This window comes from Erythrobacter westpacificensis (assembly GCF_039542285.1).
Classification (GTDB): Bacteria; Pseudomonadota; Alphaproteobacteria; order Sphingomonadales; family Sphingomonadaceae; genus Alteraurantiacibacter; species Alteraurantiacibacter westpacificensis.
In genome coordinates this window covers 1-57,671 of record NZ_BAABHV010000004.1, presented here as the reverse complement: position 1 = coordinate 57,671, position 57,671 = coordinate 1, and the positions used below count along the sequence as shown (strand labels likewise).

At 61.1% G+C, this 57,671-nt stretch carries 50 protein-coding genes and 1 pseudogene (1 of these 51 running past the window's edge); 25 read left to right on the top strand and 26 right to left on the bottom strand.

What is annotated here, in order from left to right; all coding sequences use genetic code 11:
- On the bottom strand, positions 1–1,085 hold the 5' portion of the coding sequence (locus ABFX23_RS02385; RefSeq protein ID WP_346031539.1) for a glutamine synthetase family protein. Its footprint begins 271 nt before the window's first position; only the first 1,085 of its 1,356 coding nucleotides appear in the window; it begins with the start codon at positions 1,083–1,085; its stop codon lies beyond the left edge, outside the window.
- Positions 1,086–1,166: 81 nt separating this feature from the next.
- Between ABFX23_RS02385 and ABFX23_RS02380 the strand changes: the two genes are divergently transcribed.
- Positions 1,167–1,946 (top strand): GntR family transcriptional regulator, encoded by a 780-nt coding sequence (locus ABFX23_RS02380; protein WP_346031538.1) that lies wholly within the window; start codon positions 1,167–1,169, stop codon positions 1,944–1,946.
- 17 nt (positions 1,947–1,963) lie between these two features.
- Here the strand turns inward: ABFX23_RS02380 and ABFX23_RS02375 are convergent, their stop codons facing one another.
- Positions 1,964–2,395 carry a DUF3237 domain-containing protein gene (locus tag ABFX23_RS02375; protein ID WP_346031537.1) on the bottom strand — a complete coding sequence of 144 codons (432 nt, stop codon included), beginning with the start codon at positions 2,393–2,395 and terminating at the stop codon, positions 1,964–1,966.
- Between the two features lie 262 nt (positions 2,396–2,657).
- Here ABFX23_RS02375 and ABFX23_RS02370 point away from each other — a divergent pair, with 262 nt between their 5' ends.
- Together ABFX23_RS02370 and ABFX23_RS02365 are read left to right on the top strand one after the other, a co-directional pair.
- On the top strand, positions 2,658–3,494 hold the full coding sequence (locus tag ABFX23_RS02370) for a type 1 glutamine amidotransferase (protein WP_346031536.1): 837 nt from the start codon (positions 2,658–2,660) through the stop codon (positions 3,492–3,494).
- Between the two features lie 53 nt (positions 3,495–3,547).
- A complete protein-coding gene (locus tag ABFX23_RS02365; protein WP_346031535.1) occupies positions 3,548–4,795 on the top strand; it encodes a serine hydrolase domain-containing protein in 1,248 nt (415 codons plus the stop codon).
- A 64-nt stretch (positions 4,796–4,859) separates the two neighbouring features.
- On the opposite strand, the gene ABFX23_RS02360 is transcribed toward ABFX23_RS02365, so the two are convergent.
- From ABFX23_RS02360 to ald, 5 genes are all read right to left on the bottom strand, one after another.
- Positions 4,860–6,365: an aldehyde dehydrogenase family protein gene (locus tag ABFX23_RS02360; RefSeq protein WP_346031534.1), complete on the bottom strand. Its 1,506-nt coding sequence runs from the start codon at positions 6,363–6,365 to the stop codon at positions 4,860–4,862.
- Positions 6,366–6,406: 41 nt separating this feature from the next.
- A complete protein-coding gene (locus ABFX23_RS02355; protein WP_346031533.1) occupies positions 6,407–8,194 on the bottom strand; it encodes a protein-arginine deiminase family protein in 1,788 nt (595 codons plus the stop codon).
- 129 nt (positions 8,195–8,323) lie between these two features.
- Positions 8,324–9,790, bottom strand: a complete 1,467-nt coding sequence (locus ABFX23_RS02350; RefSeq protein WP_346031532.1) for an NAD-dependent succinate-semialdehyde dehydrogenase — start codon at positions 9,788–9,790, stop codon at positions 8,324–8,326.
- Positions 9,787–11,073: a 4-aminobutyrate--2-oxoglutarate transaminase gene (gene gabT, locus ABFX23_RS02345; protein WP_346031531.1), complete on the bottom strand. Its 1,287-nt coding sequence runs from the start codon at positions 11,071–11,073 to the stop codon at positions 9,787–9,789. Before gabT ends, ABFX23_RS02350 begins: the two co-directional genes overlap by 4 nt.
- Complete coding sequence (gene ald, locus ABFX23_RS02340; protein ID WP_346031530.1) at positions 11,070–12,200, bottom strand: alanine dehydrogenase; 1,131 nt, start codon at positions 12,198–12,200, stop codon at positions 11,070–11,072. The genes gabT and ald overlap by 4 nt, the downstream gene beginning before the upstream one ends.
- A gap of 186 nt (positions 12,201–12,386) precedes the next feature.
- Between ald and ABFX23_RS02335 the strand changes: the two genes are divergently transcribed.
- Positions 12,387–14,135: an amidohydrolase gene (locus ABFX23_RS02335; protein ID WP_346031529.1), complete on the top strand. Its 1,749-nt coding sequence runs from the start codon at positions 12,387–12,389 to the stop codon at positions 14,133–14,135.
- Between the two features lie 50 nt (positions 14,136–14,185).
- Here ABFX23_RS02335 and ABFX23_RS02330 read toward each other — a convergent pair whose 3' ends face one another.
- Entirely contained in the window at positions 14,186–15,430 is a 1,245-nt protein-coding gene (locus ABFX23_RS02330) for a Zn-dependent hydrolase (protein ID WP_346031528.1), read from the bottom strand.
- Positions 15,431–15,628: 198 nt separating this feature from the next.
- Between ABFX23_RS02330 and ABFX23_RS02325 the strand changes: the two genes are divergently transcribed.
- A complete protein-coding gene (locus ABFX23_RS02325; protein ID WP_346031527.1) occupies positions 15,629–17,017 on the top strand; it encodes an aminotransferase in 1,389 nt (462 codons plus the stop codon).
- Positions 17,018–17,042: 25 nt separating this feature from the next.
- Here the strand turns inward: ABFX23_RS02325 and ABFX23_RS02320 are convergent, their stop codons facing one another.
- From ABFX23_RS02320 to ABFX23_RS02290, 7 genes are all read right to left on the bottom strand, one after another.
- Positions 17,043–17,861: a LuxR C-terminal-related transcriptional regulator gene (locus ABFX23_RS02320; RefSeq protein WP_346031526.1), complete on the bottom strand. Its 819-nt coding sequence runs from the start codon at positions 17,859–17,861 to the stop codon at positions 17,043–17,045.
- A 66-nt stretch (positions 17,862–17,927) separates the two neighbouring features.
- Entirely contained in the window at positions 17,928–19,250 is a 1,323-nt protein-coding gene (locus ABFX23_RS02315; protein WP_346031525.1) for an APC family permease, read from the bottom strand.
- A gap of 82 nt (positions 19,251–19,332) precedes the next feature.
- Positions 19,333–21,897: a TonB-dependent receptor gene (locus ABFX23_RS02310; protein WP_346031524.1), complete on the bottom strand. Its 2,565-nt coding sequence runs from the start codon at positions 21,895–21,897 to the stop codon at positions 19,333–19,335.
- A gap of 506 nt (positions 21,898–22,403) precedes the next feature.
- Positions 22,404–22,826: an Arm DNA-binding domain-containing protein gene (locus tag ABFX23_RS02305; protein ID WP_346031523.1), complete on the bottom strand. Its 423-nt coding sequence runs from the start codon at positions 22,824–22,826 to the stop codon at positions 22,404–22,406.
- 257 nt (positions 22,827–23,083) lie between these two features.
- Entirely contained in the window at positions 23,084–23,596 is a 513-nt protein-coding gene (locus tag ABFX23_RS02300) for a hypothetical protein (RefSeq protein WP_346031522.1), read from the bottom strand.
- Positions 23,593–24,330 (bottom strand): hypothetical protein, encoded by a 738-nt coding sequence (locus ABFX23_RS02295; RefSeq protein WP_346031521.1) that lies wholly within the window; start codon positions 24,328–24,330, stop codon positions 23,593–23,595. Before ABFX23_RS02295 ends, ABFX23_RS02300 begins: the two co-directional genes overlap by 4 nt.
- Positions 24,327–26,051 (bottom strand): hypothetical protein, encoded by a 1,725-nt coding sequence (locus tag ABFX23_RS02290; protein ID WP_346031520.1) that lies wholly within the window; start codon positions 26,049–26,051, stop codon positions 24,327–24,329. Before ABFX23_RS02290 ends, ABFX23_RS02295 begins: the two co-directional genes overlap by 4 nt.
- Positions 26,052–26,598: 547 nt before the next feature.
- Between ABFX23_RS02290 and ABFX23_RS02285 the strand changes: the two genes are divergently transcribed.
- The 4 genes from ABFX23_RS02285 to ABFX23_RS02270 all read left to right on the top strand — a co-directional run bounded on the left by ABFX23_RS02285 (position 26,599) and on the right by ABFX23_RS02270 (position 30,128).
- A complete protein-coding gene (locus ABFX23_RS02285) occupies positions 26,599–27,489 on the top strand; it encodes a 3'-5' exonuclease (protein WP_346031519.1) in 891 nt (296 codons plus the stop codon).
- Positions 27,490–27,576: 87 nt separating this feature from the next.
- Positions 27,577–28,479 carry a 3'-5' exonuclease family protein gene (locus ABFX23_RS02280; protein ID WP_346031518.1) on the top strand — a complete coding sequence of 301 codons (903 nt, stop codon included), beginning with the start codon at positions 27,577–27,579 and terminating at the stop codon, positions 28,477–28,479.
- A gap of 148 nt (positions 28,480–28,627) precedes the next feature.
- Entirely contained in the window at positions 28,628–29,335 is a 708-nt protein-coding gene (locus ABFX23_RS02275; protein ID WP_346031517.1) for a hypothetical protein, read from the top strand.
- Complete coding sequence (locus ABFX23_RS02270) at positions 29,328–30,128, top strand: hypothetical protein (protein WP_346031516.1); 801 nt, start codon at positions 29,328–29,330, stop codon at positions 30,126–30,128. Before ABFX23_RS02275 ends, ABFX23_RS02270 begins: the two co-directional genes overlap by 8 nt.
- Before the next feature lie 103 nt (positions 30,129–30,231).
- Here ABFX23_RS02270 and ABFX23_RS02265 read toward each other — a convergent pair whose 3' ends face one another.
- Entirely contained in the window at positions 30,232–30,684 is a 453-nt protein-coding gene (locus tag ABFX23_RS02265; protein ID WP_346031515.1) for a helix-turn-helix domain-containing protein, read from the bottom strand.
- A 168-nt stretch (positions 30,685–30,852) separates the two neighbouring features.
- On the opposite strand from ABFX23_RS02265, the gene ABFX23_RS02260 reads away from it, so the two are divergent.
- The 12 genes from ABFX23_RS02260 to ABFX23_RS02205 all read left to right on the top strand — a co-directional run bounded on the left by ABFX23_RS02260 (position 30,853) and on the right by ABFX23_RS02205 (position 40,924).
- Positions 30,853–31,878, top strand: coding sequence for an SAM-dependent methyltransferase (locus ABFX23_RS02260; RefSeq protein WP_346031514.1), 1,026 nt, complete (start codon positions 30,853–30,855; stop codon positions 31,876–31,878).
- Positions 31,869–32,930, top strand: a complete 1,062-nt coding sequence (locus ABFX23_RS02255; protein ID WP_346031513.1) for a hypothetical protein — start codon at positions 31,869–31,871, stop codon at positions 32,928–32,930. Before ABFX23_RS02260 ends, ABFX23_RS02255 begins: the two co-directional genes overlap by 10 nt.
- Positions 32,931–33,232: 302 nt before the next feature.
- Entirely contained in the window at positions 33,233–33,865 is a 633-nt protein-coding gene (locus ABFX23_RS02250; protein WP_346031512.1) for a hypothetical protein, read from the top strand.
- Positions 33,862–34,308, top strand: a complete 447-nt coding sequence (locus ABFX23_RS02245; RefSeq protein WP_346031511.1) for a phage holin family protein — start codon at positions 33,862–33,864, stop codon at positions 34,306–34,308. The genes ABFX23_RS02250 and ABFX23_RS02245 overlap by 4 nt, the downstream gene beginning before the upstream one ends.
- Positions 34,305–35,129 (top strand): DUF3618 domain-containing protein, encoded by an 825-nt coding sequence (locus tag ABFX23_RS02240; protein WP_346031510.1) that lies wholly within the window; start codon positions 34,305–34,307, stop codon positions 35,127–35,129. The genes ABFX23_RS02245 and ABFX23_RS02240 overlap by 4 nt, the downstream gene beginning before the upstream one ends.
- A 178-nt stretch (positions 35,130–35,307) precedes the next feature.
- Positions 35,308–35,775: a YihY/virulence factor BrkB family protein gene (locus ABFX23_RS02235; protein ID WP_346031509.1), complete on the top strand. Its 468-nt coding sequence runs from the start codon at positions 35,308–35,310 to the stop codon at positions 35,773–35,775.
- Positions 35,776–35,943: 168 nt separating this feature from the next.
- Positions 35,944–36,492: a DUF421 domain-containing protein gene (locus tag ABFX23_RS02230; RefSeq protein ID WP_346031508.1), complete on the top strand. Its 549-nt coding sequence runs from the start codon at positions 35,944–35,946 to the stop codon at positions 36,490–36,492.
- Positions 36,493–36,575: 83 nt separating this feature from the next.
- Positions 36,576–37,259, top strand: coding sequence for a YciE/YciF ferroxidase family protein (locus tag ABFX23_RS02225; RefSeq protein WP_346031507.1), 684 nt, complete (start codon positions 36,576–36,578; stop codon positions 37,257–37,259).
- 22 nt (positions 37,260–37,281) lie between these two features.
- Entirely contained in the window at positions 37,282–38,391 is a 1,110-nt protein-coding gene (locus ABFX23_RS02220) for a glycosyltransferase family 2 protein (protein ID WP_346031506.1), read from the top strand.
- Positions 38,392–38,560: 169 nt separating this feature from the next.
- A complete protein-coding gene (locus ABFX23_RS02215; protein WP_346031505.1) occupies positions 38,561–39,628 on the top strand; it encodes an acyl-CoA dehydrogenase family protein in 1,068 nt (355 codons plus the stop codon).
- A complete protein-coding gene (locus ABFX23_RS02210) occupies positions 39,625–40,347 on the top strand; it encodes a PIG-L deacetylase family protein (RefSeq protein WP_346031504.1) in 723 nt (240 codons plus the stop codon). The genes ABFX23_RS02215 and ABFX23_RS02210 overlap by 4 nt, the downstream gene beginning before the upstream one ends.
- The gene (locus ABFX23_RS02205) at positions 40,340–40,924 is read left to right on the top strand and encodes an SAM-dependent methyltransferase (protein ID WP_346031503.1); all 585 of its coding nucleotides are present in this window, start codon (positions 40,340–40,342) and stop codon (positions 40,922–40,924) included. The genes ABFX23_RS02210 and ABFX23_RS02205 overlap by 8 nt, the downstream gene beginning before the upstream one ends.
- Here ABFX23_RS02205 and ABFX23_RS02200 read toward each other — a convergent pair.
- From ABFX23_RS02200 to ABFX23_RS02190, 3 genes are read right to left on the bottom strand one after another with little or no spacing between them, the layout of a single operon-like run.
- Positions 40,921–42,114 (bottom strand): zinc-dependent alcohol dehydrogenase, encoded by a 1,194-nt coding sequence (locus tag ABFX23_RS02200; RefSeq protein WP_346031502.1) that lies wholly within the window; start codon positions 42,112–42,114, stop codon positions 40,921–40,923. The two genes, ABFX23_RS02205 and ABFX23_RS02200, sit on opposite strands and share 4 nt — an antisense overlap.
- Complete coding sequence (locus ABFX23_RS02195; RefSeq protein ID WP_346031501.1) at positions 42,111–42,761, bottom strand: SRPBCC family protein; 651 nt, start codon at positions 42,759–42,761, stop codon at positions 42,111–42,113. The genes ABFX23_RS02200 and ABFX23_RS02195 overlap by 4 nt, the downstream gene beginning before the upstream one ends.
- Before the next feature lie 9 nt (positions 42,762–42,770).
- On the bottom strand, positions 42,771–44,864 hold the full coding sequence (locus ABFX23_RS02190) for a catalase (protein ID WP_346031500.1): 2,094 nt from the start codon (positions 44,862–44,864) through the stop codon (positions 42,771–42,773).
- Between the two features lie 169 nt (positions 44,865–45,033).
- Here ABFX23_RS02190 and ABFX23_RS02185 point away from each other — a divergent pair.
- The 4 genes and pseudogenes from ABFX23_RS02185 to ABFX23_RS02170 all read left to right on the top strand — a co-directional run.
- Positions 45,034–45,183, top strand: a pseudogene (locus tag ABFX23_RS02185) (transposase); the annotation flags it as partial.
- Between the two features lie 801 nt (positions 45,184–45,984).
- Entirely contained in the window at positions 45,985–47,022 is a 1,038-nt protein-coding gene (locus tag ABFX23_RS02180; protein ID WP_346031499.1) for a hypothetical protein, read from the top strand.
- The gene (locus tag ABFX23_RS02175) at positions 47,022–47,591 is read left to right on the top strand and encodes a hypothetical protein (RefSeq protein WP_346031498.1); all 570 of its coding nucleotides are present in this window, start codon (positions 47,022–47,024) and stop codon (positions 47,589–47,591) included. The genes ABFX23_RS02180 and ABFX23_RS02175 overlap by 1 nt, the downstream gene beginning before the upstream one ends.
- 124 nt (positions 47,592–47,715) lie before the next feature.
- Positions 47,716–48,573, top strand: coding sequence for a helix-turn-helix transcriptional regulator (locus ABFX23_RS02170; RefSeq protein ID WP_346031497.1), 858 nt, complete (start codon positions 47,716–47,718; stop codon positions 48,571–48,573).
- Here the strand turns inward: ABFX23_RS02170 and ABFX23_RS02165 are convergent.
- The 7 genes from ABFX23_RS02165 to ABFX23_RS02135 form a co-directional block, all read right to left on the bottom strand.
- Positions 48,570–49,883 carry a tyrosine-type recombinase/integrase gene (locus ABFX23_RS02165; RefSeq protein ID WP_346031496.1) on the bottom strand — a complete coding sequence of 438 codons (1,314 nt, stop codon included), beginning with the start codon at positions 49,881–49,883 and terminating at the stop codon, positions 48,570–48,572. The two genes, ABFX23_RS02170 and ABFX23_RS02165, sit on opposite strands and share 4 nt — an antisense overlap.
- A 269-nt stretch (positions 49,884–50,152) precedes the next feature.
- Positions 50,153–51,160, bottom strand: a complete 1,008-nt coding sequence (locus ABFX23_RS02160) for a patatin-like phospholipase family protein (RefSeq protein WP_346031495.1) — start codon at positions 51,158–51,160, stop codon at positions 50,153–50,155.
- Positions 51,161–51,290: 130 nt separating this feature from the next.
- Positions 51,291–52,403: an S-(hydroxymethyl)glutathione dehydrogenase/class III alcohol dehydrogenase gene (locus ABFX23_RS02155; RefSeq protein WP_346031494.1), complete on the bottom strand. Its 1,113-nt coding sequence runs from the start codon at positions 52,401–52,403 to the stop codon at positions 51,291–51,293.
- Positions 52,404–52,436: 33 nt separating this feature from the next.
- Complete coding sequence (locus tag ABFX23_RS02150) at positions 52,437–53,354, bottom strand: electron transfer flavoprotein subunit alpha/FixB family protein (protein ID WP_346031493.1); 918 nt, start codon at positions 53,352–53,354, stop codon at positions 52,437–52,439.
- The gene (locus ABFX23_RS02145; protein WP_346031492.1) at positions 53,354–54,100 is read right to left on the bottom strand and encodes an electron transfer flavoprotein subunit beta/FixA family protein; all 747 of its coding nucleotides are present in this window, start codon (positions 54,098–54,100) and stop codon (positions 53,354–53,356) included. The genes ABFX23_RS02150 and ABFX23_RS02145 overlap by 1 nt, the downstream gene beginning before the upstream one ends.
- 17 nt (positions 54,101–54,117) lie before the next feature.
- Positions 54,118–56,127 carry an acetyl-CoA carboxylase biotin carboxylase subunit gene (locus ABFX23_RS02140; RefSeq protein WP_346031491.1) on the bottom strand — a complete coding sequence of 670 codons (2,010 nt, stop codon included), beginning with the start codon at positions 56,125–56,127 and terminating at the stop codon, positions 54,118–54,120.
- A 2-nt stretch (positions 56,128–56,129) separates the two neighbouring features.
- Positions 56,130–57,671 (bottom strand): methylmalonyl-CoA mutase family protein (locus tag ABFX23_RS02135; RefSeq protein ID WP_346031490.1); only part of this gene is annotated, 1,542 nt, incomplete at its 5' end.

The window sequence follows — 57,671 nt, the reverse complement described above, 5'->3', positions numbered from 1 at the left end:
GCGATAACCAGGTAGGGGTTCGCGTCCGCTCCGGCGAGGCGATGCTCGATACGCATCTCGGACGGACCGCCCTGAATGGCGCGTACCGCTGCCGTGCGATCGCCCCACGCCCACGATGCGTTGAGCGGAACATGGCTGCTGCGGCGAAAGCGGCGATAGCTGTTGGCGTGGGGCGCGAACAGCAGCATGGAATCCGCCATTCCCGACACCAGACCGCCCACCGCGTGACGCAGCGCATCGCTGGGGGCGCGGCTGTCGTCGCAGAACATGTTACGGCCCTGTTTATCCAGCACACTGGTGTGCACGTGCATCCCGTTGCCGGCGAGATCGCCGAACGGTTTGGCCATGAAACAGGCGCGCATCGCGTGCTGGCGCGCAACGGCCTTTACCAGCCGCTTCAGTAAGATCGCGTGATCGGCGGCAACCAGAGCATCTGCCTGGTGCTTCAGATTGATTTCGAACTGTCCGGGAGAATTTTCGTGCAGGATCGTATCGACCGGGAGCTGCTGCGCCTCGGCGGCCTTTGTCACGTCGTCAAAGAAGGCTTCCAGCTCGCCCAGCGCCTCTATCGCCAGCACGTCTCCGGCAGCTTGCGGATCGGCGCTGTCACCCGGCCTTGCGCGTCGCAGCGGGCGAGGCTGGCCAACGTCATCCGCCAGCAAGTAGAACTCCAGTTCCACGGCCACCACCGCCTGCAGACCCGCCGTGGCGAGACTTTGGACAGCCTTTGCCAGGATCGCGCGCGGATCAGCGAAATAGCCTTCACCCTCGCCATCACGCATGGTCAGCAGCAGTTGCGCGGTGGGGGTGCGATGCCAGGTGGCAGGAGCGAAGCTGTGCATCACCGGAAAGCATCGGCCATCCGGGTCGCCGGTCCCGAAGGCCAGGCCCGCTGCCTCCACATCGCTGCCCCAGATATCCTGCGCGAACAGCGATCGTGGCAGCGCCATGCCCTGCTCCGCGATTCCTTCCAGCTTCGCGGGCGCGAGCCATTTTCCCCGCGGAACACCGTTCAAATCGACGATGAACGCCTCGATGCGATCAAATTCGCGCACCTCTTTCATATCGAACCGGGAACTGCTCATGATCCTTCACCCTTATATTGTGATCACATATTTAGGCGTTGGAGCCTTGTCAACGCGATGGCCCCTAGGTACCACCAAGGGGTGACACAGGAAGCACCACGAACAAGCGCTGGCGCGAAGCCGGAAAACGGTGACGAACCGGCGGCGCGCCCCGTCGAGGGGGCGCATCAGACGCTGGCGCAGAAGATCTACCTGGATCTTCGTGCGGATATCATGATGGGCCGGATCGGGCCGGGCGAGTCGCTCACTATCAGGGGGCTCGCCACGCACTACGCGGTCAGCGCCATGCCTGTGCGCGAAGCCCTGCGCCGCCTGATTTCGGAACAGGCGCTGGAAATGCAGGACAATCGCCGCGTGCGCATCGCCACCATGACGATGGACCGGTTCGAGGATCTGCTGGCCGCCCGCGTGACGCTGGAAACGGAAGCCGCCATGCGCGCTTTCGATTTCATCGACAAGGATCGCCTGACCCTGCTCGAGCAGATCGACGAAGAATTGACGCAAGCCAGCAAGGCCAAGGAATATGACCGCTGGATGGAACGCAACCTTGCTTTCCATTCATGCATTTATGAAGCACGTCCGGCATCGGCCTTCGTTTCGCTGATCGAATCAGTGTGGCTACAAATGGGGCCGTTCATGCGCCGCGCGTTGGTGGAAATCCGCAATCACTATCCGGTCGACCGGCACATCGAGGCGCTTCAGGCGATCCGCAATCGGGACAGGTTGGCGCTGAAAATAGCGATAGAGGCCGATATCCGCGACGGTATCAGCCATATCGGCAGCCAGCTGATCAACGACGATGCGCGAAACGCCGCCTCGGGCAAGGGCAAAGGCAATGCCAACGGCAGGGGCGGCAGGTAGGCCGCCCTGCCGCCAGGTCAGACCATCTTGTAAACCGCGATACGCACCGCCTCGCGCCCCTCGACACCGCCCTCAGCCACGGTGCCGGTGAACACGTGTTGGTTCATCCATTCGTATGGTCCTGAAGGCGCTTCGAAGCGGGGCGTGGTGACGGCATAATCCGCCGGCCAGTCGCCGCTGGCCGAATACCACAGTCCGTGATTTTCCACGCGGAGATAGGTGCCGTCGTCGGTTTCCATGAAGTAATCCGCTTCCAGCTCCCAATAGCCGTCGCGCCGCAGGAGCTGCCAGTCGTAGCCACCAGGCACGATCCGCGCCGCGAAATCCGGACCTTTCGCAGCGCCGCCGGTGATGCCGACATGGAACCGCTGGCCAAGCGGCGACTCCCCGTGGGGAATCGTTTCGGACAGCCAGACGATGGCATCGTAGCAAAATTCCGGACGGGGCACTTGCGGACGTTGGAGGGGCGGCAACAGCCCGGTATCCGCTATTGGATCCGATCCTGTGGCCGCGTGGAGAGCCAGCGCAGGCGAACTTGCCGCCATCCCGGCCGCCCCGCCAGCAATGCCCAGGGCCCCCATCGCCGACCGGCGAGACAATTTACGATGCATCCACACACTCCAAATTTATGATCACATTTATGGAACATTTGGATTGCAATCTGTCAAGAATTCTGTTTCCCTTTTGTGATCACAAAAAGATGGGCTGAAGATGCGTCTGCTATTGCTGGAAGGGAACACCCGCGCTGCCAGAGCGGCTTCGGCGCTTGCCGGCGTTGCCGCGCCTGGCGAAATCTACGCGCGTGCCCTGCGGGCAGAAGTGCCGGGCGCTTACATCCGCATGGTCTACGGCGCGGATACCGATTGTCCCGTGCCGGACGATAACGAAATCACCGAGTGTGACGGGCTGGTGATCAGCGGCTCTGCGCTGCATGCCTACGATCTCGCCGAACCCGTGACGCGGCAGATTGAATTCGTGCAGCAGGTGGCGCGCCTTGGTCTGCCCATTTTCGGATCGTGCTGGGGATTGCAGATCGCCGTGATGGCGGCAGGCGGCATGGTGGCCCGGAACGAGCACCGCGCGGAAATGGGCATCGCGCGCAAGATCTGGCAGGTCGAGGCAGGTCAGGATCACCCGCTGCTGGCCGGGCGCGCGCCGTGCTTCGATGCGCCGTGTATCCATTACGACGATGTCACGCAGATGCCAGCCAATTCAACGGTGCTCGCCGCAAACAGCCACTGCCCGGTACAAGCAGCGGAGATCCGGCTGGAAAAATCCGTTATCTGGGCGGTGCAGTACCATCCCGAGTTCGACCTGCCGCATACCGCCGACTTGTTCGAATTCTATGCAGAAGGCATGGTCAGGAATGGCTATTTTCACGATGCGTCGTCCCTTGCCAGCTATGCCGCCGATCTACGGCAGGCAGCTTCGTTCGGCAGTCAGAGCCCGGCAGCCTTCCGGCTCGGCGTCGATGAAGACGTGATCGATGGCCACATCCGGCGTACCGAAATACGCAACTGGCTGGAGATGATTCCCGCCAGCGCCTGAGACACTCGGCCATCCAGTACAAAAACATGAATGTTGAGAGAGTTGATTTCCCGATGCCCAAAAACCCGTTTTCCGCATCCCTGCATCTTGCCATCGCCATCGGCCTGGCAAGCGCCCCTGCCGCGTCGCTGGCGCAGGACAGCCTGCCCGAACCGCTGCTGCAGGGCGAGCAGTCTAACGTGCCGATCGCCATTCAGCGCCTGCGCTGGGCGATGAACGATGCCGATGTAAATGCCCTTACTTTCCGCAGCATGGATACGCTGTTCACCACGCGCACCGTGCCCCGGTCTGGTGACGTGTGGCAGCTGCAACGGCGCGATCACCCGCTGGATTTCACCTATCGGTACGACGGCGGCACCTACACGCCGGAGCAGTTCCTGGATCGCACCTACACCAACGCCCTGATCGTGATGAAGGGCGATACCATCGTCTATGAAAACTACCGCAACAACAGCGGGCCAGACACCCGTTTCATGGGTTGGTCGATGACAAAATCGCTAACCTCCCTGCTCGTTGGCATGGCGCTGGAAGAAGGACGGATCGCTTCGCTGGACGATACCATCGAGACCTATTTGCCCGAACTTGCAGGCGGCGGTTACGAAGGGGTGACGATCCGCCAGATCCTGCAGATGCGTTCGGGCGTAGATTACGAGGAGCGTTACGATTTCGCCAACCCCGGCATCGCGGCATCCAATCACATCAATGCGCTTGTGAAAAACGTGAGTCGCTTCGTGGAACCGGCAATGAATATTCGGCGGGCGCACGAACCAGGCGAGGTCTTCGCCTACAAGACCATCGATACGGCCGTGCTCGGCCTGTTGCTGGAACGCGTGAGCGGAGGCAGCACGGTCGCCTCCTACATGTCCGAACGCCTGTGGCAGCCGCTGGGCGCGGAGCGGGACGGCTTCTTCATCATGGATGGTCCGGTCGGCACGGGGCGCGAGTTTACCGGGGCCGGATACAGCGCGACGGCACGCGATTTCGCGCGCGTTGGCCAGATGATGTTGAATGGCGGGCTAGCCAACGGCCGGCAGATCGTGCCTTCAGACTGGATCGAACTGTCCACCCAGCCTGTGGCCGCCGCCACGCCAGACCAGCACGACTATGCCATGCAGTGGTGGACGCTAGGCAACGGTGCCTATTCGGCCATCGGCTTGCAGGGACAGTACATCTATGTCGATCCGCGCCGCGATACCGTGGTGGTGAAGCTGAGCTATTATCCGCCGGGCAACATGACGGCGCAGGAAGAGACCTTAGCCTTCTTCGATGCGGTGTCTGCTTGGAACCCGGAACAGGACTGATAACGAGTCCGCGTGAACCGGCGGGGCCGCGCTTTACCGCGTAGCCCCGCTGAAACCGCCAGCCCTAGGCCCGCAGCGCGACGCCAACCGATTTCAGCTCGGTGTAGAGTTCGATCGCGCTCCAGCCCATTTCGCGGCCCCAGCCCGATTGCCCGAACCCGCCGAAAGGCAGCGCGGGATCGATCACGTGGTGCGTGTTGATGCCCACCGTGCCGGCCTTCATTTTTGCAGCGATCATGTGCGCCTTGTCGATATCCCGTGTGAAGACGCTGCCCGCTAGGCCATAGATGCTATCGTTGGCCTCCTTCACCGCGCTTGCCACATCGCCCGCCTTGAAAGTTGCCGTCACCAGTACGGGTCCGAAAATTTCTTCGCGCACCACGGCCATATCGGACGTGGTATCGGCAAGAATGGTGGGCTGCACGAAGTACCCCTCCCCGCCCGAACGCTGGCCGCCGCACAGCAGGCGCGCACCTTCGGCGATACCCGATGCGACGTAGCCGAGCACCTTGTCCCGCTGCTCTGCGGAGACAAGCGGGCCGATCTGCGTGTCAGGATCCAGCCCTGGCCCGATGCGCAGATCTTTCGCATGCTGCGCAAGCGCGCTGTGCACCTGATCGGCAATGCTGTCTTCCACGTAGAGGCGGCTTCCAGCGGTGCAGGTCTGCCCCATGTTGTAGAAGATGCCCGAAGCGATGGCGGGTATCGCCACGTCCAGATCGGCATCGGCCAGCACGATCATTGGGCTCTTGCCGCCCAGTTCGAGCGACACCTTCTTCAGATTGCCTTTTGCCGCTTCGAGAATTTTCTTGCCCACCTCGGTCGATCCGGTGAAGGCGACCTTGTCGACATCTTCGTGCCCGGCCAGTGCCGCGCCCGCCTCCTCGCCGTATCCGGTGATGACGTTGAACACGCCCTTGGGGAAACCGGCTTCCTCCACGAGTTCGGCAAGACGAAGGGCCGTGAGCGGAGTTTGCTCTGCGGGTTTCAGGACGATGGTGCAGCCCGTCGCCAGAGCCGGGGCGACTTTCCAGATAGCCATCATGAAAGAGAAGTTCCACGGCACGATCTGCGCGCATACGCCCACGGACTGGCGCAGGGTGTAGGCGTGGAACGGCGACGGCTGCGACAGGGGGATCGTCTCGCCTGTCAGCTTGGTGCTCCACCCCGCCATGTAGCGCAGCAATTCGTGCGAGAAGGCGACATCGCCCCAGCGCGCATCCGTCACCGGCTTGCCGTTGTCGATCGCCTCCAGCTCGGCGATTTCGTCGGCGTGGCGCTCCACCAGATCGCCCAGCCGCCAAACCAGCTTGCCGCGTTCGGACGGCGTCATCATGGCCCACAGGCCTTCGTCGAAGGCGCGGCGCGCGGCGGCAACTGCAAGGTCGACATCGGCTGCCCTGCCGCGCGCCACGCTGGTGATGTTCGCACCGTTGGCCGGATCTGTCACCTCGATCCGCTCGTCGCGCTGGTGCCAGGCACCGTCGATATAAAGGCCGCGGCTGCGCGCGATGAACTGGCGTGCCGCGTCGCCGAGGCGCGCGATGTTGGGGCTGGTTGCGGTCGTCATAGTGGTTTCCCGTAAAAAGCTGCGCCGTCCGAGCTAGGCGCTTAGCGCCACCACGCCTGCGTCACTTCGCGCATGGCGTTGGTGCCGCAGTGCACCTCTCCGCCGAAAAGGTGATGGCTGTGCCAGTCGTCGATGGACCAGGTGGTGATGCCGATGCTGGCATAGGCGCTGGATACCGCCTCGCTCATCAGATCGGTGCCGTCGATCGCCGGTCCCCATTGCGAGGGCATAATGTAATTTTGCCGGTCCACCACCACACCGTTCACGGCCGCGGGGTAATAGGCGATCAGCCTGCCGGGGCCGTAGACGATCTCCTCGCGCGGCCAGTCCAGATCGGGCGGCAGCATCGAGGCCTCCTCGTCGGCGTCCGGTTCTAGGCTGGCGGCGAATTCGGCGGTGTGGAACAGGCCGGGCACCCGCAACACCTCGTCAGGCGTCACGCCGGTTTCGGCCATCAGGATCGACAGGTTCAGCTCCACCCGGCGCCGCGCTATCTCGTTCTTCAGCATCAGGTCTTCGTCTGCCAGCACCTCGTCGATGGAAAGCTCGCGCTGGTCGCCGCCGATAGAGAAGGCCGGGTGGCTGCCGTGGCCGCGCCGCTGGGCATCGCGCAGCACTTCCAGCCCGGCGGGTACGTCCTTGATTGCAATCACCCAGCCGCGCTCGTTGTCGGCGGGCAGGAATTGCACGAATTCGTCGACATGCGCGATCACCAGCCAGGACGTGTCGAGGACGATCGGGTCCTGCGCTTCCTGCGCTTCGAAGAATGTCACCATGTCGCGGTGCGGCGAAAGGCCGTCGCCGGCATCGCCGTAGATCACGCGCCCGCTGGGGTAGCGCCTGCCGTTCGCCGCGTAGGGGGGCACCGTTTCCAGATTGCCGAAGGAATCGGCCTGGTGATAATTGTCTCCGCCGATCTGCACCACGCCCATACCGGGGCCGCGCAGGTCGAACAGCGCACGGCCCGCCGACCGGGTTGGCTGCGGCGACCGGATGGCGACCCGCATCACTTTCATCGCGCCGCCGGGTGCAGGCATGGCCATGTAGCCGAATTCGACGAAATCCTGCGCCCAGTTGTCGAAGGTATCGATAATGGTGACAGGTTCTTCCAGCCCGATATCGCCCAGCGTCTGGGAGAGGTCTGCCACGAATTGCTGGTGCGCCTGCGCCCGCCCGCTCTTGGGCGCGAATATGCGCGTGGCGTCCTGCGTGTGATCGTGCAGCAGCACCGGCGCAACGCGCATGGCGACGCTATCGGTGAAGGTCTCCCCTGCCGCGTTGACAGTCAGTTCCAACACGCTGCGCCCGTCCCATAGGGCGGCATCGCGCACCACGTCACGGCTGTCCACGCCCAGCTCAACGCCCGCGGCAAGTTCTGCTGCCGAAAGGCGATCTTCCGGCGCAAGGTAGTGCCAGCCGTCTTCGCGCCGTACGAAGATGCGGATGTTCTGCGCCCCGGCCCCGGTCGCCGCAATGCGCGCCGTGGCACCTTGCGGCAAACCTGCCATCGGCATTACGCGCACGGGGGCAAAGTATTCCGGCGCGCGGGCCTCGTTCCCTTGCGCGTCGTTGCACGCTTCAAGTTCGTCATCGCTGAGATCGGACTGCGCAGGGGCGGGACAGCGATTTGCGATATCGCCGATGTTCGCTAGCAGGATGGCCCCGCGCTCGTCGGCCCAGACGGACCTGCTCTCCCGGTCCGCCATATCAACGATGCCATCGCGATTGGTGTCGGCCAGGATCATCGGCTCTGCGGCAAAGGCTGGAGACGCGGCAAGGGCTGGAGACGCGGCAAGGATACCCGCACCGGCAGCGCTGCGAAGCAGCATCCTCATCCGCATATTATGGTTATGGAGCACGATTATATCCTTCTGCCACGTACGGATAGACTAGAGCGACATGATCCTATGCACGGCAAGTACCCTTATCGGGGTATGCGCGGGCACGGCACCGCCTATCTACACCGCGAGGCAACCCAGTTTCACGTTGAGATAATCGTCCATGCCAAGGTGCGATCCCTCCCTCCCCAGGCCCGATTCCTTGATGCCGCCGAAGGGGGCAACCTCTGTCGAGATGAGGCCGGTGTTCACGCCGACCATGCCGTATTCCAGCTGTTCCATCATGCGCCACTGGCGCGAGGCATCGCGGGTGTAGACATAGGCCGCCAGCCCGGCGCGGCTGCGGTTGGCAAGCTCTATCGCTTCCGCTTCGTCAGAAAAGCGCGTGATGGCGGCGAGCGGACCGAAAGTTTCCTCCCGCCATAACAGCGCATCGGGAGAAACGCCCGACAGCACAGTGGGCGTATAGAAGCGCTCACCCGCATCGTGCGCCGTGCCGCCCGTGTGCCGCACCGCGCCGCCATTCATGGCCTCGGCGACGTGACGATGCACGCGCTGGGCCGCCGCGGCGTTGATGAGCGGGCCCTGATTTGTGCCATCGGCAAAACCATCGCCGACATTGAGCGCCGCAACCGCCTCTCCCAAGGCAGCGGCGAAAGGCTCGACCATCGGGCCCTCCACCAGGAACCTGTTGGCGCAAACGCAGGTCTGGCCGGAATTGCGGAATTTGGATGCCAGCGCTCCTTTCACCGCCTCTTCCAGATCGGCATCGGCGAAGACGATGAAGGGCGCATTCCCTCCCAGCTCCAGCGAGACGCGCTTTACCGTGCCTGCGCATTTCGCAGCCAGCATCTTGCCCACCGCGGTCGACCCCGTGAAGGTGAACTTGTTCACCATCTCGCTGGTCGTCAGCACGTCGCCAATGGCAGCGGCATCGCCGGTCACCACGTTGAACACGCCCGGCGGCACGCCCGCCTCCTCGGCCAAGGCAGCCAGCGCGAGGGCGGAAAACGGGGTGAGCTCCGAGGGTTTCACCACGAAAGTGCAGCCGGCCGCCAGCGCCGGACCGGCCTTTCGCGTGATCATGGCGAGCGGGAAATTCCACGGCGTGATCGCCGCCACAACGCCCACCGCCTGCCGGAACACGAGCAGGCGGCGATCCGGCTGGTGCGGCGTGATCATCTCGCCCATCACGCGCCGTGCTTCTTCGGCAAACCATTCCAAGAACGCGGCGGCATAGGCGACTTCGCCTGTCGCCTCGGCCAGCGGCTTGCCCTGTTCCGCCGTCATGATCGTGGCCAGGGCATCGGCATGCTCATGCATCAGCTGAGCCCAGCGCCGCAAGATCGCGCCGCGTTCTTTTGCTGTCCTGCCTTTCCACGCATCGAGAGCGGACTGGGCATAGCGGACGGCGCGCTCCGCCTCGGCCGCGCCAAGGTGCGGCACGGAGCCTATGATGGCACCGGTGGCGGGATTGTCGACATCCAGCTGCGCATCGCCATCGATCCATTCGCCACCGATGTAGGCTGACTGGCGCCAGAGGCCTGTCCCGCTAAGGCTTTCACACAGGTCGACCTGCCGGTTCATGCTGCCTCGCTGACGGACAGGTGAGCCAGCGCATCGGCAAGGATCGCAAAGCCTTCGTCGATAAGTCCGTCGTCCGCCGTCAGAGGAACAAGGATGCGGATCGCCTCTCCGCCGGTGCCGCAGGATAGCACGATCAGCCCTTTTTCAAGCGCCGCGCGGGTCACGGCCTTGCAGCGCGCGCCATCGGGTTTTCCATTGGCATCAACCACGTCAAAACCGATCATCGCGCCAAGGCCGCGCACGTTGGCCACAGGCATGCCTGCCTTGGTCCAGCCGATCAGCCGGTCCTTCATCACCTGGCCGATTGCCAGCGCGCGGGCGCACAGCCCATCTTTTTCGATCACGTCCAGCACTGCCAGCGCGGCCGCGCAGCCGAGCGGGGAACCCGCATACGTGCCGCCAAGGCCGCCGGGCTCCACTGCATCCATCACCTCTGCCCGGCCGATCACGCCAGACAGGGGAAATCCGCCCGCCAGCGATTTTGCCATGCACACCATGTCGGGCTGAACGCCGCTGTTCTCCACGGCGAACAGCGTGCCTGTACGCGCGAAGCCGCTCTGCACCTCGTCCGCGATCAGCAGGATGCCGTGGTCATCGCACAGCTTGCGCAGCGCGATCAGGAATTCGGGCGGGGCGACGTGGAAGCCGCCTTCGCCCTGCACCGGCTCCACGATGATGGCGGCCACGCGTTCGGGCTCCAGATCGGCAGCGAACATCTGCTGCATGGCGGCCATCGAAGCCTCGATGCTCGCGCCGTTCAGGCCAGTGGGGAACGGGGCATGATAAACCTCGCCCGGCATGGGGCCAAAGCCGCGCTTGTAGGGATTGACCTTGCCGGTCATCGCCGATGCCAGCAGGGTACGCCCGTGGAAACCGCCGCCAAAGGCAATGACGGCAGAGCGGCCCGTCGCCACGCGGGCGATCTTCACCGCGTTCTCGGTCGCTTCGGATCCGGTGGTGAACAGGATGGTCTTCGCCTCGCCATCGAAGGGGGCGAGTGCATTCAGCCGTTCGCACAGCTGCACATACCTTTCGTAGGGGCAGACCTGGAATGCAGTGTGGGTGAAGCGATCCAACTGGTGCTGTACCGCATCCATCACGGCAGGGTTTCGATGGCCTGTGTTGAGGACAGCGATGCCGCCTGCGAAATCGATGTAGCGGTTGCCTTCCACATCCCACATCTCGGCATTCTCCGCCCGGTCGATGAAGACCTGGGTGGCAGAGGCTACGCCGCGCGGGACGGCCCGCTCGCGGCGCTGCTGCAGGCTGAGATTCTCGTTCATGCGCCTTCTCCCAAGCTGAGCACTTTTTCTGGCGAAGTCCAGCTTTCGCCCAGCTCCTTCGCCACGGGTTCGCAGGTGATTTCGCCCCGCCACACGTTCAGTCCCCGGCGCAGGTGCCGGTCGGCCCGCAAGGCTTCTTCCCAGCCACGCTCGGCAATGTTGATGACGTGCGGCAGGGTAACTGCATTGAGGGCAAAGGTGCTAGTGCGCGCCACGCCTCCCGGCATGTTGGCAACGCAATAGTGCACGATGTCGTCCACGATGTAGGTCGGGTCTGCATGCGATGTTGCGCGCGACGTTTCGAAGCATCCGCCCTGGTCGATCGCTACGTCCACCAGCACTGCGCCCTTCTGCATCGTGCCCAGCATTTCGCGCGTCACCATCTTGGGGGCGGAGGCACCGGGTATCAGCACCGCGCCGATCACCAGATCCGATTGCGCCACCAGCCGCTCCACCGTCGCCTGGCTGGCGAAGGACGTGTGGGCCCGGTTCTCGAAGTGGGTAGCGAGCCGTTCCAGCACGGCGGGACTGCGATCGACGATGGTCACTTCCGCGCCGAGGCCCACGGCCATCTGCGCCGCGTGAAAGCCTACAACGCCGCCGCCCAGGATCGTCACCTTGGCAGGCATCACGCCCGGCACGCCGCCCAGCAGTACGCCGCGCCCGCCGTGCACCTTCTGCAAGGCCGTCGCGCCAGCCTGGGCCGACAGGCGCCCTGCCACCTGGCTCATCGGCTTCAATAGCGGCAAACCGCCTGTATCGTCGGTGACGGTTTCGTAAGCTATGCAGGTTGCACCCGATTGCATCAGGTCGCGCGTCTGCTCGGGATCGGGGGCGAGGTGCAGATAGGTGAAAAGCACTTGGCCATCGCGCAGCATTGCGCGCTCTTGCGGCTGGGGCTCCTTCACCTTCACGATCAGCTCGACCTCGTCGAACACGGCACTGGCGCTGTCCCGAATTTCCGCCCCGGCAGCCAGATAGGCCTCGTCGGCGGCATCGATTCCGGTGCCAGCACCGGCCTCTACCAGCACGGTGTGCCCGCGCGCGGTAAGCTCGCCCACGCTTTCGGGAGCCAGACCGACCCTGTCTTCCTGACTCTTAATCTCCCGGACCGTACCGATAATCATGGCCGCATATCGCCTCGTTGCCTGTTGGAATAGGCAATGCACATGGCACGGGGTGCCCGCACATTCTTGTCCCCCCGTGGTGTTAACCAGCGGCCCTCGTGTAACCCTTCGGGGTGAATGTCACTCTGCGGCCATAGCGGCTTAACCTCTGCCAGATCAGCTATCCGGAACCGAGGAGAAGACACCATGCTCGCCAATCGCACACCCCGTAACCGTTTCGGCAGGGCCTGTTGGACAGTCTCCGGCTCGCTCGCGGCCCTTCTATGCACCACGCCAGCCGTTGCCGGGCCCGATCTGATCGTGGTGAACGGCGATGTCTACACGGTCGATGAAGAGTATCCGCGGGCCGAAGCTTTCGCGGTAGAGGACGGCAAATTCACCGCCATCGGCACCAACGAGGAAATCCGCGCGCTGGCCGATAGCGATACCCAGGTGATCACTGCAGATGGCAAGACAGTGACGCCGGGCTTTATCGATTCCCACGCGCACTTCAGCGGCAACAGCAAGCGGCTCAACCTCTATGTTCAGTCGCGTGACGAGTGGGCGGACCTGCTGCGTACAGAACATCAACGGCTGGGCGCGGACGACTGGTTGCTGGGCGGTAACTGGGATCACACGATCATCGACGATGTTCTGCCGACGAAGGAATTTCTCGACGAAGTCGTGGGCGACAGGCCCACCGTGCTGACCCATATCGACGGGCATTTCGTATGGGTGAATTCCGCCGTGATCGACATGGCAGGCATCACCGCCGACACTCCCGTCCCCCCCGGCGGGCAGATCGTCGTGGACCCCGAAACCGGCGAGCCAACCGGTATTCTAAAGGAAGGCGCGGTCGATCTGGTACGCGCCCTGATTCCGCGCCAGACGGACGAGGAACGCTATGCCTCCCTCCCCGCCGCCATCCAGTATGCCAACAGCCTGGGCATCACCGGCATGCACAACATGACCGCTTACGACGACTGGCTGCACGTGTTGCAGCAGGGCGGGCTGACCATGCGCATGTGGCACGGTTTCTTCGGCGGGTTCGACCCGGCCAATGATCCGATGCGCCAGTCCGGCAGCATGGAGGACAAGGTTGCGGGCCTGCGCGCGGAGCAACAGCGCGTGCGCGAACTGGTGGACGCGACCGGCTTCGAGAGCGAGGTCGGCCCACTATTCGAAATGGGCTTCGTAAAGCTGATCAACGACGGCGTCCTGTCGGTCCACACCGCGGTGCTGCTGGATGCCTATCGCGATCAGCCCGGCTGGACCGGCGGCTGGTTCGTGGAGCCCGATGAGTTGGCAGCCACTGTCGCCGCGCTGGAAGCGGGCGGCTTCCAGGTGGCCATCCACTCCATCGGTGATGGCGCGGTGCGCGCATCGCTGGATGCGTTCGAGGCCTCCCGCCCCGGCAGCACGACGGACCTGCCGATGCGCATCGAGCATGTCGAACTGCTGAGCAAGGAAGACCTGCCGCGTTTTGCCGAGCTGGACGTGGTCGCATCGATGACGCCAAATCACATGACCAAGGCCGTCGCCTATATCGAGGAGCGGATCGAACCGGCCCGCGAAGACCGCGCCTATACCTGGCAGTCGCTGCTGGATACCGGCGCCACGGTGATGTTCGGTGCGGACGGTTCCACCTCCATCCACCTCGATCCGCTGAAGCAGATCGGCGATGCCATGTACCGCACGAACCACGTGGGCTTCAACGAAGGCGAGCCGTGGCATTCCGAACAGGCACTTACCTTTGCGCAGGCGCTGAAGGCCTACACGCTGTCCCCTGCCGAAACCACCAGCTGGGGCGAAGAGATCGGCTCCATCACGGTTGGCAAGTGGGCGGATTTCGTGATCCTTGGCGGCACGGTGGCAGAGCCGGTGGACCCGGCAATCTTCGACATGGGAATTACTGCCACATACTTTGCCGGTCGCCCGGTGTTCGAAGCGCAATAGTCTATCCGATCCCCGGCCAGGCGCTTGCTTTGTCCCTGGCCGGGATTTGCTTATGCAGCGTCGGCTTGCGCCAGCCTGGCAACGGCCTTCAGCATCACGTTCGCGCCGGCTTCAAGGTCGTCTGCCTCCGCAGATTCCAGTTCGTTGTGGCTCAGCCCATCGGCGCAGGGGACGAAGATCATCGCTGTGGGCGCGAACTGCGCGGTGTGCAGGCTGTCGTGCCCCGCCCCGCTCACCAGCCGCATGTGCGAATAGCCAAGCGCCTTGGCCGCCTCTTCCACCGCATCGACAAGCTGCGGGGCAAAGGCGGTCGGCTCCATCTTCCACACCTGCTCCAGCGTGAAGGAAACGCCTGCATTGCTGCACGCCTGCTCGATCAGCTGCCGCATCCGCGTCTCCATGTCGGCCAGCGTGCCCGCATCGGGATGGCGGATATCGATGCTGAGAGAGAGCGTGTGGGGCACGGTGTTGCGCGCGCCCGGTTGCGCAGTGATGTCGCCGATAGTCGCCCGGCCCCACGGCGCATTCTCGTCGGCCAGCGCCAGCACCTGCGAGACGATTGGTGCGACCGCGCGCCACGGATCCCTACGCATGGTCATGGGCGTGGGGCCAGCGTGGGCGGATTCCCCTTTCACCGTCAGGTCGAACCAGTTCGCGCCCTGAATGCCGGTGACAATCCCAATGGTCTTTTCCTCCGCCTCCAGGATCGGGCCCTGCTCGATATGCGCCTCGAACATGCCGGCATAGGGCCGGGGCGCGGCTTCCAGATCGCCGCGATAGCCGATCCGCTCCAGCTCTTCGCCAAGGCGTTTTCCGTCCTTGTCCGTCGCGCCGTAGGCATCCTCCAGCGAATAGGTGCCGCTCACCACGCCCGATCCCAGCATGGCGGGCGAGAAGCGACAGCCTTCCTCATTGGTCCACACGGCGATTTCCAGCGGCCGGGCAAGCTGCACCTTTGCATCAACCAGCGTGCGCACCACTTCCAGCCCGGCCAACACGCCGTAAACGCCATCGAACTTGCCGCCGGTCGCCTGGGTATCGAGGTGGCTTCCCATCAATATCGGGTCTGCCGTAGCGTCGCTACCGTCCAGCCGGGCAAAGATATTGCCAATACGGTCCACCGTAGTTGAGCACCCCGCCGCCTTCGCCCACGATACGAACAGATCGCGTCCCTGCTTGTCGAGGTCGGTCAGCGCCTGTCTGTTGCAGCCGCCTTTCTGCGTCGCGCCGATCTCGGCCATCTCCATCAGACTGGCCCAGAGCCTTTGCCCATCGATCCTGAGACCATCGATCATTCGTCGTATCCTTCTTTTGCCGCGCTGGAAAAGCGCCCATAGAAGACAGTATTCGCTCGCGCTTCAAGCTACCCCGAGAGGGTACTGGCCGCCGGAACACCGCCGAAACGCCATAACCCGTGAGGGGGACTATCGGCATTCGATGCGCCGATTAGTTTTGTCTCCAACATCTCTGACTGCGAATTTCTGGAGCGATGAATGAACACCCTATCAAGATCCGAGGCCTGGCAGGCCGATCGAGACCACTTCGTTCATCCCTACACCGATTTCACGACTTTCCACGACACCGGCAGCCAGGTAATAAGCCACGGCGATGCGATGTTCGTCACCGACGAACAGGGCCAATCCTACCTTGATGGGATCGCGGGCCTGTGGTGCGTCAACCTGGGCCATGGCCGAACGGAAATTGCGCAGGCGATGGCCGATCAGGCCATGCGGCTGGGATATTACAACACCTTTGGCCACTCTACCAACGTGCCCGCCGCCAACCTGGCGCGGCAACTGGCCGAGCGCGCGCCGGGCGGGCTGAACCACGTGTTCTTTACCACTGGCGGTTCCACCGCGAACGATACGGCCGTCAGGCTGGCGCATTTCTATTTCAACCGCATGGGCAAGCCGAGCAAGAAGAAGATCCTCTCGCGCAATAACGGCTACCATGGGTCCACCTATTTCGCTTCTGCGCTGACGGGCATTCATGGTATTCACTACGGCTTCGACAGGATTTCGCAGGACATCGTCCATCACCTGTCGGCGGCCAATTGCTATCGCCGGCCCGATGGCATGGACGAGGCGCAGTTCTGCGATTTCCTGATCGACGAGGCGCGCCACCGGATCGAGCAGCTGGGGGCGGACAACATTGCCGCTTTCATCGCCGAGCCGGTGATGGGGGCAGGCGGCGTGCTGGTTGCCCCCGCCGGCTATCACCGCCGCATGGCCGAGGTCTGCAAGGACAACGACATGCTCTATATCGCGGACGAAGTGGTGACTGGCTTCGGTCGGCTGGGCCACTGGTTCGCATCGGAAAACCATTTCGGCCACGTTCCCGATATCCTTATAACCGCCAAGGGGCTGAGTTCCGGCTATTGCCCCATCGGCGCGGCGATCTTCTCGGAAAAGATCTACGAAGGGATCAGCAAGCCGCAGGGCCCCGGCGGCACCTTGAGCCACGGCTTCACCTACTCCGGGCATCCGGTGGCCTGTGCCGCGGCGCTGAAATCCATCGAGCTCTACGAGGCGGAAGACGTGTTCACCAACGTGCGCGATACGGGGCCTTACATGCAGGATCGGCTGCAAGGCCTGCTGCGCCACGAAGTGGTGGGCGACGTGCGCGGCGATCACCTGATGGCCGGTATTGAGCTGGTGGCGGACCGCGAAGCGAAGCGCAATTTCCCGCCCGATCTGGCGGCTGCCGAAGTGGTTTTCCGCCGGGCGCGGGAACACGGCGTGATCGTGCGCCCGGTGGGCGACACCATCATCCTCTCGCCTCCACTGATCATCTCGCGAGAGCAGGTGGATACGCTGATCGACGGGCTGGATCAGGCTATCGAGGACGTGTCAGGGCAGTTGCTGTCGCGGGCGGGCACCTGAAGCGCCTTGCCCTCGCCTTGGCGCGCTAAAAGTTCTTGCGGAAAAACATCGAGTAGATTTCCCGCGTACTGCGCGTGCCCAGCTTGCGATTAATGCGTTTGCGGTAGACTTTCACCGTCTCGTGGCTGATCCCCAGCTCGCGTCCGATCATCTTGTTCGAAAACCCGCGCAGAAGGTGCCCCGTCACTTCCACCTCGCGGCCCACCAGCCCCCTCGCCTTGCACATGCTTTGCAGATTCTCGGTCGAGTTGGCGGAAATGGTCGATAGGCTGGACCACTGACGATACATCAGTTCGCGCAGAACCGGAAAAAGCGCGCGCAGTTCCTTCAGCTGGCCGCGCTTGCGCTCCGTATCGTCATGCGCGCGAATGCCCAGCATCGTTACCAGCGTGATCTGCTTGCTCAGCCTCACGAAAATTCCGCACTCGTCGATCAGGCCGGTCGCATTGTAGAACGTGAGGTAATACTCGCTTTTGCGAAATCCGTCGGGCACGCAATCCGAAAAGCGGTAGACACCGTCCTCTATGTCCGAATTGGCCATGTTGTACCAGGGATCAAGCAGGTAGGTGCCATCGAAATATGGCTGGAGCGTAATCTTCTCGTCAGCGTCGTTCAGGTTGCTGAACAGGCGAACCGGTTGGGATCCGGACGAAAATGCAGCGACCACCGTTGAGGTGTAGCCGCTGGGCTCCTCCAGCAGGTCCGACAGCCGATCCCCGAAATGGTTGGAACCCACCGCCGAGATCGTGATCGCAAGGCAGGCGGAAATGCTTTCCAGCACGGGATCAGGATCGTCAGTCTTGCGCGACCTGGTTTGCCTCGCAGAGGATGCTTGCTCGTTCATGTCTCCATGCAGCCTGCCTTCATGGACCGCCTCCTCCTCCTCAACGCCTGAACATGTCGGCCCGGCTCATTGGGCCAGGGCTGCGGTCGACGGCTTTCGCGTCCACGAGATGATAAGACCGGCGCCCAGCCACAGCAAGCCGATAACTAGTGCCATCCAAGACAGGCTGAACCACAGCCAGATGGTGAGCAGCAGTCCGACCAGCGGGAACGCGAGATACCGCAGCAAGCCATAGGCAGTACGCTGCGCAAGGGCGGATCGGAAAATGAAGGGAACTGATGTGTTGACCATCGAAAAGGCGAAGAGCGCACCGAAGCTGATGAGCGAGGCGATCGCTTCCAGCGAGATGACCAGTGCGATCAGAGAGAAAACCGCCACGGTCAGGATAGCGCGGGTGGGGGTCTGAAACCGCTCGTTCAGCGTACCGAACCAGGCGCGCGGCAACTGGCGCTCTCTTCCCATGGCGTACAGGATGCGCGAGACGCTGGCCTGCGAAGCGATGGCAGAGGCGACGCAGCCTGCGAGATAGGCGGCGATGAACGCTGCCGAGACGACCGGCCCCAGCGGATCCATCACCTCCAGCCCCGCCGTGTCTGCCGACTGGATCTGCCGCCAGTCGCCGATGACGAGTGATCCGGCATAGGAAAGCACGATGAAGATCAGTCCGCCCAGCAGCGCTGTCAGCAGGATTGCACGTGGCACCGTACGCTCGGGTTCGCGCGCTTCCTCGGAAAGGGTGGATACCGCGTCGAACCCCAAAAACGACAGGCACAGGATGGCTGCACCTGCCAGCAGTCCTGCCCATTCGATACCTGGTGAATAGAACGGATCGACCACCGGCGTCGTCTCCGGTCGCAGGAAAACGATGGCAACGAATGCCACGGCGAAGACAATCTGGCCGATCACCAGCACCATGCTGGCGCGGCGCACCACATCGACGCCGATGACGTTGAGCAGGGTTACCAGAGCGATCGCGCCGAGGATGAACACACCGCTGGGCACGTCGGGGAACTGAGCGTGCAGATAGATGCCGATGATCAGATAATTGATGGCCGGCAATAGCAGATAGTCCAGCAGTAGCGTCCATCCGGTAGCAAAACCGATACGGGTTCCGAACGCCGCCGAAACGAAGGCAAAGGCGGAACCCGCCGAAGGGATCTTCCGCACCAGGGCCGCATAGCTAAGCGCGGTGAACAGCATCGCCACGGTCGTGATGATATAGGCCAGCGGAAGATGGCCTTCGGTAATCTGCATCACCGGCCCGAAGGTGGTGAAGACCGTGAGTGGCACCAAATATGCGAGGCCGAACATCGTCAGCGAGAACGTGCCCATCACGCGGTTGAGGCGGGGCCCGGTGTTCTCGGTCACGGATGTTTCGGTGTCTTGCAAATTTTTCGCTCCGGTATGTTTCATCGGTTGATTGCTTGGGGCGGGTCAAGCCAGGGCTACGCCCCGCCCCGAGCAGGAAATGTCAGTAACGATAGGCCACCGTCAGGCCGACGGTACGCGGGCGCAGCGACGAGGCCGTGTAGACCACGTTGTTGAATTGCGCATCGAGACCGAAGAGCGGCGTGGCATTGGTCAGGTTGTCGACGAAGATCGAGGCGTCCACATCCCCGAACTCGGCGCCCACGCGCAGGTTGATGGTGGTGTATGCATCCTGCGGACGCAGGCGAGGATCGAATTGCGGCGAGGCGGGATCGGTTTCCCCGTATTCACGCGCCGAAGTCAGGTGAGAAAGGTCTGCACGGGCATAAAAGCGATCGAGATCGTACTGACCGTAGAGGGAGAAGCGCCAAGGCCGGGTGGCACCGATCGGACTGCCGGCAGCGCCCAGAATGGTGCCATCGGGCGTCACCACGTCATCCTGATAGGTGGTGGAATTGTATCCCACCGTGCCGCCGACGCGAAGATCGTCGATGGGCTCGAAATCCAGCGCGAGATCGAACCCTTCGGATGTCGCGTCGCCCAGGTTGTCGACAAAGGCATAGAGACAGGTCGGCAGGAAAACGCTGTTCTGAATGTTCGACCAGTCGATATGGTAGGCGCTGAAATCAACGTTCACGCGCCCGTTGGCCAAGCGGTTCTTGGAACCGACTTCGTAGCTCCATACCGAATCCGATCCGAAGATTTCAGGCTGCGTCGGGTCTCCATTGCCGTCGACATAGCCAATATTGGCAAGATCAGGCCCGCAGAACTGTGCCGGAACCCGGGCATTCACGCCGGCGGGGCGAAACCCCTTGGCGACAGTGGCGTACAAGAGGTGATCGGGCGTTGCCTGCCATGAAACGCCGAACTTGGGCGTTACCGAGGTTTCCGAATTTTCAAAGCCGGTCGTGTCGACATAGACCGGCGCAAAGGTTCCGCTTCCCACCTCGCAGGTTTCACCTGGCGGACATGGAGCGCCGTAGGGTGCATTATCGTTGTTGAGCGGTCCGCGGAACGTCGCGTCGAGTTCCAGATCGTTCTTCGCCACGCGAAGGCCGGCGATAAGCGTCAGATCCGGGACGATCTCGTATTCCACCTGGCCGTAACCCGCCAGTTGCTTTTCCGTAAGATCGCGGTTTTCGACGTAGGAACTGTTGTTGGGGGCAAACAGGGGCGCGCCGAATGCGTTTTCCAGCGCGGAAGAGCCCGGCCCGAACGGCGGGCCTCCGGCCACGCCGCCGAACAGCGGCAGCACCGGCAGATTTGCAACGAAGTTGTTGCGGATATCCTGAGTGGAGCCCTGCTTGTTGTGCGAATAGAACCCGCCGATCACCCAGCTGAACGGCGAAGATGTGTCGGACGATTGCAGGCGAACTTCCTGCACGAAGTTTTCCTGAGAAACTCCATAGGCCGAGATAGACTTGTAACCTTCGGGGACGAAGAATTCGAAAGCGAACTGGAAGGCATCGATAACCGTGAAATCAAGGTTCGTCGTGCTCTGACGGTCGAAGTACGACGTGTTGCTGATAAGCTGGACATTGTCCGAAATGTCGATTTCTGTATCGAGCGAGTAGAGCCAGAAGGTATCCCTCGAAGATTCAAGATCCGGGATATCGGCCTGATAGAACAGCGGGTTTGACGCCGGGTCTCCCTGAAAATTCACGCGGCGAACGTAGTCGGCATCGGCCAGATCCGATCCTGCGATCCAGAACGCGCCCAGTCCATCGTCCCGGCGCAGGCGCTGATAGCTTATCGACGGGGTAAGACTGATGGCATCGCTCGGCCGGAATTCCAGCGCCAGTCGCGCAGTCAATGCGTCTGAACTGTTGGTATCCTTCCTCAGCACTTCAGTGGTCGTGAAGTCGACGAGGTTGCCGTACGGGTAAACCGGCTCCGGCGCGGTGCCGGTGCCCGGGTCGATTGCCGGTGAAACATCAGCCAGAACGGCGTCGACGTACCCGCCGTCTTTGCGGTAATAAAGGTGACCGCGAAAGCCTAGCACGCCCGCCACGATAGGCCCGCCGACAGCTGCACCCGCCTCATAGGATTCGTCACCGTTGTGCGTGGTGGAGACTTCGGCGCGGGCATAGGCCGAATAGTAATCGAGATCGGGGGCGGTCTGGATGAAGCGCACCGTGCCGCCCTCGGATCCAGCACCGAACAGCGTTCCTTGCGGACCGCGCAGCACCTCGACTCGCTCCAAGTCGAAAATCTCGGGGAATGCGGTGCCCGCACCATATCCAAGATTGCGCACCTGGATCGGCGTATCGTCGATATAGACCCCGGTGGTGCCGGCGCCTGCGCCAGAAGCGATCCCGCGAATGGAAATGTTATTGGAGCCGGTCAGGGTTCTGCCAAGCTCGAGGCCGGGGGTGAGGCTGACGAGATCGTCGATCTGCTTGGCCCCGACGACTTCCAGTGTTTCCTCGTCAAAGGCCGCGACACTGACAGGCGTTCTCTCGATCGACTCCGCACGGCGAGTGGCCGTCACGACGATGGTGCCTGTCTGACTGGCTTCGGCTTCGTTCCCAGGCGTAACCTGGGCGGCCGCTGGAGAAACGACAAGAGCCGAAACCGATGCGCTCGCTAACAGGATTGCATTTCTCATTTGTGAATTTCCCCTATGTGTCCAGAACTCGTTGACCTGGCCTCACCCTCGTCTTTTTTCTGAAGCAATTTGTCCGTCCCATTGCGGCGAGCAGCAAGTCACCCTGCGGGGTTACACAGTGCCACGCCCCTTCCTCAGGGGCCGAAATGGTTGAAAAATAGGGGCGAAGAGTGACGCTGGCCGATAAGAGATTACCGGGCGACTGAGGATTGCAGCCGAGAATTCGGGCCTGCGCGAAGCAGTCCAAAGCCAACCGGTCTCATACCTGATGGTGCTCTCAGTTTAAACGCAGTCTGTCTCCGATTGACCGAACACTCTCTCACCCAGCTTGAACTCAGGCCATGAGATTCTGCCACTCGGCTTGGGCGTCCGAGCGGATTATTTTGTAGGTGCTGCGGTCGGTTAGCTGGCGGTCAGATTGAAGTAATTGTAGGCATTGGCTTGGACTGAGGCGCCCCTCTGGAAGCGCTTCATCTGGCGAAAGTTGAGCATAGCCCATTCCGTCTTCAGAACAGCAGGTAGCTGTTCTCTACCCGGTCGTTGGCCCATCCCCGCCCTCCCTGTTTCTCGGCGTTGGCAAGCTCATCCATCGCCGCCCTGTACGAGCGCAGGCCGTGCCGAACGCGATCAACCCGCCGGATATCGATGCCAATACACAAGCAGGGTCGCCCACGTCTCACAACGAGCCGAGGGTCCCGGCCTTCACGCAGTATCTTCTTCGCCTCGTCCCGCTTTTCACGGGCTTCGGCGAGAGAAACCTCCGGATAGGTGCCCAAAGTGAGCAAGCGCTCCTTCTTTTCGAAGCGGTACTTGTAGCGCCAGCTTTTGTGTCCCTTCTCGGATACGTAAAGGTAGAGACCTCGGCTATCGGTGAGCTTGTAGGCCTTTTCCTTTGCTGCCGCTGCGCGCACCGCCTTGTCCGTCAGCATCCGATACCCCCAATCCGAGTTTTCGCTACCCCCAATTTGCTCCCACATGCACTCGGCTAGGGGTAGATTGGCATGGACGCGATTGGAGTCGCAAAAATCCGCAATTGTAAAGGTTTTTGCGTGATTCTGGTGAGGGTTGGACGGCCCCGAATCTAGGAAGACAAGCAATTCGATCATCTTTGGCCGGCTTTCTCAAATCAACCGTCCGCCTCGCCTCTACTATTAGGCCCATCGCAATTCGCGAGGAAACGCAGTGGTTACAACACTCCTTTGAACATCAAGCCGATCCCATAGGCGATCAATCCGCCGAAGATGGAAGATGCCACACAGGCAGCAATGAAGATGCCAACGACATCAAGCGATACTGAGTACTCTCTTTCTTCAGGCGCCTTGCTTCGCTCGAACACCGTGACGCGATTGTTGCGCTGCCATCTGGCGAAGTCCTCAGCCACCGCCAATGCCTTGCGCGTCTCCAGAGCATCGTCCCTGAGAGAGCCAGTCACGGAAATCGCCTTGCCGACGAGCAGTGTCATCTGAGCGGTCCGAGCCTCGAGTTCCTTGAGCGCCTTGCCGACCCTGGCGACCAGTCTGACGGGGCTATCCGGATCCATGATCAGGGTGGAATACAGGCAATGAACCGTCACGGCGCTGGCGATAAGCGTACTCTCATCGCCATTCGAGCAACGTGCGATATTCTCCATAACGCGGCGTTCGGACGGGAGTATTTCGCGCTCAAACAGCGTCTCCCAGAGTTCGTCGATCGAGTTCACTGCATCCTCCTCGCGATCTCTTCGAAGAAAGCATCGAGTCTTCCTTCAAACCGTATGGTTGCTACCGGCTGTTCGGAAGCCTTGAGCTGGTATGCAAAGCTCGACGGCTGCGACTGCAGCCTGGCAGCAATAAAGCTCGGCACACCAGGGATCTGCAGGAGCGGATCATCAGGGCGCTGCCCGAGGCCGTACTTGCGCAGACCGACGACGCGCTGAACTTCGAGATTAATCGCAGTCTCGAGCAGCTTGAATTTCTCGTCGTTCTTGTCGGCGATGAGGAACAGCATGGAGAAGCCCTCCAACTGTTCGCTGATGAAGTTTGCCGCACCAATCGCCTCTGCGGGAAGAGCCTGCTCGTATTCGATGATGGCGATGCGTTCACCGTGTTTCAGCCTGCGGTCGAGAGACGCCGCTAGCACATCTTCCCTGTCCCCTTCTTCGTCGATGGGCTTCACATGGATGAAGTGGTTCTCGGGCAGTTCGCGATAGGCCCAGCTCTTCATACCGCCCACCTGGATGACGAGCGGCTGTTCCTTGAGATAATGCGAGAGCAGAAGAGCAAACATGCTGGCTCCCACGCCACCATCGACCCTTCCGATAACAAAGGTCGGGGCCATGTTCGTGTCCTTGTTGTAAAAGGCCGGCAGCACCGGCTTTTCCTTGGCGGGCCTTGCCTGCAGCATATGCTGCAAACGTGCGTGGAACCCGTCGCCGGGCAGAAGATCGTTGCTCATCTGAAGTCCTCTTCGGTAAGATTGTCGATGGTCTTGCGGGTCATGGGACGCGGTTTTTGCACCGCCGATGGCTGTTCGGTCCGAGGCGGGCGCGCGCTATCAAGCGCTGCATAACCGGCCTCCTCACGCTCTTCGAAATCGAACAGCGAGGTGCTTACGGCGACCTGCGGCTCGGCAATCACGGGCAGGTTTGCACTGACGCGAGAGGAGCTTTCGGTCTCGTCGGTACTGGTCGCCGGACCGTCCTTCTGATCGGTCAGAAGCGGAACGTCATCCTGATGACCGGTGGGAAGAACAGTCCCGGATTCGTCTCCTTTCCCTGCTTCAGGCCAATCGTTGGTCAGCTCATCATCCGTCTCATCCTCGCTGGCGTAATCACTGAACAACGGTCCATGCTCGGCCTCCCAGCTCGCCCGGTCCCAGACTTTTGCATCGATCTCTTTGAAGCCCTCGTCCCACTCGAGATGAACCGTCTCCCCTACGACCTTGAAGGGCTGCTCCACGCTGCACGCCCAGCGAATATCGTCGAGAAACATCTCGCGGCGTTCTTCTTCCCGGCGCTGCTCGGCGAGACGCGCCACCTCCTCGTAGGTGGAGGACAAGCGAAAGCCGCTGGCGAGGAGGACCTCAAAGGCTTCGGCACCAGGGACCGTATCGGCAAAATCCTGCGCCAAAGACTCGATCATCTTCGGTACGTCGCGGGCCCAGTCATCGGTCGAGCGGTTGTGTGCCTCGAGGCGTTCGAACGCGCTTCGGACAGCGACAAGCTGGATTTCGAGCCCGGCATCGCGGGCCTCATAGGCCCTGCGCTGGATCAGGAAATGCACGAGCGCCTGCAGCCGGTCGAGATCGCCCTGCTCGGTCAATCCGAGCACTTTTCCGAGGAAATCGACATCGCGATCATGGACCAGCCTTTGGGCGCGCGCATAGGCGCGTGCCTGGCCTTCAGAGACTTCGGCGAGACAGCTGCGCAGATGATAAAGGCCCTCAAGGAAAGAGGTGCTAAACCCTGCCGGCAGACCGCAATCCTCGCGCGCTGCACGTGCAAACTCCGCCGCTCCGGCATCATCCTTCAGCGTGTGTCTGGCATAGTCGATTGCGGCTGCTTCTTCCGCCGTCATACCGCCCGTGTAGGCATCGAGAACGCCTGCCCGCATCATCTGCACCCACAGGTTCTCAGGGTTCTGAAAGTCGGGATCGTCGCGCCAATCTGAGATCAATTTCGATATCAGATCTGACGCAAAAACCGGGAGCCGGCCGATGGTCGACGCCGCATTTCCGCGGCTCATAAGCCTTTCGATGAAAGGGCGTACCATCGCGTCGATCTTGTCCTGATCGGTGCGCTCGCGGCTCGGCGGTACATCCTCTTCGATGGCCGGGCTTTCTTCGCTGAGGATGTCCAGTTCGATCTGATACTGCTCCCATTCGACGAACGAGAGCATGGCTTCGGCGGCGGCTTTCTGAGCCTTGGCCCTGCGCTTGCGGACGGCTTTCTCGTACTGCCGCAGCGCTCTCTTGAGGGGCATCTGCAGGAGCAGATTATTGCGCAGAACCTCGCGAGCCTTGCGGGCAGCCGACGTCAGTTTGCCGCCCGTGTCACGCTCCTCCGTCTTCGCCCTCATCTCCAGATAGGCGTCGAGCTGCGCGCGCAGATCCGGGAATGCGGCAGTCGCGCGCCGAAGCAATTCGATCATCAAAGTATTGAGAGGTGAGTTGTCCATGAATCCGCATTGTAGGATGCGGATTCGGTAGACCAAAGCAGTCGGACAACTTTTTTTGTCGCAACAATTGGAAAATGCGACAGCGGACTGTCTTTAGCAATCCGTCCGTCGCCTATCAATTAAGATATCGAAGATCGCCGGGACTTGAACATTTGCGCATACGCAAATGAAACCGGTTCGCAAGGTAAACGGACTGACTTGCCGTTTTTACCCTTTCTCGTTTTTGAGGCGCAATACCTCAAAGTCATCCGCACCCGTGGAGCGGACGATTTTGATGACATCGTCCGAACTCGCGTTCGCCCGATAAGGAGCTCGCTGACGCTCGCACGTCGGCTTTTGCAAGCCTCCTTCGAGTGCGGCCTGGCGCGGCCTGGGGCGATGTCGCCGACATCTTGGGGGGCGGACCCTTCGCTCGCAGCTGCGGGCCGTCTTGGTGTGAAATCTCCTGAAAGGAGGATGCCGGGTGAAACCGGCTGGTGAATGGAAAAGGGGATGCGGCAAGCGCGTCTCCGCGCCTTGCCGGTTTCGCATAGAAGGAAACCGACAAATGAATACGTCAGATAGATCGGCGAGACGACACGAGCGTCTCGCCAGGGTGCTCGAGCGCAGCGATGATTATCGCGTGCTGCGACGCGTGCCCGATCGCTTCACCAACATGCCCGAAGGCGGCGCTCCGCCCGATGGATTTTGCGTCGCGCTGGTCGATCTTGAAACGACTTCGCTCGATGCCAGTGACGGACACATCATCGAACTGGCGCTGATGCTGGTCTGGCTCTCCGATGAGGGCGATGTCATTGGTCATTTCGGGCCGCTCAACTGGTTCGAAGATCCCGGCGTTCCGATCCCTGCCGAGATCACCATGGTGACAGGCCTCGCTGCCCAGCACCTCGTCGGCAAGAAGATCAACGATGCGAGCGTTGCAGGCCTGCTCTCGCGGGCCGATCTCCTCTGCGCTCACAATGCAAAGTTCGAGGTGAGCTGGCTCGAGAAGCGTTACCCGGAACTTGGCGGTAAAGCATGGGCCTGTTCGATGGCAGACATCGACTGGCTGAAGGCCGGCTGCGATGGCCGCGCGCAGCAGCATCTCCTCGGCCAGCATGGCTGGTTCTCGAATGCGCATAGGGCAGCCGATGATGTCTGGTCGCTCTTCATCCTCCTCCAGGAGTCGAGGCGCGGCTGCGAGCGCCACAGCCGCACACATTTCCAGCGGCTTCTCGAAGCGGCAAACCGGGTGACCACGCTCGTCCAGGCAACGCGCGCTCCGTTCTCCAAGAAGGACCTGCTCAAAGCGCGCGGCTACCGCTGGAACAGCACGGGCCGCGTCTGGCAGAAGGAGCTCGACCAGTCGCTCGTCGCGCACGAGCAAGCCTGGTTCTTCCGCTCTGGGCTTCCGGCGCCGACGCTCGAACCGATGAGCGCGCATGAGCGGCACCGCTAACGCCAACAATCACCATCAACAATGATCCGCGAAAGGCCCGCCAGAGTGCGGGCCTTTCTGCGTTCGACCTGAAAGGAATTTTTTACGATGACTACCGATACCAGAACCTGCCTTGGCCAGTGGGCCGAGGATGCGCGCCTGTTCGCCTCGCGTCAGAGCGAGGACAACAGCGCAACGCTGACGCTGATCGTCTGCGATTTCGAGTACCTTTACGACCGCGATCGCCACGCGGCCTACATGATGGCGGAAGGCAAGGCAGCCGAGCGCAAGATCCGTTGGCCTTTTCACCGCATCGCTGCGGCCAGCTGGCTGGTGGCAAGATACCTGCCCGGTGAGGGTAAGATCGCGTTCGATGAACCAGTCGTTTTCACGGCCGAGACGTCGAGCGAGAAGGAGATGGTCGAGGCCTTCTTCGATGCCTGCCGCGTCGAACCTGGTGCCATTGTCACGAGCTGGGGCGGCGAAGCGAAAGACTTTGCCGCTCTGCGCACGGCAACGATGATGCATTCGCTCATTGTGCCTGCCCAGCTGGCAGACCTCCATCCTCACAGCCGTAACCGGCTCGACCTGTGCCAGGCGACCTCGGTTGCCGCTGCCAGCGTGCACCTGCCTGAGTTCGCCGCAGCGCTCGGGGTCCCATGCAAGCCGACCGCTTCGCAGGACATCGGGCCGCTGGTCGAAAATGGCGACTGGGCAATGGTCGGCGAACAGGTCCTGGCTGACGTGATGACGACCACGCTGATCGCGATCTATCACCTCGCGAGCATGGGCCAGGTGACCATCGATCGCACGGTTATGCTCACCGCACTGTCGGAGCGGTTGCGGGACAGCTTTCCGAACTCGGATTTCTGCGCCCGCACGTTCGCGTCCTGGGCACGCGCCCAAAGGGCCGCAGCGGGTTTGCGGGGCACAGTCTATCGCGCTCCGGTTCCGGCAGGAGAATGCATGGCAAAACGACGGCCGCCCCTTCGCGAAGGAGTGCCGGCATGATGTGATCCTTGACACACGAATGGCCGGCTCCGGGCGCGCTGGCATTCGCGACAAATTGCGCCCGCCCCGATACCTGCATGCTGCAGGTTTTTATCAGCCGCTCGTCTGCTCCGGACAGCGGCTCTTTTTATGCGAAAAGGAAATAAGAATGCCTCCCAAGAAAAAGACAGGCCGCGTTGCCGTGCCTACCAATCCTCACACCAACCTTCCCGCCCTGCCCGAACGCTTCGCCATCGGCGGGCGCGAGATCAGGCCGGTGCAGTTGTTCGTCAACGGCAAACGCCAGGTTGAACGCGATGGCCCATGGGCCGGCGAGCCCGACAAGATCGCCTGGATCGATGCGTCCACAGGCAAGGACTGCATCCTCCTGCGTCAGCATGGCGGCCACTGGTCCGGGTTTGTCGCGGTAAGCATCGCCCATCCGCTCTGGGGTTTCAGCGCCGACGCCATTCCGGCTTCCGCCGGACTCCACGTGCATGGGCCGATCGATTACGCGGCACCTTGCGATGAAAGCGGAGCGCCCGAGACGAGCGTCTGCCACGTCACAATCGGAAGCTCTCGGCCCGCCCGGCGCTCGGCACCGCAGAGGTCCAGCACATCGGGCGATGTCGATCGCACGAACTGGTGGTTCGGATTCAGCGCGGATCAGGCGGCAGACTACGTCCCCAATCATAACCGGCCGCTCGAACGCGAAGAAGGACAGGTCTACCGCGACATGGACTACATGTTTCAGGAGGTGACGACGCTTGCTTCGCAGCTCGATGCGCTCGAAGATCGTCACACCGGCTCGCTGGCGCCGCCAGCACTCGGCACACCTGTGCCAAAACTCGGCAAGTCGGGAGGCGATCATGACTGAGCGCACTCCATACGAACGCCGCCGAAATGCCGCCCTCCCCTGGGGCTACTGGTGCCGGACCAGCGGCGAGGAATGGCCGCCGCTTTTCGACGAGGAGGGAAATGAATGGCGCAGCCTCCGCGAATACTTCTGGACAGCTCGCCTGGGCATGGCGAGCGCATCCGAACACGATCGCGAACATGCGCTCGAAGTTCTCCTCTCCATCCTCGTCGCTATCGACCGGAGGGTGATCGGCATCGAGGAGAAGGTCATCGACCTCTTCGAAGACTCCTGGCAGCTCGCCCGCCAATTCGTCGGGCATTGGCTCGAAGGTATCGGCTTTACCGATGACGGTCTCTCGGGCGAGCTGACCCCTGAAGGCCGGGCCGTGATGGTAATGCTGGCGAGCACCCGCTCACGGCAGGCGGCACGCATCCCGATCGGCCTGCCTGTGTTCAGGGCAACGACAGGTCCCGATCTTGGAGATGACCCGGCTATGCACGAACAGGTCATGGCCCAATGCGAGGCTTTCGCCGCCAAACTCGAACTGCGGTTTGTCCGAGACGATCTCGCAGGGCGGCCGGCCATCAAGCTGATTGGTCCGCCCGAAGGCAACAACGTCCCCCTCGCCCGGACGCTATGGTCGATGGATTTTCCGCGCCGCTACGAACGCGACCGGCTCTATCGCTGGCTGGTTGACCGGATCGACAGGTGGGAGACCTGGGCTGAGCGGGCACGCCGCGACGGGGCGCAGGCCCTTACCGAACATTTGTTGCGGCTGCGTTTCGCGCAGGAAACAGACGACGCTGAATGATAGAGGGCGCCCGCTAGACGGGCGCCCCTTTTTTGCATCCACATTCGCCCTTGGTGAGCTCGCTGGTAGGCCAAGATTAGCAGCCGCGCGTGTATCTGCAGACCTAATACCCACGCCGGCCAAGATCGCGCCTGAAGCCGCCAACTTCCGACAGATAATCCAGCATGGGATGCGTGAACCATGCCAGCGTGTCATCATCGAACTCTCGATTGCCATCGAGGTACTTTATCTCGACGTGTTTCCCGCCCTTGAACTGCCCCCGCGTCAACCGCGACAGTTGCGAATAGGATATTCCGGTATGCTCCTCGAGTTGCCGCAGGGTCAGTCCTTCCTTCTCACGTCCGGTTTCAAGCGCTTCGCCAAGTTGTAGACACACCTCCGGATACTCAGGAATGGGCGGCTTCGAACTAACACCCTGTTGCGCCACCGCATCGAGGTCCATGTCGAGCAAGTCGAGATACCTGCGCAGGGTTTTGTAGGACGGCAGCTTTCTGTCGTTATCGATGCGACTGAGCGTCTCTCGTTTGATACCCAGCACTGCTGCGAACTCGTCCATAGACATCGTTCCGTATTCAGAAGATTCCGCCCTGGCTTTGCGCAAGATGCTGCCGACGCCATCGATGAGCCCCGAGTAACCCCCGGGTAATCGATAGCGGTATGATTTTCTCGAGGCAGCTCTGTGACTTTGTTGCATATTGAGCTTTCTGCGCCATATATGCTGAGAATGAAACAGCTTTCTCCACTCCGAGCCGATGTAGGCAACACCGGACCAGACCGTCAATCAGCATGCAGGCTGGGTGACGGAAAGCCGTTGTCGGCCGAGGTCACAACGCCTGCAAATCCGATTTCAGAGCGAGACAAGGCCCGACGGCTCGACCAGTTCTACACCCGGACCGAGGTCGTCGAAGACCTCGTCGAATGGTATCGCGTCAAACGGATTGAACACAATCTTCTCCGGTTTCAGCGCACCCGGATAATCGAACCCAGTGCGGGCACAGGCGCATTCCTGCGGAAGCTCCCGTTTGGCAGCGCTGGCTACGATATTGACCCGAAAGCGTCCGGGATTCGTCAGGGCGATTTTCTCGCCCTGCCTTTGTCATTGGACGATCCGCTGCTCGTCATCGGCAACCCACCTTTCGGCAAGAACGCCAGCATGGCGATCAAGTTCTTCAATCATGCTGCTGGGGCCGCCGATGTGATCGCCTTCATCGTGCCGCGCACCTTCCAGAAGGTGTCGGTACAAAATCGCCTCGATCTCAGCTTTCACCTGATCGACGAGATGGCGGTGCCGAAGGATGCATTCATCTTTGAGGGAAAACGCAAGCACGTACCGGCCGTTTTTCAGATCTGGGTGAGAAAAGACGTGCGGCGGCAGAAGATCGCTCTTCCCAAGGCGCACGCAGACTTCGAATTCCTGCGTGCTGGAGAGGCCCACAAGGCCAACTTCGCGATCCAGCGCGTCGGAGCCGATGCCGGACAGGTACATCATAATCTGGAGGCGAAACCCAGCGCGCACTATTTCGTGAGGGCAACGCCGGAGATCGATGACCTCGAGGATGCAATGTGCAGGCTCAGGCTCGATTTCGAGGCCATGGCGCAGCGCACTGCAGGCAAGCCGAGCCTCGCGAAAACGGAGGTGGTTCAGCTCTACATGCAGTTTCGAACTTCCAGGTCCGACGAACCTGAAGCCAGGCCCGAATGTTCTTCGCCCGATCGTAGGGTGGAGGGGAAGGATGCAATATGCAATTAGAACGCAAGAACACCTGGCGGGTTACGAATGCTTGGCAGGCGAGCGATGGCTTGGCTGGGATGACGAGCTTCACCAGGAAGGTCTTCGAACGCATTAAGCTCGAGGCCAGATCCTATGGCGAGGTGGTGACGCAAATTCAGTCCATTGCGACAGTCGATGAGCACGATGAACGCTGCTCTGCCTGCATTTTTGTCGTTACCCTACCCACCGGTCTCACCGTCGAAATCGAATACGATTCAGCGCACGCGATTGAGATATTCTACGACATCGACATAGAGGACGTAGAATGGGCCGCCAATTTCTTCGATTACGGATACCAGGATCTTCGGCGCCGCAATTTCGACAAGATCGCGGACGCCGTTCACGAAACTGTGAGGCTTCTCCGTGCTACCTTTCAGGAGTGGGCAGATCGAAATGGTATAGGGGTGCATCTCATAGGCTCCAAGGTCACATGGAGCATCTGGGATCGATATACGAACGTGGTGCCTCACGTCGTTTCGATATCCGCCCTGGATGAGGAACTCCGGCCATCGGTGCTGGAATTTGAATTGGATTGCTTCGGCGACAATGCAGAGAATCTCCAGGAACTGTTCGATCAATTGTCACGTCGGGAGGCAAAGCTGAAGGCGCTGAGGTCGCAAGGGGCCGACGGAAAGATCGATCTTCTGGCAATGCGTTCGCTCGCGGCAGAGGGGCCTTTGGAGGATAATCTTCGGAACTGGGCTTGTACGCAGTTGCAAAGCGATCGCCGTGATCACTATTATTCGGAAGATGCCTGCCATATCCGGCTTCACAGGCAGGTACCGTCAGAACCGATCTTGGAATTAGATGGATCATCCGTCAGAGTTTGCGGGATGCATTTGCCCGATGGCGTGCTAGCCAGCTGTATTGGTTCGCCCATCACTGACATCGTAGATTTTGAACATTTCTCGCGAGAAATGACAGTTCTCAAGGCGCGGAATAGCTGCTGCTCTGATGGAAACTACGTCGAATTCGAAATTGACCAGCCTGCATATTTTTTCTGTAGCCTCTCGGGCCGGTATTGGCTCTAGATGTCCGCTAATGGGCCGGAAACGGATTGTCCGGATCTGGTGGCTGCAGCGTCGAAAGCCGACATTCCACGCGCGACCAAAGGCGGTCCCTATGGTGCTGCTGGCCCCCTTTCGCAAGCAGTCCTTCCATCAGACTATCTATGGCTCGTGTCGATCTCTGAACATGGGGCCTTTCTTTGGTACAGATTTCCCGAAGGCAAGATGCGCGGACTTTGGACGCTGCAAATCGATTGATCTTGGGCAAATTACGGAACAATCTCAGCGCGATACCGCTCTAGTGTTATCTTTTTAGGAGATTAACCATGGTGGACACCCCACGAAACCGAACAAGTAGCTCTCAGCACGGCGACGTAGCCGATGATCTCAAGGGTGACGCCCGCGACCTCAAGGAAACGGCGACCAGACAGGGCGAAGCGAAGGCCGCCGAAGAAAGGGATCGGGTCGGACGCGCGGCGCATTCCGCTTCTTCGGCCATGCAAACCGCTGCCGACGAACTGCAGGGAGACGACCGGGCACCCGATTGGCTTGCTTCTGCATTCAGCAGCGTGGCACGCGAAGTGGGCGGGCTGGCATCGCGATTGGAGAACAAGTCTCCGCGTGAACTGGCTAACGAAACGCGCCGGTTCGCCCGCGACAATCCGTCGGCCTTCCTCGCCGCATCGGCTGCCGCCGGGTTCGCTGCCGCCCGCTTCCTTCGTGCTGGCGCCGAATATCACGACGACTACGATGTCGGCCAGAACGATAGCGACCGCAGCGACGCTTACCATACACGCGGAACCTATGGTGCTTCGACCGGCATGGCCGAAACGACCCCGGCCACTACCGCCGCCTCGACCACTCCTACCGCGACGACGGGTTTGGGTGATCGCGAAAAAACTGTGGCACAGGCGCGCACCAGCGTTGCGTCTTCCCGTTCAACGGGAGAAACGCGGTGAGCCAGATCGACAACAGAACCGACCGCGCGACGAAGACCAGCAGAACCGACGATAACGTCGTCGACCTGCTCGGCCGTCTTACCAGTCAGAGTGCACATCTGGCGCAGCAGCAGGTCAATCTCGTCCAGGCGGAAATGCGCGAATCCGTGGCAGACATCCAGAAATCGGTTGCGAGCCTTCTGGGCGCAGCGGTGTTCGGTATAGCCGGTCTCGGTGTCACACTGATGGGCATTGCCTATCTGATCGGCGACGCCATCGACGACCGCGATCTGGCAACCCTGCTGGTCGGCCTTGCAACCCTCATTCTGGCCGCCATCCTCTACGGCGTCGCCCGAAGCAAAATGAAGGCAACCAATCTCAAGCCGGAGCGCACGATCGATACGGTCGAACGCACGCCTGATGCGGCCACCGGCGACCTTACCCATTCCGGAGCAAAACGATGACCCAGAACCAAACGCGCGACCCCGATGCCATCGAAGCCGACATCCGCCGCACACAGGAAAACATGAATGAAACTGTCGATCGGATCGGCGACCAGATGTCGCCGCGCAACCTGTTTGACGCTTTGCTAGACAAGGCAGACGAGAACGGCATCGACGCGCGCTACATCCTCGACGGTGCCCGCCGCAATCCGCTCGCCATGGCGCTGATTTCTGCCGGTGGCATTTGGCTGGTCAGCGATTACGATGCCAAGCCGTCGGCGTTCACGTCCAATTCCGGAAGCGATGGCATTTCGAGCAACGCGTACGATTACGACCCTGATCATCGCGGCTATGTCGAACATATGTCGCGTATCGAGCGGCAGCCCGACGAAGACGACACGATCTATCGCCGCCGTCGCGACGAACATCGCGGAACCTATCTGATGATCGAACGCGGTCACGACGAGGACGACAAGTCCTATCGCCAGCGGCTCGACGACGCGACCAACCGCATGCGCGAAAAACGCGACAGCTTCGCCGATAGCGCGCGCCAAACGCGAAGTGACCTGGCTAAACGTGGTCGGCGCACGATGGACAAAGGACGCGATGCCTATAACAGCAATCCGCTCGTCGGCGGGCTGGCAGCGGCCCTCGTCGGCGCCATTGCCGGATCGGTGATACCGTCCTCGCAAACGGAGCGCGAAAAGCTGGGCCCCCAAGGTGCCAAGACACTGGACCAAGGCAAGGCGAAAGCCCGCGAGGTTGGCCGCGAAGCACGCGCGAAGAAGGACGAAGCGGTTGCCAAGGCCGACCGCAAGATGGAAGAAAAAGGGCCGGCGTAACGCATTGCCTGCTCGCCAGTTGCGCCAGTCCGAACGAGGTTTCATCTCTGTCGGGACTGGCGCACGGGTATTGAGCCCGGATGCATCGGGCAATTGTCTGAAATCATGCCGGCGGCATCAAACGGTGTTCGCCGGTCTGACGCGTTAGATCACCTTAGGATAATTCGACTGGCAATCTATGACTTCGACTGACGAACCACGTGGGCGCACGGCAAAGAAACCTTCACACATTTCTGCGAAAGGCTGGAAGGACATTCTTCTGAGAACGAAGGACGAGCTCGAAGCCGACCATGTTTCGGTCGTGTCCGCAGGCGTCGCCTTCTTCGGCATGCTCGCGCTCTTTCCCGCGATCGCCGCTATCATCCTGATCGCGGGATTAGTCGTTGATCCGATGGTGGTCGAACAGCAGATCGAAAGTTTCGCCGGCGGGCTACCGCAAAACGCAGCCGAAATACTGGAGAACCAAGCCCGCAAGGTTGCCGCCGGCGCGAACACCACGTTGGGTTGGGCTGCGCTCGGCAGCATTCTCTTCGCGATCTACGGCGCGTCGAAAGGCGTCAAGACGCTGATGGTCGGCATGAACGTCGCCTATGACGAAGACGAAACGCGTGGCTTTCTTCGGATTATGCGACAGCCCTTGTACTGACGGTTCTCATGGTGCTCGTCCTCGTTATCGCGACAGGATTTCGGTGAGAACCATGCGAGAACGGTTGCGTAACGCCGTCATTCTGCTTGTGTCGCCGATTGCACTCTGCCCTGTCGGTGCTTAGCTATTCATTCGAGGACCAACCGCCGAACCCTTGCGAGCGTATAAATGACTTCACCGAGCAGCGATATTGATACCTGGTTCAACAGCTTCGATCGGCTTACTAGCGTCGCTATCGGCGCGGTCGTGTTCTATATCCTGATCGTTGCGATGACCCGCGTTACGGGCAAGCGCACGACCAGTCAGATGAACAATTTCGACTGGATGGTGACCGTCGCGGTGGGGAGTCTCGCGGCCTCGGGTATCTTGCTTAAAGATGTCAGTATAGCCGACGCTGCCTTGGGTATTGCAATCATGTTCGCGCTTCAGTGGGCGACGTCCTGGCTGGTGCTGCGCAGCGATGTTTTCTCCAAGCTTATCAAGGCAGAACCGCGCATGCTGTTGCACAAGGGCGAACTACAGAAGGACGCGATGCGCGCCGAACGCATCTCCGAAGCCGAAATCTACAACGCTTTGAGGCAGAAGGGGCACCTGAGCCTCGACGATGCCAACTGGGTAATCCTTGAAAATGACGGAAAGTTTTCGATCATCCCTCGAGACGATACATCCTTGGACAATGCGCAGTTGATGAAGGACGTTGGACCGGGCGGCTCGTAACGTTGTTTGCATGCATCTCGCAAACGGTCGTTACATCGAGCCAGATGAAAACCATGTTCCTTGCGAACCATTTCAGTTCATAAGTGACCGCAGGAACCGTTGTTCAACGGCGTCTGCCGATAATCACCAAGACATCCCAGCATATCGATTGTTACGGCTATACCGTTAATTCCTTGGATTTAAATTATTCGAAACCAAACGGCCCGCTCAGAGATTACCCAATCAGAAGCTGCCGTGAGTTTTCATGGCCATCAAAAAGGAGGCCTACTGTGTCTGCACCGAAAAACCTCGAAGATTGCTACAAGGAAGAACTGGCCGACAACTGGTCTGCAAATGATCAGATGTCGAAAATGGTCAGCCAACTGGCCGACAAAGCGAGCGATCCCAAGCTCAAGGAACGTCTCAGCAAGGCTGCCGAGGGTATCAAGGATCATACCGCGACCCTGGAGAAGCTGCTGAAGGATTGCGGCGAGAGTGAGAAAGAGCATTGCAAGGGCATGGAAGGCCTCGTCAAAGAGGCGAAGAAGCATGTCATCGATGCGGATATCGACGATGATGATGTTCGCGACGTCGTCATCGTGTCGCAGTATCAACGCATGTGCCATTACGGTATTTGCGGCTTCGGCACTGCCAAGGCGTTTGCCGAAGCGCTCGGCAAGAATGACCACGCCGCCAAGCTTGATACAATTACGGCCGATATCTACGGCGCGGACGAAAACATGACCGATCTGGCGGAACGATCGGTCAACCTCCAAGCCAAGGGCTGACATGATGATGGGTGCTGGCCCCTTGACCAAGTGGGTCGGCAGCCGAAGCATTCGCACCTCGTCGATCATTGAGGAAGCGGTTGCCGGGTTGCCGTTCAAGAACCGGATTGCCGTCGGAACGGTTGCCTCGTCACTCCCCGCAAAAGTGGATTTCGCTATCTGCGTTCCCGCCCGGAACGAGGAGCATATCCTGCCCGCTTCTCTGGCGTCACTCATCGATACGGTTGAGCGCAGCGGCGCGGTAGGGGCAATTGTCCTGCTGATCAACAACAGCGCAGACCGTTCTTGGCAGGTCGCCTCTAGCATGCTCGAGGCTTCGGGATGCAACTATCTGCTCGTCAAGGTTTCGCTGCGGCCAGCCGTCGCCGATGCACCGCACGCACGGCGTATCGCGCTTGATATCGGGGCGCTACTCGTTCCGGATGGCGCGCTACTCACAACCGATGCCGACACCCTTGTCGCTCCGAATTGGGCGGCGGCGAACCTTCGGCATATTCGCGATGGTACCGATCTGGTGTGCGGCAGCGTTTCGATCGACCCGCAAGAATATACTGGCCTGCCCCACTCCGTTCGGCGTTGCGGGGAGGTTGAAGCAGCTTACTCGGCAGAGCTCGAACATCTGTGGCAACGTTGGACCGGCGGGGATGCGCCGAGTTTCCAAATCGCCGCGATGGGTGCCAGCCTGGCGCTGCCGACTGCGCGCTATCGTGCGATCGGCGGTATGCCGATACCACCTGTTGCCGAGGACAAGGCGCTGGCCAGTCTCGCCCGTCGCCGTGACTGGTCCATCAAGGTAGCGAGCGACGTGACAGCCAGTACATCCGGACGACTTTTTGGGCGCGCGGCTGGCGGAATGGGCGATGCATTGCGCGACCGTGCCACGCACGACGATCCTTACTGCGATGAGCAGCTGGTGCCGCTCGCCCTGCTGCAACGCCTTGCGCATGTCTGGAATGGTTTGCAATTCGGCATGGGGAGATACGCGCAGTTCCAGGACGCAATAGCGCGCGATCCTGCATTGCAACATCGCCGGATGCGCATGTCCCAGGTCATGGTCAACCTGTCCAATGCTCGAAAGGCGACACTGGATGACACAACGAGCGCGCTTCGCGCAGCGGGTGTCAGAGCGTGACTGACCGTTTGGCAAGACCCGGCATCAATCGAGCAATATTCTCTTCGCGGACCGGGCACCTCCAGTCCGCTGCCGAAGAGCAGGCACCCCGATGCCAAAGCACGTCTGCATGGATGCGTCCATACCGGGCCGCTGCATGATAGCGCCCCGGCCTGATCCCCGTAAGGAAATGCTCGCTGCCATTGCCGCCCGCGCGGCGGCCAGTGACCGGATGGGTGGTGACCTCTCCCACGATGTCGCGGCGCTCCACGATGCTGGGTGGCTTGCCTCCTGCCTCCCGCTTGAGCACGGCGGACAGGGCTGGGGTTGCGCGCCGGAAGGGGTGGCGGGGGCATTCGAAGCCTTGCGTGATCTTGGACGGGTCAATCTCTCGGTCGCGCGGTTGTTCGAAGGCCATATGAACGCGGTAAAGCTGGTGGCGCTTTATGGCCGGGAGGACACGCAGCAGCGTCTTGCGCACAGTGTTCATGCAGGCGAGCTGCTCGGCGTATGGGGTGCGGACGATCCAGCCAGCCCGCTGACACTCTCGAACCAACCCGCAGGCATTGTGCTGGGGGGCGCCAAACGCTTCGCATCGGGCCTCGGCCTCGTTCGCCAGGTGGTGGTGGCGATCAATGGAGAGCAGGGCGTCTTGCTGGCACTCGCCCCGGCCAACGATCCTTCGCGCTGCGATCCTTCCGGCTGGAACGTCTCGGGGATGCGCGCCACGCGATCTGGGCGTTACGATTTCACCGGGGGCGAACTTGCAGACGATGCCGTGCTCGGCGAACTGGGGGATTATTCGCGCGAGCCGCATTTCGAGGGCGGGATCTGGCGCTATTGCGCTGCACATTGTGGCGGTGCCGAGGCGCTGTTCGCGCATTTCCGCGAAGCCTTGCAGGAGCGCGGCAGGATCGAGGATCCTCACCAGCTCGACCGTATCGCGACTGGCGCTATCGCGCTCGAAACCATGCGGCTGTGGCTGTGGCGAGCAGCAAGAGCGGTAGAGACGCGCGATGCGAAGCCCGACACCGCCACCCTCTCGCTACTGGCGCGGCAGGTGACCGAGGACAATTGCCGCACTGTGCTGGCGCTGGTCGAGCGCGGGCTGGGGATGGCAGCGCACGAGGAAGGCACCGCGATCGAACGGATCCGCCGCGATCTGGGGCTGTTCCTGTGCCAGGCGCAGCCTGATGCCAAGCGGCAGCGCGCCGCGCGGGCTCTGGCCGGGCGCGGATTGCGGGCAGAAGATCTGTGAGCGTTCCTGTCATCGCGCAAGGCAGCGTGCTTCGCGCTGCGGAAGGCGCGGCCGCGATCCAACTGGACGAGCTGTCGCCGCCCGGCGGGCTGCTGCTGGTGATGCCGCATCCCGACGACGAGACGCTTGGTTGCGGTCAGGCTCTGGCCGCAGCGGCCGATGCGGGGCGAACGATCGGGGTGGTGCTGGTGACCAATGGCGAGGGTTCGCACCCCGGCTGCGATCGCGCCAAGCTGGTTGCAATGCGCCGCGCCGAGCTGGAGGAAGCGCTATCGAGCCTCGCCCCGCGGCGTCCGGCCGCAGTTCATGCGCTTGGACTGCTCGACAGGCAAAGTCGCCAGGGCGATCTCACCGACGCGGGCCAAGAGGCGCTGTTCGCCTTTGCAAACATCATCGATCCGCAGGCGATCTGGACCACCTCCTATCTCGATCCGCATTGCGATCACATCACCGCGCATGCGATCGCGCGCGATCTGGCACAGCATTACCGGGCACCGCTGTGGAGCGCGCCGATCTGGGGGCGCTTTGGCGAACGACGGCTGCCCGAGACCGAGCTTCGCCTGTTTGAAGCGCCTTCGCTGGCAGAGCGCAAGCGGCTTGCGCTTTCGGCCTACCGGTCGCAATTCACCGACCTCATCGACGACCCGGAGGCCTTTATGATGCCCGCACCGCTGCTGGCGCATTTCGCCGCGCATCCGGAGATATTCCACCGTGACTGAGGCACCCAGCGACCGGAAGGCACGCTTCGACCAGTTGTTCGCCAAAAACCCCGACCCCTGGGACATCGACACCAGCGACTATGAACGCGGCAAGCGGGAGGCTGTGCTCGCCGCACTGGGCAAGCGGCGCTTTGCACGCATGCTGGAAGTGGGATGCGCAGGAGGGGCGCTGACCGAACGCCTGGCGGAACTTGCCAGTTCGATAGTGGCACTGGATGTCTCGACAAAGGCGATCGATCTGGCGGCCAGGAGGCTACCTCGGTGCGACAGTGTCGAGTTCGTTGTCGCCGAAGTGCCCGTTTATTGGCCAGCGGGGCAGTTCGACGCGGTGATCCTGTCAGAAGTTCTCTATTTTCTCAGCGTCGGGGAAATTCGCCAGGTCTCGCAGCTTGCCCATGAAAGCTTGACCGGGAACGGGCTGTGTCTGCTGGTCAACTGGATCGGCCCCAACGATCTGCCCGTCGATGGTGATGCCGCGGTCAAACTGTTTCTCGACGCCGCGCCCTGGCAGGTGGCCAAGGCGCGGCGCGAGGAGTTCTACCGGCTCGATCTGCTCGTGGGGACGCCCGGCGACTAGTTCGTCGCAGGCGTGTCCATACCCGGCTTGAGCACCACCTTGGTCCAGCTGTCCTGCTCGGTGCGGAAACATTCGTAGCCACGGTCTGCGTCCTCAAGCGGGAGGCGATGCGAGATCAGGAAGGTGGTGTCGAGCGTGCCGTCCTCGATCTTCTCGAGCAGATCCTTGGTGTAGCGCTGGACATGGGTCTGCCCGCTGCGGATATGGAGGCCTTTCTCCATCAGCGCACCCAGCGGGAATTTATCGGTCATCCCGCCATAGACGCCGGGTATGGAAACGCGCCCACCGGGCCGGACCGCAAGGATCGCCTGCTTCAGCGCACTGGCGCGATCCGCACCCATGCCGACCTTCTGCTTCACAACATCAACCAAGTTGTCGACCGCGAAGCCGTGGCTTTCCATCCCGACAGCATCGATCACCGCGTCGACACCAATCCCGCCCGACATTTCCATCAGCGCTTCGCGGACGTTCGTCCTGCGGAAGTCGATCAACTCGGCACCAAGCTGTTTGGCCAGCGCGAGGCGGTTGGGATAATGGTCGATGGCGATCACCTTGCTGGCGCCCATCACGATCGCGGACTGGATCGCGAACAGGCCGACGGGGCCACAGCCCCAGACCGCGACGGTATCGTCGGGCTGGATTTCGGCGTTTTCCGCCGCCATCCACCCGGTGGGCAGGATGTCGGAAAGGAACAGCACTTTGTCATCGTCAAGATGGTCGGAGACCACGATCGGCCCAACATCGGAATAGGGCACGCGGACATATTCCGCCTGACCGCCCGAGTAGCCGCCGGTCATGTGCGAATATCCGAACAGCGCCGCCATGGAGTGACCGTAGAGCTTGGCCGACATATCCTGCTTTTCTGCCGGATTGGAATTTTCGCAGGCGGAGAACTGCTGGATCTGGCAATGGAAGCAGCCGCCGCAGCTGATGGTGAAGGGCACCACGACGCGCTGGCCCTTCTTGAGCGTGCTGTCGCTGCCGGTTTCGACCACGCGGCCCATGAATTCATGGCCCAGCACGTCGCCGGGAAGTACGCCGGGAATAACCCCGTCATAAAGGTGGAGGTCGCTGCCGCAGATCGCGGTGGAGGTAACCTCGATGATCGCATCACGCGAATTGATGATTTCGGGATCGTCGACGGTGTCGACCCGGACGTCGTGCGTCCCGTGCCAGGTGAGGGCTCTCATGTTTCCTTCTCCTGCTGCTTGGCAGCGCGGGTGTTTTCCTTGCGGTGGGCGGAGGTGGCGATCTCGCCGGTCTCCATCAGCCCCTTGAAGCGCTTGAGATCGTGGCGCGCCTGCACCTCCGGCTCGCGCTGGAACAGCTTTGCAATGGTACGGCCGAGGTTTCCGGCAGGCGGATTGTAGGACATCACCAGCGAAACGCGGGTTCCGCGATCGCCCGGTGCGTCAGCGAATTCAACGCTGCCGCGCGTCTCGATGTCCGAGCCTTCGACCGAGCGCCAGGCGATGCGTTTACCTTCGACATCCTCGCAGACCTCAGTCTTGATCTCGACCGTCTGTCCGGCGGGAGCCTTGATCACCCAAACGCGGTGGTCGCCCTCTTTCCGGATCGTCTCGACATTCTCCATGAACCTTGGAAGATTGCCGAAATCGCGCCAGAAGGCATAGAGTTCGGCGCGCGGCTTGCGGATTGTAACCGTGCGCCCGAGCACCGCATGGTCGCTATCGGGGCTTTTGCGGGTGTAGAAGGGGGCATCGTCATCGCCCCCCTTGCGCCGTTGCGACAGGAAGGCGCCGAAAGCCAGCCCCCCGATCGCAAGGCCGAGGCCGGCAACGGTGCCAGCCAGGCCGAGTTGCTTGTCATTGGTCATGGTCTGTCCTCAATCCTTCTTTACCTCTTCGCGATCCCAGAAGCGCAGCTTTGCGCAGCGACTGATGAAATCCTTGGCGGCATCGGGCTTGGCCAGTTCGACGAAGCCGTCGTCCATCCGCTTTGCCACACCGGCGCCTTCGAGCAGCGCCATTGTCTCGGGGACGTAGGCAATGAACTTGGCGTGGGCGAAGGCGTCGTTGACGAAGTCGATGCTGGGCTTGTCCTTGCCGAAATTCTCGGCGGCCTTCTCGCCCATCACCAGCGCCACGGCGTCGTAAACCACCGAGGGGCCGCCATCGATCTTCTGGTCGGCTTCCATTATCTCGCCGTCGGAGAGTTTCGCACCCGCCACATGCGGGGCGATGATCTCGACCATTGCGCCCGCGCCCTTGGCCGCGTCCTTCAACGCCTTCACCACTGCGGTATCACCGCCTTCGGCGATATAGATGCCCAGCTTGCGGCCCTTGAAACTGTCCGGTCCGTTCTTGAGGATGGACAGCGCCGGGCTTTCGGGCAGATCGTCGATCGGCTTGCGCGCGGCGGTGATCTTTTCAGGCATTTCGGTCAGACCGATGCCGTCGGCAACCACCTTGGCAAGCCCATCGTCGATGTGGCGCAGATGGCTTACCATCCGCTTGCGAATGTCCATCCGCTCGACCTTGGAAAGCTCGAACACCAGCGCATTGCCCATATGGGTCTGCTCGATCGCGGTCTGCGAGATGTAGAACTGGCGCGCCTGGCTGTAGTGATCGGCAAAGGTCTCGCTGCGCACCCGAACCTTGGGCCCGGTAACCGGCGCTTCGTAGCTGGCGAAGCCATGCTCGGCACTGGCGCGGGGGCCCCGCGGTTCGCGGTTGTCGTCCATATCGCCCGACCAGCTGTTAGGTTCGTAATTCGCCCGCCCCTTGGGGTTGGTCATAGCCATGTGGCCATCCTGCTGGAAATTGTGGACCGGGCACTTGGGCGCGTTGATGGGGATATGCGTGAAGTTCGGGCCACCCAGCCGCTTCAGCTGCGTGTCGAGATAGGAGAAATTGCGGCCCTGGAGCAGCGGATCCTCACTGAAGTCCATCCCGGGCATGATGTTCTGTGTGCAGAAGGCGACCTGCTCGGTTTCCGCAAAGAAATTGTCGACATTGGCATCGAGCGTGAGCGTGCCGATGATTTCAACCGGAACCTGTTCCTCGGGAATGATCTTGGTCGCGTCGAGCACGTCGAATTCGAAACTCTCGGCGAATTCCTCATCGAACACCTGAATGCCCAGATCCCACTGCGGGAAGTCGCCCGCCTCGATCGAATCCCACATATCACGGCGATGGAAATCTGGGTCCATACCGTTGATCTTCAGCGCCTCGTTCCAGATTACCGATTGCAGACCCTGCTTGGGCTTCCAGTGGAACTTGACGAATTTCGCCTCGCCCTTCGCATTGATCAGGCGGAAGGTATGTACCCCGAAACCTTCCATGAAACGGAAGCTGCGCGGAATGGTGCGATCGGACATAATCCACATCACCATGTGCATGCTTTCCGGGCTCAGGCTGATGAAATCCCAGAAGTTGTCATGTGCGGTCTGTGCCTGGGGGAAGCCGCGATCCGGCGCGGGCTTGGCGGCGTGGATCAGGTCCGGGAACTTGATCGCATCCTGGATGAAGAACACCGGGATGTTGTTGCCGACCAGATCCCAATTGCCTTCCTTCGTATAGAACTTCGTCGCGAAGCCGCGGACATCGCGCGCCAGATCGGGTGAGCCCTTGTTCCCGGCCACGGTGGAGAAACGGGTGAAAGTAGGGGTCTTCTCACCGACATTATTGAAGATCGCGGCGTGTGAATATTCGGGAATTGCCTTCTTCAGCTCGAAAGTGCCGTGAATGCCATAGCCGCGAGCGTGGACGACGCGCTCGGGAATGCGTTCGTGATCGAAGTGAAAGATCTTCTCGCGGGCGACATGGTCTTCCAGGAGTTGCGGACCGCGCGGACCGGCGCTGAGCCAGTTCTGGTTATCGGCAACCGGCGCGCCCTGCGCGGTGGTCAGGATATCATCTTCACCCTTGGGTTCTTGATGGGGGGCACCGCCCTTGGTCAGGTTGAGTTCGTCCGACATGCGCATTCTCCGATCTGGTTGGACTTCGTAAAGCCAACGAAGAACACGGGATTCGGTTGCGAATATGAAGAATAATTAAGGATCTAAACCATTGTTGATGGATCGTAATGTGCTCCCCTGAAATGTGACCGGTATTTGGTAGAGTACAACGCAAGGGAGTCGGACGACAATGAAGCGAAGCAGGTTCAGCGAAGAGCAGATCACCGCGGTATTGAAGGAGCAGGAGGCTGGGATGCCGACGGCGGAAGTGTGTCGCCGTCACGGGATCAGCTCGGCCACGTTCTACAAGTGGAAGTCGACGTTCGGCGGGCTTGAAGTTGGCGTTCACTGAAAAGGGCGGACCCGGCTGGATCGCTGCTGCACCACTGGTCGCCATTCTCTTCACCCTGCTGGTCGCCTTCGCCTATTTCACGAGTGGTACGGAGGTCGCGGCAATGCTGTTCGCCTCCGCGACGCTGGTGGGGGCGGGCCATGCCGCATCTCGATCACCAGCAACCATTACGCCAGTTCCATTCGATCGACCGGTGGCGGGTGCGCCAGCTTCATATCGAAATTCGCCGCCGTTGCGGCACCGACCTACGGGGCGCAGTTCCTCACCGGCTTCGACGGCGCGCTGGATGGGTATCTGTTTACCGCCAGATGCCTTCTGGGCGTTGCGCTGTGCATCATGGCGCTCTCGTAGTTCGCACGCGGCCTGCAGCCTTGAAGAATGCCGCTAAGCATGGGTGGCTTAAGAGATTGTCCGCTTTCGGGTCGAATAGAAGTCGAGTTGAATGTCCGAAATTGGGGCGCGAAGCTGCCAAAAGCCCGCCGCGAATAATTCTCTGTACCTTTAGGGCCGGTCCCAGTCGCAAGAGTGGCCCGAAAATTGACGCTCGCTACCCAATTTTCTCAGGCAATGCGAAGAGGGTGATAAACCGTTCGGCTGCGGCCAAGTCCCCGTCAACGCGCACGCCCGCCTCCTTCGCCGGAACGCCGACATAAAACATTGACGAGCCCCTACGCGGTTTGATCGACAGGACGGCGGACAATACTATGCTCCATCGCCCTGTTTACTTGGCATTTCCTCCGCATCAGGCAATAACAGCCTCGAAAGCCACGCCAATTGATTGGGGGAATGATGGCCAACGCTTATCACATGGTCCACTATCGCCGCTTCACGCCTGCGGACACGACATTGCTCAAGGGCAAGTCGCTCGAGGTCCTTTGCCGCGAAGCTCTCAACACGGAGAACGGCGCATCGAAGCTGTGGGCACGCCCCGATGACCGGATATTCGATGTTGGTGATAGCGACGGGCGCAAGATATTCCTGAACAAGGTCGCTGACTTGTCCAGTGCCGTATTCGGTGAGATGTGCTTGGCGCAGGAGAAGGACCTGCAGGCGCTCCTCAAGATGGAGGCCTCGGAGATCGAGCTCTCCGACCTCACCACTGCGACGGTCTATGACCTGAACGAAAGCGAGGCCCCGGCGGGGTCACAGTTCATTCGGGGTCTCGCCTACTGGCTTGCTATCGGGGACCATGTGCTTTTCGTGAAAACGCATTCGATGACTCCTGACCTCGTTCGCCAGTACCTCGACTGGCTGTTGAAGGTCCGGGGCGCTGTCGCTGACCCGGGCCTCAGCTTCGAGCTCAACGCGGAGTTCGATAAGACCATGACGGCCGGGGACATTGGCGAGATACGCAATCTCCGGGTGCGCGGGAAATCCGCGCCGCAGGTTATCACGGTCGAACATGAGACCGAGACCAAGGAGGTTAGCACCTCCCGCGCGGTGAAGGACAAGTTCGCTCAGATGGCGCAGGCCGTGCCGATGATTCGGGCGCTCTTCGGTGACAAGGAGGCTGAGTCGCTGATTGAAAGCCTCGGCCCGGAAGAGTATCTTGCGGTCGAGGCCCATGTGAAGGTCCGGGGCCGCCGCACCGAAGAATCACGCAAGAAGTTCCAGAGCATTGCGAACGACCTTGCGGACGAGACGGATGCCCAAGTGCAAATCGAGGGCAAGGACGGCCAGATCAGGGATGGCGATGCCATCCTACGTACCCGGATGCCCTTCCATCTGCCGCATGAAGGCAGCAATCTTTTGGAGTTCGACAACGTCGCGGACCAGCTCCAAGAGGTATATTCTCGGTTCGTGAAGGACGGAAAGATCAAGGCCTGATGGCCAGAGCGCTGACCATAATTGCGACTATCGCCGCCGCCGGATTGTTCGGCTGGGCGGTCCCGCTCGAGCGCCTGTTCGGAGCGTTCCAGCCGCTCATGGTCGCGCTGTCCATCATGGTCGCCGCCGTGTTCATCCGCCTCAATCGAGGAATGCCAACGCTTGAGTGGAAGAGCCTCGAGCCTACCGACCGGAAGGGCCTCACGGCCGCCATTGTCCGGCTGTCGAAGGAGTACGGCTGGATCATCGCCATCATCGCGGTGACGCTCGTTGCTATCGTGTCGCTCTCGGTGATCGGGAGCGAGACGGCGGCCACGTGGAATGTTTGGGTTCGCCGGATCGTCTCCGGGGCGCTGGGTGGCGCGCTCGGTCTGTGTTCTGCCCGGATGGGCTACGTGGTGTGGAGAGACATCGACATCGTCCGCCTGCAAAAGCGTCTGATAGACGGTGTGGCAGACAAGGAGGAAGGCGACCGTCAGGCCGCTCTCGCGAACGAGAAGGTGATGGAGTTCAAGTCAGCGAATGTCCGCCGGGTCCCGGTCGAGAAGCCGAAGGCATGGGGCGAATAGGGAGGCTCGTTTCGCTACCCCGGAAATACCCTTGACCGGAAAGGGCTGAACTTGCGACCCCACCCGCGTGAAGGGTGACTTCGGGCCCTCTCGTGCGTGTGGCCGCTTTCGGGAAGAAGCGGATATGGCTGCAATTGCCGAAATGGAGGCGCAATGCGGCCATTCCGTTGCTCTTGGGGCAAAGCCTGCTAACCGTTCCTCGATGACCGCAACCATCTTCCCATGGTCTCCCTACGAGGGGCGCACGTCTCTAGTGTCCGGTGGAAAGCGAACGCTTACATCGGCGTTTGCCGACCTCGTCGTTTCTCGTCAGGGCTTTCAGTCCTACGAGTTGCCGGAGATCTTCGCCGCTCCTGAGGATGACGGTGAGAACGACGCCGCGCGCGATCTCGTCCGGCTCGAAGCCGAGCATCTGTCTCGCATGTTTGTGATCGGTCGCCTCGCCAGTTTTGTACGCCCACTAGGTGGTGGTGAGGTCACCGCCATCGCACCTGAGTATTGGGAGCTCGATGATCCGCTGCCCCGCTTCGCAACAGGGGCGTTGAGTATGGACCATTGGGCTGACGAAAGCGCGGAACCGACGCATCGTATCTTCGTCGAAAGCCAGGAGTTCGATAGCTGGCTCGCACGCCTCAAACCGCTCGGACCATTGTCCAATCGCCAGATCGAAGAAATCGTCGACCCGCAATTGCGCGCGACAAGGTCTGTTGCGAGGCGGAGCGTTGATCGCGAGATCGGCAATGCTGACAGGGTGGTAGACGGTCATGCGCATGTGGCATCCACTCCGCCCGGTGTCGGTCCCGAATTCCTCACCGTGGAGGAAGTCAGCACGCTAATTAATCGTAGCCGATCTTCAATCTACGACTACGAGAAAAAGGGACAGTTCCCCGAGCGGGTGAAGATTGGAGCGAGTTCACGCTGGCTGAAGACCGAAGTTCATACCTGGATCGCCGAACAGGCAGCAAAGCGCGGCGAAAGCTAGCGTCGCTTGCGCCTGGGGCTATCGACAATCTCCTCTGGCGGCATCGCTCCTTCCATGATCATGTCGGCCCAACGCTGAGCGAGTTCGCGGCGGCGCGGTTTGTAGGCAGCGCGGTTGTACCGAAGTTCGCTTGCAGACATTCCCTTAGGGGTATGCGCGAGCATCAGGTCAATGATCATGCGATCGGCCAAGAGCCGCACATCGCTGCCGAGTTCCCGCTCCGCCTGTTCGTTCATGATGGTCGAGAAGCTGGAACGCCAGCCATGCGGTACGTGCCGACCCTTATAGCCCTCGCGGTTATAGAGATAGCCTATGGCATTCTCGCTGATAGGCTTGAGGCCCGAGCGCGCGCCGGGAAAGACAAGCGGCGATCGCCCCGTAAGCCAGCGCACGGCCCGTAGAGCTTCAACGGCCTGTCGCGATAGTGGAATCGGATGGCTGAAGGCTTCATCACTTCGCAGGTGAAGCTCCTGCTTGATCTTTTCTGCAGGGACCGTCCACAAAGCATCGCTGCTATCAGCCTCGGGACTAGCCCAGTCGACACCAGTGATGTCGGCCCATTCCATAAACCGCACCATGCCGGGACGCTGCGCCGTGAGAGCAAGCACCCGTGCTGCCAGGCGATTGACCGGGGAGGCCCCTGCCCGATCGATATCTGCCATGAGGTCTCGGATCGCAGGAACAGATAGCAAGGCGGGATAGCGCTTCGCAGGCGGCAGTGGTTTCAGCGCATCGTTGATCTCGGTAGCAGGGTTCTCAAGCTTCGCGCCTTTGGCATTGGCATAGCGATAGACCGCGGCGACACGCTGCTTGAGACGCCGCGCCGTCTCGATAGCACCTCGGTTCTCGACCTTGCGAAGAACAGCCAAGAGTAGCGGTTTGTCAATATCGGCTAAGGGCATGGATCCGAGATCTGGAAAGATGTCCCGTTCGAGGCTGGTAATGACATCGTTGGCGTGAACCGGCTTCCAGCGGCCCAGTTGAAGCCCATGCCATTCGCGGGCTACCACCTCGAAGGTCTTCGATGCCCCCTCCTCACCGACGAGTCGCCCGCGTTTCACCGCATGCCGAGGGTCCCGCCCTTCGCGCAGAATCTTCTTCGCCTCGTCACGCTTTTCACGGGCTTCGGCAAGAGAAACCTCGGGGTACGTGCCCAGAGTGAGCAAACGCTCCTTCTTCTCAAAGCGATATTTGTAGCGCCAGCTCTTGTGGCCCTTGCCCGATACGTGAAGGTAGAGACCCCGGCTATCGGTGAGCTTGTAGGCCTTGTCCCTTGCTGCTGCTGCGCGCACCGCCTTGTCCGTCAGCATCCGATACCCCCAATCCGAGTTTTCGCTACCCCCAATTTACCCCCACATGAACCTGGCTAGGGGTAGATTGGCTTGGACGGGATTGGAGTCGCAAATGCCGCAATTGTAAAGGTTTTTGCGCAATTCTGGTGGAGTCTGGATGGCCCTGAAAGGGCCGGTGGCGGAGCGGGAGTCCTCTCAGAACTCTGTGTACGATATTGGTTTTAAATCTTTTAGTATCAGCCTTGAATAATCTTACCCACACTTTTCCCCACAGAGTGGCGCGCAGCTTAGAATTTGGTTTCGAGGAGCTTAGGGATGTCTATCGAACTATTCTTCCCGAACAAGATGTGGTGACCGGCTTCAAGCCATAGTTTCGCCGCTTCTTTCCCTAAATTCCTTAGTTCCTCCAGGTGAACAGGGCGAGTATCTAGTTTGCTTTCTGCGGGCAGGGTCGAAAGGGCACCATGTGCAGGAATCATGTGTAACCTAGTATACGACTGGCCCAAACTTGCGCTCTTGTCAGAGAACCTGTTTTGTAGAAATTCGTTATTAAAATTTTCAAGCGCGCTTAGCAAAGAAGCATTGAAGGTTATTTCACTGGCTCGATTCATGATCTGCAAAGGCGTTGAAGGGTTTCCGTTGCGGACAAAAGGAGTAACTTGAATAATAAGGATATCTCTAGGGGCATCGGCATCATTTATCAGCGGCCTTATTGGCGGGTTACTACTGTAACCACCATCCCAATAAAACCGTCCCTCAATTTTAACCGCAGGAAAAAGATCCGGCAAACAAGCTGATGCCAAGAGAGACCGAGTGTCAATTTCTAGGTCTTGAAAAATTCGGGCACGGCCGTTCGCGACGTCAGTCGCACAGACAAAAAGACGCACCTTGCTCTTTTCTAGGGCCTCAAAATCAATCGAACTACGGATAATGGCTTCAAGCAGTTCGCCTGAATTTAGGCTTGCCAGATAAGGGGACGCAAATTGTCCTACTAATCGCAGCGTTGCGAGCCAAGGTTGAAAAGCTTGAGTGTCCGCCATCATGCCGAGATCGAAGGGGACGAGAGGAGAACGTCTCCCAATTTCGCTCCAAAGATAAGCCATCTGTGCATCAGGACAGTCGGGATTTTCTTCCAATCCCTGCACCAGTGCGGCAGCATTAAGTGCACCAGCACTGGTGCCACTCGCAGCCTTGATCTCAAAAAGGCCGCTTTCTAGCAGGACCTCAAGAACTCCCCACGTGTATGCACCGTGCGAACCTCCGCCCTGAAGCGCCAAGCTGACAGGTTTGGTCATCGGAATTCCTTTCGCTTGACGACACTCAAAACGATCAAGCTCACAGTTTCAGTGATCAAATTAATGATCGCCCGGAGAGATTCTTGAGGAGGCTGAATAGACTACTTTTTCCGTGCGGCTGAGAGGGCGATCAGAACACAACGACCGAGCGGATCGACTTGCCTTCCTGCATCAGGTCGAACGCGGTGTTGATCTCTTCAAGGCCCATGACATGGGTGATCATCGGGTCGATCTCAATCTTGCCGGTCATGTACATGTCGACGATCTTGGGGACGTCAGTCCGGCCCTTGGCCCCGCCGAATGCCGTGCCGCGCCAGTTGCGGCCAGTCACCAGCTGGAACGGACGGGTGGCAATTTCCTTGCCCGCCTCGGCCACGCCGATGATGATGCTGGTGCCCCAGCCGCGGTGACAGGCTTCCAGCGCAGTGCGCATCACTTCGGTATTGCCTGTGGCATCGAAGGTGTAGTCAGCGCCGCCGTCGGTCATCTCGACGATCTTGGCCACGATGTCCTCTCGGCTCATGCCCCGTGTGTTGAGGAAGTCGGTCATGCCGAACTTCCTGCCCCACTCCTCGCGGTCGGGGTTGATGTCGACGCCTATGATCTGGTTGGCGCCGGCAAGGCGGGCACCCTGGATCACGTTGAGGCCGATACCGCCGAGGCCGAACACCACCACGTTGTCACCAACCTGGACTTTTGCGGTGTTTGTGACTGCGCCGACACCGGTGGTCACGCCACAGCCGATGTAACAGCTGGTCTGGAACGGCGCGTCCTCGCGAATCTTGGCAACGGCGATTTCCGGCAGCACGGTGAAGTTCGAGAACGTCGAACAACCCATGTAGTGGTAGATCGTTTCACCTTTATAGCTGAAACGGCTGGTGCCGTCCGGCATCAGACCCTTGCCCTGCGTTGCGCGGATCGCGGTGCACAGGTTGGTCTTGCCCGACAGGCACGACTTACACTGGCGGCATTCCGGCGTGTAGAGCGGGATCACGTGATCGTCCGGCTTCACACTGGTGACGCCGGGGCCGACCTCGCGCACGATCCCTGCGCCTTCGTGGCCCAGCACCGAGGGGAAGATGCCTTCCGAATCGTGCCCGTCCAGCGTGTAGGCATCGGTGTGGCAGATGCCGGTTGCCATGATCTCGACCAGCACCTCGCCCTCCTTCGGGCCTTCGAGGTCAAGCTCGACGATCTCGAGCGGCTTCTTGGCTTCGAATGCGACGGCAGCGCGGGTTTTCATAATCGGGATCCTTCCTATTAACTATTTTCTTTATCAGAGCTTCTCGGTAAGTTCCGGCACGGCGTTGAACAGGTCTGCGACCAGGCCGATGTCCGCCACCTGGAAGATGGGAGCGTCGGGGTCCTTGTTGATGGCCACGATGACCTTGGAGTCCTTCATCCCTGCAAGGTGCTGGATCGCGCCCGAGATGCCGATGGCGATGTAGACTTCGGGTGCCACGATCTTGCCGGTCTGGCCGACCTGGTAATCGTTGGGCACGTAGCCTGCGTCCACCGCAGCACGGCTGGCGCCGATGGCGGCGCCCAGCTTGTCTGCCAGCGGGGTGATATACTGCTCGAACGTCTCGCCGTCCTTCAGCGCGCGGCCGCCCGATACGACGATGCCGGCGCTGGTGAGTTCGGGGCGTTCGCTCTTCACCGCGTCCAGCTTCACGAACTGCGAGATACCCGCATCGCCGGAACCGCTTACAGCTTCGGTGCTGGCGCTGCCACCGGTGGCTTCGGCCTTGTCGAAGGCGGTGGTGCGCACGGTGATCGCCAGCTTGGGATCGCTACTCTCGACCGTGGCAATGGCGTTGCCGGCATAGATCGGGCGCGTGAAGGTCTTTGGGCCTTCCACGCTGATGATGTCCGACACCTGCATTACGTCGAGCAGGGCAGCGACGCGCGGCAGCACGTTCTTGCCCGTGGTCGTGGCTGGGGCCAGCACGGCGTCATAGCCGTCCATCAGCCCAGCAATCAGCGGGGCGAGGTTCTCGGCAAGACCGTTGGCATAGGCGGCATCGTCCGCCACCAGCACCTTCTCGACACCGGCAATGGCAGCATGCGCATCGCCAGCGGCGGTGGTGAGAACGTGCACCGGGCCGCCAAGCGCGGCAGCGGCGGTGACGGTGGCGAGGGTGGCATCGGCGACAGCGTCGCCGTGGGGTTCAGCAAATACGAGCGTCGTCATCAGGCAACTCCCAGGGCTTTGAGCTTCGCGACCAGCGCGTCCACGTCTTCAACGATCTCGCCAGCCTGGCGGACCGGCGGCTCGGAGACCTTGGTGGTGGTGAGGCGCGGGGCCACGTCGACGCCGTAATCGGCAGGCGTCTTGGTATCCAATGGCTTCTTCTTGGCCTTCATGATGTTGGGCAGCGAGGCATAGCGCGGCTCGTTCAGGCGAAGGTCGGTGGTAACGATGGCGGGAAGCGTCAGCTTCACCGTCTCGAGGCCGCCGTCCACTTCGCGGGTGACCGACACGGCATCGCCGTCGATCTCAACCTTGCTGGCGAAAGTGCCCTGAGGGCGCTCCATCAGCGCGGCGAGCATCTGCCCTGTCTGGTTGCTGTCGTCGTCGATCGCCTGCTTGCCCAGCATCACGATGCCCGGCTCTTCCTCTGCCGCGATGGCCTTCAGGATCTTGGCGACGGCGAGCGGTTCGACCTGTTCGTCGGTCTCGACCAGGATCGCGCGGTCCGCACCCATGGCGAGCGCCGTGCGCAGCGTTTCCTGTGCCTTGGCCGGGCCGATGGAGACCGCGATCACTTCCTCGGCCTTGCCCGCTTCCTTCAACCGCAGGGCCTCTTCCACCGCGATCTCGTCGAACGGGTTCATGCTCATCTTGACGTTCGCAAGATCGACGCCGGAACCGTCGCTCTTCACGCGCGGCTTCACGTTGTAATCAATCACCCGCTTCACGGGCACGAGAATTTTCATGGCAGGTATTTCCCTCTCTATTCCAGTTCGAGGATCACCGCGTCGACCACCAGCGTTTCGCCTTCCTCGGCGTTGATGCTGGCGACTGTGCCGCTTTTCTCTGCGCGCAAGATGTTTTCCATCTTCATGGCCTCCACCGTAGCAAGCGGCTGGCCGGTTTCGACCTGCTCGCCCTCGCCCACGTGCAGTTTCACCAGCATGCCGGGCATGGGACACAGCAGCATCTTCGACGTGTCCGGCGGCTCCTTCTCGATCATGTGGCTGGCGTGCTCGGCCAGGCGCGCGGGAAGGGCGCGCACGATGTAAGTGCGGCCATGCGTGTTGATAGCCCAGTTCGGTCGCTGGCGCGTGATCTTGAGGCCGAGCGTGGGGCCGTCGGGCTGCGTGGCGGTGGCCGTGCGCTGCCCAGGCATCCAGTCGCAGTGCCCCTGGACCTCGTGCCCGTCGACTATCGCATGACCATCGCCCAGCGTAACCGTGTGATCGACGCCATCGACGCGCGCGATCCACGCGGGCGTGACAGGCGGCCGCCCATCCAGTTGCCCGCTGATCTGCCGCTGGCGGGCCTGGTGAGTGAACTCTATCCCCGCACCGATTGCCGCGATCACGCGCAGGCGTTCCTCGATCGTCGCCGCGCCCTCGAAGCCTTCCGGGTATTCTTCCGCGATGAAGCCCGTGGTCAATTCGCCGCTGCGAAAGCGCGGATGCTGCATCAGGGCCGAGAGGAAATCGATATTGTGGCCCAGCCCTTCGAGCTCGATGGTATCGAGCGCAGCGATCTGCTTGTCCGCTGCTTCATCGCGCGTCTTGCCCCAGGTCACCAGCTTGGCGATCATCGGATCATAGTAGATCGACACCTCGCCGCCCTCGGCCACGCCTGAATCGAACCGCACGCCGTCAACACCGCGCAGGTCGCCCGCCCAAGGTTCGACCGGCGTGGCATAGCGCACCAGCCGCCCGGTGCTGGGCAGGAAGCCGCGATAGGGGTCTTCGGCGTAGATGCGATTTTCGATGGCCCAGCCGTCGATCTTCACATCGTCCTGCGTCATTTCCAGCTTTTCGCCAGCAGCCACGCGGATCATCTGTTCGACAAGGTCGACGCCAGTGATTGCCTCCGTGACCGGATGTTCCACTTGCAGGCGGGTGTTCATTTCGAGGAAGTAGAAGCTCTCGCCCGTGGTGTCCGCGCCGCTGACGATCAGTTCCACGGTGCCCGCAGAATGGTATCCGACAGCTTGCGACAAGGCGACGGCCTGCTCGCCCATCTTGCGCCGCATCTCGGGCGTGACGAAGGGCGAAGGCGCTTCCTCGACCACCTTCTGGTGGCGGCGCTGGATGGAGCATTCTCGCTCGTTGAGGTAGAGGACGGTGCCGTGCTTGTCGCCCAGCACCTGAATTTCGATATGGCGCGGGTCTTCGATGAATTTCTCGATGAACACCCGGTCATCGCCGAAGGAATTGAGGCCTTCTCGCTTGGTCGCCTCGAACCCTTCGCGCACGTCCTTTTCGGAGTAGGCAAGCCGCATCCCCTTGCCGCCGCCGCCCGCGCTGGCCTTCATCATTACGGGATAGCCGATTGCGTTCGAGACTTTCAGCGCCTCCTCGGTGGTGTCGATGGCATCCTCGGAGCCGGGCACGGTGTTAACGCCTGCTTCCTTGGCGAGCTTCTTGGATTCGATCTTGTCGCCCATCGCCGCAATCGCGCTGGCAGGCGGACCGATGAAAGCGATGCCCTCCGCCTCCAGCGCCTCGACGAAGCTGGCACGCTCTGAGAGGAAGCCATAGCCGGGATGCACAGCCTCGGCCCCGGTTTGCTTGCAGGCAGCGATGATCTTCTCGGCCAGCAGGTAGCTCTCGTTGGCAGGCGGCGGGCCGATGTGCACGGCCTCGTCCGCCATCTGCACGAAGAGCGCGCGCGCATCGGCATCGGAATAGACCGCCACGGTCTGGATACCCATGGCCTTGGCCGTCTTGATAACCCGGCACGCGATCTCGCCGCGATTGGCGATGAGGATTTTCTTGAACATGATTACTCCGCCGCCTCTATTTCTTCGCCCGCAGGCGGCATGTTGTGGCCGAGCAGGCGCAGCAGGTCTGCGGCTGCTTCCACCACGTTGGTGCCTGGGCCGTAGATGCCTTGCACCCCGGCCTCTTTCAGGAAGTCGTAGTCGGTCTGCGGTATCACGCCGCCTGCCACGACCTTGATGTCAGCGCGGCCTGCGTCCTTAAGGTGCTCGATCAATTCGGGGATCAGCGTCTTGTGACCTGCCGCAAGCGACGATGCGCCCACGGCATCGACCTTGTGCTCCAAGGCCATCTTCGCGGTTTCCTCGGGCGTCTGGAAGAGCGGACCGGAGATCACGTCGAACCCCATGTCGGCAAAGGCCGAGGCAATCACGTTCGCCCCGCGATCGTGGCCGTCCTGCCCCATCTTGGCGACGAGGATGCGGGGCTTGTGATCAAGGCGGCGGGCCACGGCCTCCACCCCTTCCACCACCTGCGCGTAACGTGCGTCGCCTTCGTAGGCGCTGGAATAGATGCCCTTCACCGGTGTCGGGATGGTGTCGTAGCGACCGAAGGCCTTCTCCAAAGCGGCGGAGATCTCGCCCAGCGTCGCATCGGCGCGGGCGGCTTCCACGGCCAGCGCCAACAGGTTGGCATCGCTCCGCGCACCATCGGCCAACGCTTCGAGCGCTGTCTTGCAGGCTGCTTCGTCGCGGCTCTGGCGCACCTTCTCGATGCGGGCAACCTGCGATGCGCGGACCTTGTGGTTGTCGATATCCAGCGTGTCGATCGGGTCTTCCTCGGCCTTGCGGTACTTGTTGACGCCGACGATCACCGTCTCGCCTTTGTCGACCTTGGCCTGCTTCTCCGCAGCGGCGGATTCGATCGCCGCCTTGGGCGCGCCGCTGGCGACGTAGGCGGTCATGCCGCCAGCCTCGTCGACTTCGGCCAGCAGTTCGCGGGCCTTGTCGGCGATCTGTTTGGTCAGCGCCTCGATATAGTAACTGCCGCCCAGCGGATCGGCGACGTTGCAGATGCCCGTCTCCTCCTGGATCACCAGCTGCGTGTTGCGCGCGATCCGGGCGGAGAAGTCGGTCGGCAGCGCGATGGCTTCGTCCAGCGCATTGGTGTGCAGCGACTGCGTACCGCCGAGCACGGCGGACAGCGCCTCCAGCGTCGTGCGGATCACGTTGTTGTAGGGGTCCTGCTCCTGCAACGAGACGCCGGAAGTCTGGCAGTGCGTGCGCAGCATCTTGGACTTTTCGTTCTTCGCGCCAAGCTCGGTCATCACCTCGTGCCACAGCAGGCGCGCGGCGCGCATCTTGGCGATTTCCATGAAGAAGTTCAGGCCGATGCCCCAGAAGAACGACAGGCGCGGCGCGAAGACATCGATATCGAGGCCGGTTTCCATCGCGCGCTTCGCATATTCCTTGCCATCGGCAATGGTGAAGGCGAGCTCCTGCACCGCCGTCGCACCCGCCTCGTGCATGTGGTACCCGCTGATCGAGATCGAGTTGAAGCGCGGCATGTTCTGGCTGGTGTAGGCGATAATGTCCGATACGATCCG

Bases quoted from the DNA above. Each gene is read 5' to 3' on its own strand.
- ABFX23_RS02280 (WP_346031518.1), top strand. From the start codon at position 27,577: ATGACTACCGATACCAGAACCTGCCTTGGCCAGTGGGCCGAGGATGCG.
- ABFX23_RS02320 (WP_346031526.1), bottom strand. From the start codon at position 17,861: ATGAACGAGCAAGCATCCTCTGCGAGGCAAACCAGGTCGCGCAAGACT.
- ABFX23_RS02265 (WP_346031515.1), bottom strand. From the start codon at position 30,684: ATGGACGAGTTCGCAGCAGTGCTGGGTATCAAACGAGAGACGCTCAGT.
- ABFX23_RS02275 (WP_346031517.1), top strand. From the start codon at position 28,628: ATGCCTCCCAAGAAAAAGACAGGCCGCGTTGCCGTGCCTACCAATCCT.
- ABFX23_RS02285 (WP_346031519.1), top strand. From the start codon at position 26,599: ATGAATACGTCAGATAGATCGGCGAGACGACACGAGCGTCTCGCCAGG.
- ABFX23_RS02195 (WP_346031501.1), bottom strand. From the start codon at position 42,761: ATGACCAATGACAAGCAACTCGGCCTGGCTGGCACCGTTGCCGGCCTC.
- ABFX23_RS02150 (WP_346031493.1), bottom strand. From the start codon at position 53,354: ATGACGACGCTCGTATTTGCTGAACCCCACGGCGACGCTGTCGCCGAT.
- ABFX23_RS02330 (WP_346031528.1), bottom strand. From the start codon at position 15,430: ATGATCGATGGTCTCAGGATCGATGGGCAAAGGCTCTGGGCCAGTCTG.
- ABFX23_RS02190 (WP_346031500.1), bottom strand. From the start codon at position 44,864: ATGTCGGACGAACTCAACCTGACCAAGGGCGGTGCCCCCCATCAAGAA.
- ABFX23_RS02180 (WP_346031499.1), top strand. From the start codon at position 45,985: ATGGCCAACGCTTATCACATGGTCCACTATCGCCGCTTCACGCCTGCG.
- ABFX23_RS02165 (WP_346031496.1), bottom strand. From the start codon at position 49,883: ATGCTGACGGACAAGGCGGTGCGCGCAGCAGCAGCAAGGGACAAGGCC.
- ABFX23_RS02350 (WP_346031532.1), bottom strand. From the start codon at position 9,790: ATGAACCGGCAGGTCGACCTGTGTGAAAGCCTTAGCGGGACAGGCCTC.
- ABFX23_RS02290 (WP_346031520.1), bottom strand. From the start codon at position 26,051: ATGGACAACTCACCTCTCAATACTTTGATGATCGAATTGCTTCGGCGC.
- ABFX23_RS02270 (WP_346031516.1), top strand. From the start codon at position 29,328: ATGACTGAGCGCACTCCATACGAACGCCGCCGAAATGCCGCCCTCCCC.
- ABFX23_RS02310 (WP_346031524.1), bottom strand. From the start codon at position 21,897: ATGAGAAATGCAATCCTGTTAGCGAGCGCATCGGTTTCGGCTCTTGTC.
- ABFX23_RS02260 (WP_346031514.1), top strand. From the start codon at position 30,853: ATGAAACAGCTTTCTCCACTCCGAGCCGATGTAGGCAACACCGGACCA.
- ABFX23_RS02255 (WP_346031513.1), top strand. From the start codon at position 31,869: ATGCAATTAGAACGCAAGAACACCTGGCGGGTTACGAATGCTTGGCAG.
- ABFX23_RS02325 (WP_346031527.1), top strand. From the start codon at position 15,629: ATGAACACCCTATCAAGATCCGAGGCCTGGCAGGCCGATCGAGACCAC.
- ABFX23_RS02230 (WP_346031508.1), top strand. From the start codon at position 35,944: ATGACTTCACCGAGCAGCGATATTGATACCTGGTTCAACAGCTTCGAT.
- ABFX23_RS02355 (WP_346031533.1), bottom strand. From the start codon at position 8,194: ATGCTGCTTCGCAGCGCTGCCGGTGCGGGTATCCTTGCCGCGTCTCCA.
- ABFX23_RS02365 (WP_346031535.1), top strand. From the start codon at position 3,548: ATGCCCAAAAACCCGTTTTCCGCATCCCTGCATCTTGCCATCGCCATC.
- ABFX23_RS02335 (WP_346031529.1), top strand. From the start codon at position 12,387: ATGCTCGCCAATCGCACACCCCGTAACCGTTTCGGCAGGGCCTGTTGG.
- ABFX23_RS02140 (WP_346031491.1), bottom strand. From the start codon at position 56,127: ATGTTCAAGAAAATCCTCATCGCCAATCGCGGCGAGATCGCGTGCCGG.
- ABFX23_RS02240 (WP_346031510.1), top strand. From the start codon at position 34,305: ATGACCCAGAACCAAACGCGCGACCCCGATGCCATCGAAGCCGACATC.
- ABFX23_RS02370 (WP_346031536.1), top strand. From the start codon at position 2,658: ATGCGTCTGCTATTGCTGGAAGGGAACACCCGCGCTGCCAGAGCGGCT.
- ABFX23_RS02160 (WP_346031495.1), bottom strand. From the start codon at position 51,160: ATGACCAAACCTGTCAGCTTGGCGCTTCAGGGCGGAGGTTCGCACGGT.
- ABFX23_RS02155 (WP_346031494.1), bottom strand. From the start codon at position 52,403: ATGAAAACCCGCGCTGCCGTCGCATTCGAAGCCAAGAAGCCGCTCGAG.
- ABFX23_RS02250 (WP_346031512.1), top strand. From the start codon at position 33,233: ATGGTGGACACCCCACGAAACCGAACAAGTAGCTCTCAGCACGGCGAC.
- ABFX23_RS02295 (WP_346031521.1), bottom strand. From the start codon at position 24,330: ATGAGCAACGATCTTCTGCCCGGCGACGGGTTCCACGCACGTTTGCAG.
- ABFX23_RS02305 (WP_346031523.1), bottom strand. From the start codon at position 22,826: ATGCTGACGGACAAGGCGGTGCGCGCAGCGGCAGCAAAGGAAAAGGCC.
- ald (WP_346031530.1), bottom strand. From the start codon at position 12,200: ATGATTATCGGTACGGTCCGGGAGATTAAGAGTCAGGAAGACAGGGTC.
- ABFX23_RS02170 (WP_346031497.1), top strand. From the start codon at position 47,716: ATGGCTGCAATTGCCGAAATGGAGGCGCAATGCGGCCATTCCGTTGCT.
- ABFX23_RS02360 (WP_346031534.1), bottom strand. From the start codon at position 6,365: ATGACGACCGCAACCAGCCCCAACATCGCGCGCCTCGGCGACGCGGCA.
- ABFX23_RS02175 (WP_346031498.1), top strand. From the start codon at position 47,022: ATGGCCAGAGCGCTGACCATAATTGCGACTATCGCCGCCGCCGGATTG.
- ABFX23_RS02145 (WP_346031492.1), bottom strand. From the start codon at position 54,100: ATGAAAATTCTCGTGCCCGTGAAGCGGGTGATTGATTACAACGTGAAG.
- gabT (WP_346031531.1), bottom strand. From the start codon at position 11,073: ATGAACGAGAATCTCAGCCTGCAGCAGCGCCGCGAGCGGGCCGTCCCG.
- ABFX23_RS02235 (WP_346031509.1), top strand. From the start codon at position 35,308: ATGACTTCGACTGACGAACCACGTGGGCGCACGGCAAAGAAACCTTCA.
- ABFX23_RS02215 (WP_346031505.1), top strand. From the start codon at position 38,561: ATGCTCGCTGCCATTGCCGCCCGCGCGGCGGCCAGTGACCGGATGGGT.
- ABFX23_RS02200 (WP_346031502.1), bottom strand. From the start codon at position 42,114: ATGAGAGCCCTCACCTGGCACGGGACGCACGACGTCCGGGTCGACACC.